Below are 57,671 nucleotides of genomic sequence, written 5' to 3' on the forward strand. Positions count from 1 at the left end.
TCTTGAGTCGTAGTAGTTGTGGTAGTCGGCTCTTGAGTCGTAGTAGTTGTGGTAGTCGGCTCTTGAGTCGTAGTAGTTGTAGTAGTCGGCTCTTGAGTCGTAGTGGTTGTAGTAGTCGGCTCTTGAGTCGTAGTTGTAGTAGTGGTTGTTGTAGTGGTTGATGTCATATCGCCATCCACTCCACCGTTTGCATTAATATTTGCAACAGATGCATTTACTTCCTTGGCAACAACGGCTTGCTCACCTTTAACGTGATACCATACCTTAGTATTGTTTAAGAAATTCTTTTGATTTTCATTCTCTACTTTAGTCTGGTAAAAGATCAGGACACCAGTCTTATTAATTTCACTTTGAGGAATCGTAACTGTAATTTTTCCTGCAGCATCAACTGTGAATGTTGATCCAGGAAAGGCTGCTAAGAAATCGTCGATAGCAGTTGAGCCACCGTAATATCCTGGTTTGTTACCTGTAGTAGTAATACTAAAACTATCTTTTACAAGTGAATGACCACCTTGGATGTCATCTTCAACACGAACATCACCATCTACATCTAAGTTCATTGCATTAATGGTTAGTGTCCAAAGAATATGTTCAGGATCATTCGCGTGCATATCACCCGCTTTGAGATAGAATGGAGCGCTGTTAACACCAGTAGCCATTTTCTTAACGTTTAATTCTACTTTTCTAGCTCCACTAATAATAGTGAATTTTCCAACATGCTCCTTATCGGTTGCTGTATCGTTATGACCCTCAATCTCAAACTCACCCCAACCGCGAATGTTTTGAAGGTTTTTGATAGCTTCATTGAAAGTAACTGTCGCAGATCCATCTGTAATGACCATGTCTCCAACGTAAGTTCCGTCAATACTTAGTGGAATAGTCTTTTTAAATCCTACCCCAAAGACTGTTCCAGAACTAGTCCAATTAACTTTTAATGTATCCCCCGGTTGAATCTTTTGTGCATGCTCATCAAATGTAAACTTAACAGTTGTTTGTCCACCATCTGTGATTTCTTCTGATGAAACAGTAAGTGAGCTAATATTGTTGCTGACATCGCCAGCTTTTACCATATCAGATTGCGACAATACGATGAATAATAATGGTAAAAATACAATAAAGAAGACTTTGGCAAGTCTACTTAGATTCATTTTTTTCATTTTCTTCTCCCATTTTTCTCCAATATTTACATCAATTTGTATGTTGTTGCCAAAAACTTACAAAATTGAGAAATTTTTATAGGTGTCTTTTAAGACGACATTAATAAAAGTGCACCCCCCACTCGTCTATTTTCAAAAAAGACATCTACAAAGTGAATTATATCACAAATTAGTAAGATTTTAACAATAAAAATATTTTATCTATGAAATTTTAAGGATTTTATAAAAATCAGATAAATGAAAAAGGACTATTGTTTGTTAAAATAGTCCTTTTAGCTTAAAGTGGAACAACTTCAAGCTTATGTTTTATCTCATTGTCACAAATTCTTCGGATCCGGTTGGGTGAATGGCGACGGTTGCGTCGAAATCAGCTTTTGTCGCTCCCATCTTGATAGCAACTGCAAATCCTTGGATCATTTCATCGACTCCGTAGCCAAGACCATGAAGGCCAACGACCCTTTCTTCGGGACCAGCAGTGATGAGTTTGAATTTTGCTTGCTGGCGGTGTTGGGTAACAGCGGTGTACATGGAAGCAAATTGAGAAGTATAGACTTTGATATTCTCTTTACCATAAGTTTGCTGGGCTTCTTCCTCCGTTAAGCCAACGGTTCCAATAGCAGGGTGAGAAAAGACAACGGTTGGGATGTTTGTATAATCCATTTTGGCATTGACTTTTCCATTGAATAGTCGTTCAGAAAGAGTGCGTCCAGCTTTAATAGCGACAGGAGTTAATTCTTTTTCTCCTGTAACATCCCCAAGAGCATAGATTCCTGGAATAACTGTATTCTGGTATTCATCTACTTCAATGAATCCTTTTTCATTTAAGGTGACGCCTGCAGCTTCTAGATTGAGATCCTGGACGTTTGGTTTTCGTCCTGTTGCCCAGATAACATGATCTGCCACGTGGCTGGTCATATTCTCAAAATAAATCTTCACCCGACCGTCTTCTAATTTTTCAAGCTTCATGGGAACCTTATGTTTGTGAAGTGGAAGGTTTTGTTTTTCCATTTCTTCCATTAAGCCATCGACAATGTAGGAATCAAACTTTCTTAATGGACGATCACCGCGAACGAAGAGATCGGTCTGAACACCAAGGGCATGGAGCACACCGGCTAGTTCCACTGCGATGTAGCCAGCTCCAATAATGGCAACAGATGTAGGAAGTTCTTGCCAAGCAAAGACATCATCAGAAGTTTCGCCAAATTCAGCTCCAGGAACAGAAGGAATAAAGGGATGGGCACCGGTCGCAATTACGATATGTTTGGCCTTAATGGTTTCTCCATTTACCTCAACCGTATGAGCATCCACAAAACGGGCACGTCCTTCAATTCGTTCAACCCCATTGCGTTTGAAACTGCCATCATAGGAGTTACGGGAACGGTCAATATAGGCTTCGCGATTTTTTCTTAAAGTTGCAAAATCAAATCTTGTTTGTTCAGAAGTAAATCCATAGTCTGGTCCATAATCGCGAATAGCTTCTGCAATTTGTGCACCATACCACATAATTTTTTTAGGCACACATCCTCTGTTGACACAGGTGCCCCCCAATTGTTTTTCTTCAATGACGGCAGCGCGAGCTCCGTGCTCCCCAGCCCGGTTCATCGTAGCGATTCCTCCACTACCTCCACCGATTGAAATAATATCAAATTCTTTCATGCTTTCCTCCTTGGTAAGACTTCAGTTTGATTGTAATACCAACTGTTACTAAAGTCAAGAGGTTAGCCTTTTACCGAGAATTTTTATTTCATTTGACCGTGTTATTTTTAGATAGAAAAGAAAGGAAGTATGGTATACTATGGTATAGAATAAAACGCTTTCGTTGATGGAGAAAAACGATGAAGAAATTAAAAAAATGGCAACTATTTACAGCTGCTGGAGCAGCAATTGCGGTGATCGGAACAGGAAGTGTGATGATGTTTTCACGTCCGAGCTCTCCTGATCAAGCAGTGACGAATGAAACTCCAATGGTGCAAACGGTCAAGGATGGATCGATCGCCTCTTCAGTCTTGTTAACAGGAAAGGTTACCGCTAACCAAGAACAGTATGTCTATTTTGATGGAACAAAAGGAGACTTGCAATCGATTTTGGTCAATGTAGGTGATCAAGTAACGGCTGGTCAGCCGATCGTCCAGTACAGCAGTACAGAGGCTCAGACCGCTTACGATGCTGCCGTTCGTGCTGTCAATAAGGCGGATCGTCAGTTAAATGATTTGCTAACAAATGGTGTGACCATTGATACGACAGGTGATGAAGAAGCAGATGCCAAGTCAGCTTCCCAAACACAACGAACCGTGGATTCGCAAGCTAGCGATCTACGGGATGCCAGGGCGGACGCTGTTGATAATATGAACAAGGCCAAGGCTCTTCTAGATGCAACAACAGTTAAGAGCAACACAGATGGTACCGTCGTTGAAGTCAATAAAGATGTTTCAAAATCGACTACAGGGACCAATCAAACTCTGGTTCATATTGTGAGCAATGGGAATTTACAAGTAAAAGGGGAATTGTCCGAATACAATTTGGCCAATATTTCTGAAGGTCAGGAAGTAGTCCTCACTTCCAAAGTTTATCCTGATAAAACTTGGACAGGAAAGATTTCGTATGTAGCCAACTATCCGACTGACGCTGGTCAAGCAGGTGCTAATGCAGCAGGAGGAACACAAGGAAACGGTGGTGCTAAATACCCATTCACTGTAGATATAACTAGTGACATTGGAGAACTCAAACAAGGTTTTTCTGTGAATATTGAGGTCAAAAGTTCCACTCAACATCCACTTGTTCCAGTAACAAGTGTTATGGCTGATGGAGAGACAAGCTACGTATGGACAGTTGAAAATGGCAAGGCTAAGAAAGTAACAGTGACTCTTGGAAATGCCGATGCTGAAAACCAAGAAATCTTGTCAGGCCTCAAGAAAGACGCCCAAGTCATCGTAAATCCTAGTGAGAAACTGGAAGATGGAAAAGAGATCGGTAAATATGACAAAATTGATTGAACTAAAAGGAATCAATAAAACCTATAAAAATGGGGATCAAGAGCTTTGTGTTTTAAAAGATATCGACCTGGAAGTCGAAGAGGGTGAATTTGTTGCCATTATGGGTCCATCGGGTTCCGGGAAATCGACCTTGATGAACGTCATCGGTTTGTTGGACCGTCCAACCAGTGGGGACTATTTCCTTGAAGGTCAAGAAGTTGGAAACCTCAGTGAGAAAAAATTGGCGCGTGTTCGAAATGAACAGATTGGTTTTGTCTTTCAACAGTTCTTTCTCCTATCCAAGCTCAATGCCTTTCAAAATGTCGAACTCCCTCTCATTTATGCAGGTGTCCATCCTGCTAAACGGAAGGAATTAGCTGAGCAGTACCTTGAAAAGGTGGAGCTCCATTCGCGTATGCACCATTTGCCTTCGGAACTTTCGGGTGGGCAAAAGCAGCGGGTTGCGATAGCTCGAGCTCTCGTCAATCAACCGGCCATTGTCTTGGCAGATGAACCGACTGGTGCCTTGGATACCAAGACGGGGGAACAAATTATGGATTTGTTAACCACATTGAACCAAGAAGGAAAAACCATTATTATGGTAACCCACGAACCAGAAATTGCAGCCTTTGCCAAGCGTCGCATCGTTATTCGTGATGGGGAAATCTCCTCAGATAGCAAGCTGGAAAGGAGGCCCTAATGCAAAATTGGAAATTTGCGATTAGCTCTATTATGAGCCATAAATTACGATCTTTCTTAACCATGGTGGGGATCATTATTGGGGTCGCTTCTGTGGTGGTGATCATGGCACTGGGAGATGGCATGAAGGCTGGTGTCACCAAGACCTTCACCAAAGATCAAGAGTATGTACAAATCTCCTATTCTCCGAATAAGAGTGGTTATGTGACAGGCATCAATATTGGTCCTTCTGACGATATGGGGGAGGGCGGTGGAGAAGGTGGTCCTGCTGCTGAAGACCGAGGGATGGCTGCTCCATCAGATATCGATGGGGAAAATGCAGAAGATATTGACGGTCAAGTCCAAGAAACACCGCCAGTTGTGCAAGAATCTTGGGTCAAGGAATTAACCAAGATTGAAGGAATTGATGGCTACTATGTTGGCAACACTTCTAATGCAACGATTGCTTTTCAAAAGAAAAAGGCTGACGGGGTCAATATCCAAGGAGTTAATGAGACCTATTTTTCTGTAAAAAAAGTTGAACTCTTATCTGGACGGAAATTAACTCCTTCAGATTACAGTAATTTTTCACGGGTGGTGCTCCTTGATGAAGGCTTGGCTCAACAATTATTTGGAACTGAGAATCCTCTCAATCAGGTAGTCTCTGTTGGAGATAACAACTATCGAGTCGTTGGCATTTTCAAGGATCCAAATGCTGGAACAGCCCTATATGGAGCATCCTCAGGTGGTAGTGCACTCATGGCCAATACCCAGCTTGCCTCTGAATTTGGAACAGAAGAAATTCAAAATATTGTCGTCCACGTTCCAGATGTGAAGCAAATCAAGACCGTTGGGATCGAAGCTGCTCAAAAGTTAACAGAACTTTCAGGTGTTCGCCAAGGGGAATTCCAAATCTTTAATTTAGATAGTATCCTAGAGGAAACCAATAAAGTTGTAGGAATTATGACGACAGTCATCGGTGCTATTGCTGGGATTTCTCTCTTAGTTGGTGGTATTGGAGTTATGAATATCATGTTGGTTTCTGTCACTGAGCGGACGAGAGAAATTGGTCTTCGCAAAGCATTGGGAGCAACAAGAAGTAAGATTTTGGTCCAATTTTTGATTGAGTCGATGGTCTTGACGATCATTGGTGGGCTCATTGGTCTCGGGCTTGCATATGGTGTGAATAGCTTGATTGCTTCAGTCGCTGCAGCGACCCTGGAAGGACCACCAATTATTTCCTTAAATGTTGCGATTGGTAGTATTATTTTCTCTGCCTTTGTAGGCATTATCTTTGGGATTTTACCAGCCAACAAAGCTTCTAAATTAAACCCAATCGAAGCACTGCGTTATGAATAAAAAATAGGAGTGAGACAGGATGAATGATTCGTCAACATCTACCTTGCTCCTTTTTCTATGTTCACGTAATAGAAAGCTCTAGCTCTTTTTAATTCATTATCTTTAGACAGCTAAAACAGTATGGGCCATCCATCAGTCTAGCAGAATAGCTTTTGACTAGGGTTGAAGGAGGGACAGTCATTGCTCAGCCTTATTTTTGTTTAATTGGTAATTATTAGTGAATTTCTGCTCTAAATATGATAAAATAGGGAAGAATAACTTAGGAGGTTCCAAATGACTACTGAACATATGGAAGAATTAAATGACCAGCAGATTGTCCGTCGTGAAAAGATGGCGGCCCTTCGTGAACAAGGAATCGACCCATTTGGAAAGCGATTCGAACGTACTGCAGATTCTGGTCAATTAAAAGAAAAATATTCAGAATTAGATAAAGAACAACTTCATGAATTGAACGAAACAGCCATTATTGCGGGTCGTCTTGTGACCAAACGTGGAAAAGGGAAGGTTGGTTTTGCCCACCTTCAAGACCGTGAAGGTCAAATCCAAATTTACGTTCGTAAAGACGCAGTTGGTGAAGAAAATTATGAAATTTTCAAAAAGGCAGACCTTGGAGATTTCCTTGGGGTAGAAGGAGAAGTGATGCGGACAGACATGGGTGAGCTTTCCATCAAAGCTACTCACATCACACACTTGTCTAAAGCTCTTCGTCCCTTGCCTGAAAAATTCCACGGACTTTCAGATGTGGAAACCATCTACCGCAAACGTTACTTGGATTTGATTTCTAACCGTGAAAGTTTCGAGCGCTTTGTCACTCGTTCAAAAATCATCTCAGAAATCCGTCGTTACTTGGATGGTCAAGGCTTCCTTGAAGTAGAAACTCCTGTCCTTCACAACGAGGCTGGTGGAGCATCTGCGCGTCCGTTTATCACTCACCACAATGCCCAAAACATTGACATGGTGCTTCGTATCGCGACTGAGCTTCACTTGAAACGTTTGATTGTTGGTGGGATGGAACGCGTTTACGAAATCGGACGGATCTTCCGTAACGAAGGAATGGATGCCACTCACAATCCTGAATTTACTTCGATCGAAGTCTATCAAGCTTACGCTGACTTCCACGATATCATGGACTTAACAGAAGGCATTATCCAACATGCTGCGAAAGCTGTCCATGGTGATGGTCCAATCGACTACCAAGGAACAGAGATCAAAATCAATGAACCATTCAAACGGGTTCACATGGTTGATGCGATCAAAGAAATCACAGGTGTTGACTTCTGGCAAGACATGACCTTTGAAGAAGCTGTAGCACTTGCAAACGAAAAACATGTACCGGTTGAAAAACACTACACAGAAGTGGGACAAATTATCAATGCCTTCTTCGAAGAATTTGTTGAAGAAACCTTGACACAACCAACTTTTGTTTACGGTCACCCAGTAGCAGTATCTCCATTGGCTAAGAAAAATCCAGAAGACCCACGCTTCACTGACCGTTTCGAACTCTTCATCATGACCAAAGAGTATGCGAATGCCTTCACGGAATTGAATGATCCAATCGATCAATTGCAACGGTTTGAAGCGCAAGCGCGTGCCAAAGAATTGGGAGATGACGAAGCTACAGGCATCGACTATGACTATGTTGAAGCCCTTGAATATGGAATGCCACCAACAGGTGGACTTGGAATTGGTATTGACCGTCTCGTTATGTTGTTGACCAATGTAACAACAATTCGCGACGTCCTACTCTTCCCAACTATGAAATAAGCTAAAAGAAAACACTGATCGCAAGATCAGTGTTTTTTAGTCTTCCATATAAGAGGTGTCGTTCCAAGTGTCTAAGTGATAGTGCTCAAAATCATCTGTTGACAGAATCGTCACGCTGGCATTATCTAGTCCGCCATTTTTGCGGAGTTCTCCTGTGTCATAACCAAGCAAGGTTCGAATAGAAGCTGTCAAATTAGCCCCATGTCCAACGATGAGAACAGTATCGAGCTCTTTTCCTTTCAGGCTTTTTACAAAATCACAGGTACGTTTGGTCGTTTCATAGACAGATTCTGCATCAAAGATTTCATTTTGAAAGCGGGCTAGGTTATGGCGAAAGGCATCCATTTGTTGGGGATAGATAGCGGAAATGGTAGAAATTTTAGCACCTTCCAGTTTTCCTAAATTCCACTCACGAAGAGCAGGCGTTGCTTGCAATTCTAGAGGTGTCTCCAATTGATCGAGGATGATCTGTGCGGTATGGACTGTTCGTGGCAGATCACTTGCAAAGGCTGCATCAAAAGGAACACTAGCTAGGTACTTTCCTAATTTTTCAAGCTGATGAATAGAGGCCGGTAACAGCGGAGAATCGCCATTTGATCCCTGAAAACGTCCCTCCTCATTCCACTCAGTACGTCCGTGTCGTATAAAATATAGTTTCACAATCTTGTCTCCTTCTCTGTCGTTATTCTATAATATCTGCAAAAGTCGCTTTAACGAAGTCTGCTAGAAGTTGTGGTTTGATTTGAATACTATGGCCGATTTCCCCGGCAGATACGATCATGGTCTCTAACTGAAGGGCTGATTCATCGAAAAAGATTGGGAAAGGATGCTTTTGACGAATGCCCACGGGATTATTGGCACCATGAATATAACCTGTTGTTTTTTCGAGATCCTTTTGAGGAATCATTGCCACTTTCTTATTTCCTGATAATTTGGCCAATTTTTTCTCTGAAAGATGCTCCGTGATAGGAATGATCCCAATCACTGGACCCGTTTTATCACCTTTGAGAGCTAGGGTTTTGAAAATAGTAGAGCGATCAATCCCTTCTGGTAAGATCCCTTCTAAAGCGTTGATTTGTAAGCCTACGTGCTCAATTTTTGCTTTTGTTAAGATCTGCTCGACCAAGGTTTTTTTCACTTTATTTTTTTTTGCCATGGCTTTCTCCTTTTCTCTTTTTCTCTACAAAATCAGATTTCATTAGACCATTATAACATATAATAGCGGCAATATTGCCTTCTCCTGAAAAATAGAAAACAGCAGAAAAAGTGAAGATCACTTGATCTGCTGTTTTAAGGTTATGAGGAAGAGTTATCTTTTTGTACCTTGAAAAGTTTCCGATAAATCGCTTCTTGGTCTTGCGTCGGAGCAATTTGGTTGAGATCCAAGTAGTGTGAGAATCCATTTAATTGCCCTTGAGAGGTATATTGATGCAAGTCGTATTCCGTGTTGGTATCTGGCGCGGCATTATAGTAGCCATCATCAAATCCATAAGTAGGAATCCAAAGAGCCGTAAATTTATCAGTGGAGATACTATGTTCTTCCATGAAGTAGGTTCCGATATAGAGTCCAATATTTTTTGCACCCAAAGCTTGTAGTTTTGTTCGGAAAGCTTCAACACCTGCGTTCATATCCTTCATAGTTTTTTCCTCAACGTCTAACCAATAGTAGGTCGGCTTGTAAGGAGAAGCAGCCTTGTAAAATTCCTCTGCTTCTTTTTCCATTTCTTTTTTATCCTTAGCCGCGACATAAGCATAAACTGCGACAGGGATATTTCGTTTTTGGAATTCTTGGATATGGGTTTTAAAAGATTTATCCAGACCATTTAAGTAGGTTGCTGCATTTTCCTTTTTAGCTTGAGCCCCACTATGGACACGAACGATCACACCTCCCACATTTTGGGAGAGGACATCGTAATCAATTTCACTGGGCAATTGCCAGCCTGAGATATCAATGATCGGGCGGCCAACCAGTTCTGGATTGATGTCTTCTTCTTTTTTAGAAGAAGAGCTTGCAGTAGTTGTTTTTCGAGGTGTATTGGAGTTCGGAATGGTTTTGGTTGTTTCTTGTCGCTCTCTGGCTTGTAGATCGGCAATCGTTCGTGAGAGAACGAGAAAAGAAATGATACCGATAAAAAAGACCAAGAGAACAACGGGTTTTATCCTTTTTCTCATACAGAAACATTTTACCGTAAAAAAAACGAAAAGGCAAAACTTAATGCTTAAAAGATGCTGATTTCAGCCATTATTTTCAAAAAAAAGGAATCTTTTCATCGAAAAAGGATAAAAATATATGAAAATAAGAAGAATGATTAGAATATTTCTTGAAAATGGGGAAGAAGCCGAATCTTTTCTGGCCTTTCCTTGGTTTTGCTTCTTAAAAATGATATAATGAAGGTTGAATATTAGGAATATGGTGAATTATGAAAATTGAAAAAAGACATCTTTTAAATTATTCCATCCTCATTCCCTATTTGATTTTATCCATCATTGGCTTGATTGTTGTCTATTCGACAACAAGTGCCTTGGCAATTCAAAGTGGAGTGAGTTCGATTCGGATGGTCCGGACACAGGGGCTCTTTTTTATCCTAAGTCTCCTAACCATCGCCTTGATTTATAAATTTAGCCTAAACTTCCTTCGAAATAAAAAAGTGCTGGCTTTTGTCATTTTTATTGAAGTGATTTTGTTGATTCTGTCTAGGTTTATCACAGATACCGTCAATGGAGCTCACGGTTGGTTGACAATTCCCGGAGGCTTCAGTATCCAGCCGGCAGAATACCTCAAGGTGATCTTAGTCTGGTATCTAGCCTTGATCTTTTCTAAACGACAAGACGAGATACGCGATTATGATTATCAAGCCTTGACCCACAATGAATGGATTCCAAGGAATTTAAACGATTGGCGTTGGCTGACCTTGATTCTGATTGGAATCGTTGTGATTATGCCGGACTTGGGAAATGCGACGATCTTGGCCTTAACGGTCTTGATCATGATTACGGCTAGTGGAGTGGGCTACCGTTGGTTTACCTCTTTACTTGGTTTAGTTGTTGGAGTATCGTCCATTGTCCTTGGTTCAATTTGGATTATCGGTGTGGACCGTGTCGCTAAAATTCCAGTCTTTGGTTATGTAGCCAAACGCTTTAGTGCCTTCTTTAACCCCTTTAATGATTTGTCTGGCGCAGGTCACCAATTAGCTAATTCCTACTATGCCATGAGTAACGGTGGTTGGTTTGGCTTGGGGCTAGGAAATTCCATTGAAAAACAAGGTTACTTACCAGAAGCGCACACAGACTTTGTGTTTGCGATTGTGATTGAAGAATTAGGTTTTGTTGGAGCTAGTTTGATCCTTGCTCTCTTATTCTTCTTAATTCTTCGGATCATTTTAGTCGGTATTCGAGCAAAGAATCCTTTTAATTCGATGATGGCCATTGGGATCGGTGGGATGATCTTAGTGCAAACCTTCATTAACATCGGAGGAATTTCTGGTTTGATTCCGTCTACAGGAGTGACCTTCCCCTTCTTATCCCAAGGGGGAAATAGCTTATGGGTCTTATCCGTAGCGATTGCTTTCGTTTTGAATATCGACGCTAGTGAAAAACGGGCCAAGATGGAACAAGAAGGCATGGTTTTTGAAGAAAAAGGTAAAATCAAACCTTATTATTAAAAGGGAATTGTTGAATGGCTATTCAAAAAGGAGAAAAAATGGTCTTACAAAAATTAGAGAATTTCACAAATAAAGATATTATCAAAGAAGAAGCCGAAATCTTAACCAATTTATTAGATGATATTACGAAAAATTTGGTTCGTCCGGAAACCTTTGATAAAATTAGGCAGTTGAAGGATCTATCAAAAACACAGAACTATCGTGAGTTGAATCAACTAGTGGAACAATTGACAAATGAAGAAATGACAGTGATTTCACGTTATTTTGCTATTTTACCACTCTTGATTAACATCTCAGAAGATGTCGATTTGGCCTATGAAATCAATCATTTGAATAACGTGGATGGTGAATACCTCGGAAAACTTTCTTCAACCATTAAAGAAGTTGCAAAAAATGAAGATGCACAAGAAATTCTTGAAAATCTCAATATTGTACCTGTTTTAACAGCCCATCCAACTCAAGTGCAACGAAAAACCATGCTGGATTTAACCAATCATATTCACGCTCTTCTTCGTCAGCACCGGGATGTTAAAGCTGGTTTAATGAATGAGAATAAGTGGTATAACAACCTTCGTTGTAATATCGAAATCATGATGCAAACGGATATGATTCGTGACAAAAAATTGAAGGTTACCAATGAGATCACCAACGTCATGGAATATTACAATAGCTCTTTCTTACAAGCTGTTCCAAATCTTATGTTGGAATACAAACGCTTGGCAAAAGAGCATGGATTGGAGCTTGAACAACCACGTCCGATCACAATGGGCATGTGGATTGGGGGAGACCGGGACGGGAATCCGTTTGTAACAGCTGAGACCTTGAAGCGTTCAGCAACTATTCAAAGTGAAGTCATTTTGAACTATTACATCGAAAAGATTTCAAAATTATACCGTCATTTCTCCCTTTCAACGAGTCTTTCTAAAACAAGTGAAGCAGTAGCTGAAATGGCCGCCCTATCCAGTGATACATCCGTCTTTCGTGAAAAAGAACCTTACCGTCGGGCTTTCCACTATATCCAGTCAAAATTGATCCAGACTTTGGTCAATTTAAAAGAATGGACTATGGTTGGGGAAACTAGAGAAGATCGTTATGCTGTCGAGAGGTTATTAGGAGCAAATGCTCATCAACAAGGGCCAGTTTCTGATTATATCGGCAATCGTATCTCTGGAGCTCTAAAGAAAATTTCTGAGAAAGAAGCACCAGCTTATGCCTCTGCTCAAGAATTTAAAGAAGACCTTGAAAAGATCAAAGATTCCTTGTTAGAAAACAAATCAGAGTATTTGATTTCTGGTGAATTTGCAGAACTTCTAGAAGCCATCGATGTTTTTGGATTCTATCTGGCCTCTATTGATATGCGTCAGGATTCGAGTGTGCATGAAGCCTGTGTGGCAGAATTGCTGAAATCAGCTGGAATTAATGACCATTATTCTGATTTATCAGAGGATGAAAAGTGTCAAGTTCTCTTGAAAGAACTTTTAGAAGACCCACGTATTTTATCAGCAACCTATGCTGAAAAATCTGAACTGCTTGAAAAAGAATTAGCGATTTTCCAAACGGCCCGTGAATTGAAGGATCGTTTAGGAGAAGAAGTCATTCGTCAAAACATCATTTCTCATGCAACAAGTGTGTCAGATATGTTGGAATTGGCTGTGATGTTGAAAGAAGTGGGCTTAGTCGATACGGAAAAAGCTCGCGTTCAAATCGTACCGTTGTTTGAAACGATCGAAGACTTGGATCACTCAGAAGAAACCATGAGAAGTTACTTGTCTCTTCCGATTGCCAAACGTTGGATTGCTTCTAAGAACAACTATCAAGAGATTATGTTAGGATACTCTGATTCCAACAAAGATGGTGGATACTTGTCTTCTTGTTGGACCCTCTTTAAAGCCCAACAACAATTGACCGCTATCGGAGATGAGTTTGGAGTGAAGATTACCTTCTTCCATGGTCGTGGTGGTACTGTTGGCCGTGGTGGAGGTCCTACTTATGAAGCCATCACGTCTCAACCGTTGAAATCCATTAATGACCGTATCCGCTTAACTGAGCAAGGGGAAGTGATCGGCAATAAATATGGAAATAAAGATGCTGCCTACTACAACCTTGAAATGCTCGTCTCTGCAACCATTAACCGAATGATCGCCGAACAAAAGAGTCCATTCTCTATGTTTGATCGTTTCGGGGAAGTCATGGATAAAGTCGTGAATCGCAGTTACGATATCTATCGTGATTTGGTCTTTGGAAATGAGCACTTCTATGACTACTTCTTTGAATCAAGTCCGATCAAAGCAATTTCAAGCTTTAATATTGGTTCACGTCCAGCTGCTCGTAAGACTATTACAGAAATTGGTGGTTTACGTGCTATTCCTTGGGTATTCTCTTGGTCACAAAGTCGGGTGATGTTCCCTGGTTGGTATGGAGTAGGTTCTAGCTTTAAGGAATTTATCGATGAGGATCCTGAGAATATTGAAACTCTTCGATACATGTATAAAAACTGGCCTTTCTTCCAATCTCTCTTGTCAAATGTGGACATGGTCTTATCCAAAGCCAACATGGACATTGCTTTTGAGTACGCCCAATTGTGTGAAGAAGAAGAAGTTCGCAATATCTATCAGATTATCTTACATGAATGGCAATTGACCAAGGACATCATCTTGATGATTGAGGAACAAGACGAGTTGCTCGCTGAAAATCCTTATTTGAAAGAAAGTTTGGACTATCGGATGCCATACTTTAACGTCTTGAACTATATTCAGTTAGAATTGATTCGACGTCAACGGACCGGCCAATTACCAGCCGATCAAGACAAGCTGATCCATATTACGATCAATGGAGTGGCTACAGGATTACGAAATTCAGGTTAAAAAAATCGGAACGTCTGTTCCGATTTTTTTATTCACTGTACCCAAAGGAGCAAAAGGTACGTAATGGCTTAAATAGAAGATTTAAAATGAGAATTTTCAAAGCTAGATCAGGATCTTTCAGCAAGCTGATAAAATAAAAGAAAAGAAGAGGAATAATTAAGAAAATATAGGTAAAAGGCTTGCAATTTTATCTAAAATTCGATAAAATAGTAAGGAAAGTTAGACTGTATTGCCTACTGTCTATCTATAAAATATATTTTATTGGAGGCTTTTACTCAAATGGCAAAAGAAAAATACGATCGTAGTAAACCGCACGTTAACATCGGTACAATCGGACACGTTGACCACGGTAAAACTACCCTAACTGCAGCAATCACAACTGTTTTGGCACGTCGCTTGCCTTCATCAGTTAACCAACCTAAAGACTATGCGTCTATCGATGCTGCTCCAGAAGAACGCGAACGCGGTATCACCATCAACACTGCACACGTTGAGTACGAAACTGCTAAACGTCACTACGCTCACATCGACGCTCCAGGACACGCGGACTACGTTAAAAACATGATCACTGGTGCCGCTCAAATGGACGGAGCTATCCTTGTAGTAGCTTCAACTGACGGACCAATGCCACAAACACGTGAACACATCCTTCTTTCACGTCAGGTTGGTGTTAAACACTTGATCGTCTTCATGAACAAAGTTGACTTGGTTGACGATGAAGAATTGCTTGAATTGGTTGAAATGGAAATCCGTGACCTTCTTTCAGAATACGATTTCCCAGGTGATGACCTTCCAGTTATCCAAGGTTCAGCTCTTAAAGCTCTTGAAGGTGACTCTAAATATGAAGACATCATCATGGAATTGATGGATACTGTTGATGAGTACATCCCAGAACCAGAACGCGATACTGACAAACCATTGCTTCTTCCAGTCGAAGACGTATTCTCAATCACTGGACGTGGTACAGTTGCTTCAGGACGTATCGACCGTGGTGTTGTTCGTGTCAACGACGAAATCGAAATCGTTGGTATCAAAGACGAAATCCAAAAAGCAGTTGTTACTGGTGTTGAAATGTTCCGTAAACAACTTGACGAAGGTCTTGCAGGGGATAACGTTGGTGTGCTTCTTCGTGGTATCCAACGTGATGAAATCGAACGTGGACAAGTTATCGCTAAACCAGGTTCAATCAACCCACACACTAAATTCAAAGGTGAAGTTTACATCCTTACTAAAGAAGAAGGTGGACGTCATACTCCATTCTTCAACAACTACCGTCCACAGTTCTACTTCCGTACAACTGACGTAACTGGATCTATCGAACTTCCAGCTGGAACTGAAATGGTAATGCCTGGTGATAACGTGACTATCGACGTTGAGTTGATCCACCCAATCGCCGTTGAACAAGGTACTACATTCTCAATCCGTGAAGGTGGACGTACTGTTGGTTCAGGTATGGTTACTGAAATCGAAGCTTAATTCGATCTAGTTCCCAGATTAACAATTATATAGACAGACAGAAAACCCCGTGAAGACGGGGTTTTTATTTTGGTAAAAAGTAAAATGAGCTTGTGCAACCTTTCATTATGACGAAAATTATGGTAAAATAGTAGTATAAAATTAGAAAAAAGAGGTATGTGAAATGTCACGTAAACCATTTATCGCTGGTAACTGGAAAATGAACAAAAATCCAGAAGAAGCAAAAGCATTCGTTGAAGCTGTAGCATCAAAACTTCCTTCAGCTGACCTTGTTGAAGCTGGTATCGCAGCTCCTGCAGTTGACTTGACAGCTGTACTTGCTGCTGCTAAAGGTTCAAATCTTAAAGTTGCTGCCCAAAACACTTACTTTGAAAATGCTGGTGCCTTCACTGGTGAAACTAGCCCACAAGTTTTGAAAGAAATCGGTACTGACTACGTTGTTATCGGTCACTCAGAACGTCGTGACTACTTCCATGAAACTGATGAAGATATCAACAAAAAAGCAAAAGCAATCTTTGCGAACGGTATGCTTCCAATCATCTGTTGTGGTGAAAGCCTTGAAACTTACGAAGCTGGTAAAGCAGCAGAATTCGTAGGGGCTCAAGTTTCAGCTGCTCTTGCAGGATTGACTGCAGAGCAAGTCTCTTCAACAGTTATCGCATACGAACCAATCTGGGCGATCGGTACTGGTAAATCAGCTTCACAAGACGACGCACAAAAAATGTGTAAAGTTGTTCGTGACGTTGTAGCTGCTGACTTTGGTCAAGAAGTGGCTGACAAAGTACGTGTTCAATACGGTGGTTCAGTGAAACCTGAAAACGTTGCTGAATACATGGCTTGTCCAGACGTTGATGGAGCTCTTGTGGGTGGTGCATCACTTGATCCAGAAAGCTTCTTGGCATTGCTTGACTTTGTTAAATAATGATATATAAAAAGGCGAGAGATTTCTCGTCTTTTTTATAGTAGAAAAGACCAGCTACAAAGCTGGTCTTTTGAGTTAGGAACGTCCTAATAGTTTCTTAATGAGAGAAATCATTTTGTATTTCAGAGGATTTGGGTAATAACGGAAGGTCCCCATCTTACGGACGATGTAGCCGTTGAAGTTTTGTTTGAAACGAAGAACACCGTCTGACCCGTCAAAGATTCCTTGAATACCAAGGAAGTTATATCTTGGGATACCACGTTTGATGGTTTCAAGCATCATATATTCCTGGAGAACAGCAGGAGCATAGAACTTATTAAATTCTGTATAAGAGCCACTGAATAAATAGGTGGATTCTTGTGGCATATAGACAAAGAGACTACCTGCAAGAATGACGTCTTGATCTCCATATTTTTCAATATATTCTTTCGCGTCCTTCTTTCTCACCTCAAAGGTATCAAACTGGCTAGAGAATTCACGAAGTTGATTTTGTTTTTTCTCTGAATGTGGGTTGACTTCAAGATCTTTCTGTAATTTCTCAATCTTCTGTGCTAGTTTTCCTTGGTCTTTTTCAAGATTCGTGTAGTAATGGTGGAAGTTCAGTGTTGCGATCATGAAATCTGCATTGTCGCCAAAACTGTCATAGAAAGTTTGGTAATAATCCAAGGTCTTATCCTGATAGTCGCGACGGTCACTGGTTGAGGAAGTAATATCCTTAAAGAGTTGCAGTTCATCTCGGTTTAATCGTTTCAGTTTAATACCGAAAGATTTAGCTTTCTTGACAAGTGGCTTTCCTTTTTTACTGAAGCTCTTGAGAAGATTTTTTTCGGTGATGCCCTCCATATCTTTCACATAATGCCAATCACCTTCTCCTCCTGGATAACCTGTTGTTAAACCATCATGCTGATAGCCCAATTTTTTTAGGGTATCCATAAAATGAGTTTGCTCTTCACTGGTTGGATTCCCGTCACTGTCAAAGGTTTGATAGGTATCATAGGGCTTAATAACGAGTTCAATAGCCCCATTTTCTTTCGCATAGTCTTTTAAAGCTGCATAGAAAGGTTCTAGCATAGCTTCCTTTTGGTAAAGGGGGCCAGAATTGATTTCCATATGGAGACCACCTGTCATAGGAAGACTGTACAAGATTGCTGCCACTTGGACTTGATCTTCTTGCTTCCAAGCGATAAATTGGACGGTATTTCCTCGCTTTTCAAGCAGATCTGCCATTTCAGCAGACTGGATAAAAGAGCGATGGGAGACAGTATTTGCAAATGAGGTAAATTCTTCTTTTGAAATTGTCGTAAGAGTCATGTAACTTATTTACTCCTTAATTTTTTCCGGATCTTGTAGACTTTGTTTACAAGTGGATAAAGTGGACTGGTTGGGAGGTTGAATTCCCCAACAAATTCTTCAATGACAGGATTAAATTTAGATTTGAAATGATAGAGACCACCATCAAGTGAATTTTCAATGCCCCCCATATTCTGCCAAGAAGCACCACGGTCGAAAGCGTGTTGGGCAGTTTCATACCAAGTGAGGATAGCAGGTTGGTAACGGCGGAATTCTTCATCCATCCCTGCATAAACATTTTCAGACGTCCCACCGAATTCAAGGGTTAAGGTCCCAGATAAAGGAACGACTTGTCTACCTGCTTGGAGATGCTGCTCAAGAAATTGCAGTTCTTCCTCTATCCGCTCTTTTTCTTTTTGGTTATTCTCAACCTTGCCAGGCTTAGTTTTTTCTGTGAATTTTTCAGCCTCTGCCTTGTTTTTTTCAAGATCTTTTGTAAGGGAGGTTTTCCGTTTCTCGAGATCTAGCGTAGACAAAGTAATGTAGGATTGTCCTTGGTAGGTTGTGAGTAGTTTTTCGTAGTAGTCTTTTCCACGTAAATGAATGCTTTTACGAGCTTCAGTCTTTTTCATGAGAGAAGCAAAGTCCCCTAGCAATTCAGTCCCACCAAATTGGACTTGGATCCCTTTGTTTCGAGCAGTTCGGATGGCTTGTCGAGTAGATTTTGAAAGATCTTGATCGGTGAAAAAATCTTTGTGGATATTCGCTTGAAAGCGTGGTTGGATATTTTCTGCCAGATCACTGGTTCGGCCAGTCCATTCAACCCCTTCTTTAGTTAAGGTGTCGATCACCGCTTGCACAGCAGGAGCTTCCGTCTGTTCTTGTCCAATCAAGTGTTTACTCAAGAAAAGACTTGGATCAAATTTCACAAACAAAGCCTTGTATTGTTTGGCTATCTTTTTAAGGGACTGGATCACATAGGAAACCAGGTCCTTGTTTTGGTAATCCATGATTGGGCCTCGAGGAATGTAGAGCATGGAAAAGCCAAGTGGCAGGGGTTGAATCAAGATGCTTGCAATAGCGACTAATTGGTCTTCTTGATAAAAACCAACCCGTACATTTCCCCAATTATCTTTGATTTTTGCCCATGAGCTGCTTTGTAAGAGATTGGTTTGGTCACTCTGAATAACAAAGTCATCATGCTCACTAGCAGAAATTCCTAGCTGGTAATGGTACATTTCTTATAATACCCACTTTCTAATGGCGTAAGCAACGCCAGATTCATCATTTGATTTGGTAATATGTGTAGCAATTTTTTTAAGAGTTGGATTGCCATTCTCCATAACGACGGCATGTCCCACGACTTCTAGCATGGAACGGTCATTTTCCTCATCTCCTATGGCCATGGTTTCTTCTTGCTGGATTCCAAGTCGTTCAGCTAGATGAAGAACAGCTGCTCCCTTATTGGTTGTTTTCCCTAGAATTTCTAAATAAAAAGGAGCTGATTTGACCATAGTGAAGCGATCCTTGAATTCTTTAGGGATTTTTGCAATCGCAGCATCTAGAATATCTGGTTCATCGATATACATGGCCTTGACAAATTCTTTCTCACGAACTTCTTCAGGCGTCCGGTAATAAAGGGGCATATTGACCAGTTGAGATTCATGAATGGTGTAGCGTCCGATATCGCGATTGCTGGTATAGATGCCATCTTTAGTAATCACATGAGAGTGGATTTGGAGTTTGTTAGCAAGAGACTCGATATCGAGATAGTCCTCATAATCTAAAAGGTCCTTGATGAGTTCTTTTCCAGTAGCGGTTTCTTGAACCAGACCGCCATTAAAGGTAATGACATAGTCTCCAGGATCCATCAAATGGAGTTCTTTTAAAAGTTTTGAGACCCCTGCGATAGGACGACCTGTTGTGATAACGATTTTAACGCCTGCAGCTTTAGCGTCTTGAATGGCTTCAAATACGGAAGGTGTGATCTCTTTTTTTGAATTGAGAAGTGTACCATCGATATCGATCGCAACTAATTTAATGGACATCCGTCTCTCCTGTAAAATAATCATTGGTGATATAGGAAGTGAATTCCTCTACTTGCTTACTGAAAAGTCCATTAACCTCCAGCATTTCTTTTGGGAAATAGAAGCGGTTGTCCCCATAGCGAGTTCCTGCAAGAGCAGCGACGAGTGGAGACAACTGAGACAATTCAGCGAGACTCCCATCTTTTCGGATCATCTCGATCTGAGTCCGCGGTTTTTCAAGCTCTGGTCGATAAATATCGTAGGGCAGGTCAAAATTTTGATGAATAGCTGTGTAGTAGGTTGGATTAAACCCAACCTCTTTAATCAGTTTTTCAAGGATTACTAAGTCTTTTCGCTTATCTTCTGTAAATAGAATCGATTTAAAGACTTTCCGATTAATATAGCGCTGTGCAAGATCAGACAAGATGGTATCCGGACTATCCATCCAGACTTGGAAATAGGTATTCATCACACCGTCATCTAGATTTAGGTAGTCTTGGATGGTGACCTCTTCTTCAAAAAATGGAATCAAGCGAGGTGAAGTCAGTTGAAAATACTCTTTCTGATCGGGATAAATGGTTCTAGCGCGTTTGAGTAGATTTTGAAGGAGGACTTCCATGGCACGAGTAGCCGGGTGGAAGTAGACCTGCATATACATTTGGTAACGGCTGACCACGTAATCCTCGACAGCGTGCATGCCATTTTGTTGGAAGGCAATGCCATTTTCAATCGGTCGAATGACGCGCAAAATACGGGTCAAGTCAAATTTTCCATAGGAAGCACCCGTAAAGTAGGCATCCCGCAGTAAATAATCCATCCGGTCCACATCAATTTGACTAGAAATCAATTGCACCACTTGTTTATTGGGGTAGGTATGATCAATGACGCTGGCTACACGATTTGGGAAATCAGGTGCTACCTGTAAGAGGATCTGATTGACCTCCGTCTCTGGACTGGTGATGATCAGCTGGGTCATTTTTTCATGATCGGTCCCAAAGAGTCCTTCGAAGGTATGGGAATAGGCACCATGTCCAATGTCATGAAGAAGAGCGGCTGTCATGGTCAGTAAGTTTTCATCAGAATTCCATTGCTCTGCATACTTTTCCTCAAAAATGGACAGAATGCGTCTTGAAATTTCATAGGCGCCAAGACAGTGAGAAAAACGACTATGCTCCCCACCGTGGAAGGTAAAACCAGATGTCCCCAGTTGTTTGATGCGGCGTAGTCGTTGAAATTCTTTACTATTAATTAATTGATAAATGATGGGATGATCCACATGAACGTAATCATGCACGGGATCGCGAAAGACTTTTTCATTCATGGGTCTATTATAGCAAAAAAAAGCCTATTTTGCGATCTAGAGGCTAATAGGGGCAGTCAAAATGCGTAAAATTTGATAGAATAGTAAGGCAAGAAAAGAAGAGAAGGAGACAAAGATGCAGATTCGCATTCAAAATACCATTCGATTTGGAGAAGAAATGGAAATCGTTGATCAGTACTATCAAGGTGAATGGAAGGAAAAAGCAGGTTTTCAATATCTCTTGTATACCAATGAAGAAGATGAAAAGGTTGCTTTGAAATTTTCCAATGATGAATTGGTCATGACACGATTCTCAAGTCCTAAATCCATCATGCGTTTCTACAAAAATGAAGATGGTGGGGCAATCATCCCAACTCCGATGGGCATTCAGCAGTTTTTGATTACAACAGACCTCTTTCAATTAGAAGCAGGTCATTTGCAAGTCTCTTATCGCTTGTTAACTCTCGATGGAGAACAGGAATTTGCTAATTATCAATTACTGGTGGAATGGGAAGAATAGACCTCATTAAATTATTAGAGATCCCGCTTGCTTTATTCTATAAAAATGGTATAATAAAACCACTCAAGGGAGTAGCTGGCGGTTTTCCGCGATAGTGTCGTCATTACGAATTATTTCCGGCACTATATTAAACAGCGAGACTTGTTTTTTTAAAAAACAGGTCTCTTTTTTTGTAAAAAGAGGCCAAAAAGGAGGAGACTGTTTTGTCAAAAGAACAAAATAAAGATTTGTTTTACACGCAATCTTCTGAGGAAGTCCTAAAGAACTTGGACTCATCTGTCGAAGGTTTGTCAACCGCCCAGGCTCAAGAACGCTTAGCGAATTATGGTCGTAATGAGTTGGAAGAGGGTGAAAAACGTAGCCTACTAGCTAAATTCCTTGATCAATTTAAGGATTTGATGATTATCATCTTGCTTGTGGCAGCGGCACTTTCTGTGATTACAGAAGGAATGGACGGTCTAACGGATGCCATGATCATCTTGGCCGTTGTTGTCTTGAATGCTGCCTTTGGGGTTTACCAAGAAGGGCAAGCAGAAGCAGCCATTGAAGCTCTGAAAAATATGTCTAGCCCCATGGCTCGTGTTCGTCGTGATGGCCATGTTATTGAGATTGACTCAAAAGAATTGGTACCTGGAGACATCGTCTTGCTAGAAGCTGGAGATGTCGTGCCTGCAGATATGCGTTTGTTTGAAGCAGCTTCCCTTAAAATTGAAGAAGCAGCTCTTACAGGGGAGTCTGTGCCAGTTGAAAAAGATGTGACAGGACTTGTTGAAGCAGATGCTGGTATCGGGGATCGTGTTAACATGGGTTACCAAAACTCAAATGTAACTTATGGTCGTGGGATTGGTGTCGTAACAAACACTGGTATGTATACAGAAGTTGGTAAGATTGCAGATATGTTGGCTAATGCCGATGAGACTGAAACACCATTGAAGCAAAGCTTGGAACAATTATCTAAAGCCTTGACTTACTTAATCGTTGTGATTGCGGTCATTACTTTCTTGGTTGGTGTCTTCGTTCGTGGTGAACATCCGTTGGAAGGCTTGATGGTTGCGGTAGCCCTTGCGGTTGCGGCGATTCCAGAAGGTCTTCCTGCCATTGTAACCATCGTTCTCTCTTTGGGAACGACAACCCTTGCTAAACGCAATTCAATCGTTCGTAAATTGCCAGCCGTTGAAACACTTGGTTCAACAGAAATCATCGCATCTGATAAAACAGGTACCTTGACCATGAACCAAATGACAGTTGAGAAGGTTTATACCAACGGTCAATTGCAAAGCTCGGCAGCTGAGATTGCTGCTAGCAACAATACCCTTCGCATCATGAACTTTGCCAATGATACCAAGGTAGACCCATCTGGCAAATTGATTGGGGACCCAACTGAGACAGCCCTTGTACAGTTTGGTTTGGACCACAACTTCGACGTCCGTGAAGTCTTGAAGGATGAGCCACGTGTGGCTGAATTGCCATTTGACTCAGACCGGAAACTCATGTCTACCATTCATAAGGAAGCAGATGGCTCTTACTTTATCGCTGTGAAGGGTGCACCTGACCAATTGCTCAAACGTGTGACTCGTATTGAAGTCGATGGGGAAGTTCGCCCAATCACAGAGGAAGATAAGAAAGCTATCCTTGCTACCAACAAAGACTTGGCCAAACAAGCCCTTCGTGTCTTGATGATGGCTTATAAGACAAGCAATGAAATTCCAACCTTAGAATCTGAAATTGTTGAATCTGACCTTATCTTCTCTGGTTTGGTCGGCATGATTGACCCTGAACGTCCAGAAGCTGCAGAAGCTGTTCGTGTCGCTAAGGAGGCAGGCATTCGTCCAATCATGATTACTGGTGACCACCAAGATACAGCGGAAGCTATCGCCAAACGTCTTGGAATCATCGATCCAAATGATACAGAAGACCATGTCTTCACTGGTGCTGAGTTGAATGAACTCACTGATGAAGAATTCCAAAAAGTCTTCAAGCAATACTCTGTTTACGCGCGTGTATCGCCTGAGCACAAGGTTCGGATTGTGAAAGCATGGCAAAAAGAAGGCAAGGTTGTTGCCATGACTGGTGACGGGGTCAACGATGCGCCATCACTTAAGACTGCTGATATTGGTATCGGTATGGGGATTACTGGTACAGAGGTTTCTAAGGGAGCTTCTGATATGGTCCTTGCCGATGATAACTTCGCAACCATTATCGTAGCAGTTGAAGAAGGACGTAAGGTCTTCTCCAATATTCAAAAATCCATCCAATACCTCTTGTCTGCTAATATGGCTGAGGTCTTCACTATCTTCTTTGCAACCCTCTTTGGTTGGGACGTTCTTCAACCAGTGCATCTATTATGGATTAACTTGGTAACAGATACGCTACCAGCTATCGCTCTTGGTGTGGAACCAGCTGAGCCAGGTGTCATGACCCACAAACCTCGTGGACGTAAGTCCAACTTCTTTGACGGTGGGGTCTTTGGAGCCATCCTTTATCAAGGAATCTTCCAAACTATCTTGGTACTTGGCGTATACGGATGGGCAATTCTTTTCCCAGAGCACCAGAGTCACGCAGAAATCCATGCAGATGCTTTGACTATGGCCTTTGCGACTCTCGGTTTAATCCAATTGCTCCATGCCTTTAACGTGAAATCGGTCTATCAATCGATCTTTAAAGTGGGACTCTTCAAGAACAAGACCTTTAACTGGTCTATCCCAGTAGCCTTTATTCTCTTAATGGCAACCATTATGGTACCTGGATTTAATAAACTCTTCCACGTTTCAAACTTGAGTTTGACGCAATGGTTGGTGGTTGCTGTAGGTGCAATTATGATTGTGGTTCTTGTTGAAATTGTCAAAGCCGTCCAACGTGCACTCGGTAAGGATAAAAACGCTATTTAAGCATTGAAAAGTCATCTTCGGATGGCTTTTTTTGTGTGCAGAAATGTCTGGGCATATTTCTTGAGGCGAGAGTCAATTTTTGATAAACTAGACGACAGTTTGAAGAAAGGAAACTATATTATGAAAAAGTTTTTTGCTGAAGTAATCGGCACATTTATGCTTGTCTTTATCGGGACTGGCGCTGTTGTTTTTGGAAATGGGACAGAAGGTCTTGGACATTTAGGAATTGCCTTGGCATTCGGTTTGTCCATTGTTGCAGCAGCTTACTCAATTGGAACTGTTTCTGGCGCCCACTTAAACCCAGCTGTTTCGATTGCCATGTTTGTGAACAAACGCTTGTCATCTAAAGACTTGATCAATTATATTGCAGCGCAAGTAGTGGGAGCGGTTCTCGCATCTGCAACAGTACTCTTCCTCTTGTCAAATTCAGGCATGTCAACAGCCAGTCTTGGGGAAAATGCCCTGGCAAAGGGAGTGACTCCATTTGGCGGATTCTTGTTTGAAGTGATTGCCTCCTTTATCTTTATTTTGGTCATTATGACCGTCACATCTGCTTCTAAAGGAAATGGCAAAATTGCTGGTCTTGTGATCGGTTTGAGCTTGACTTTGATTATTCTTGTTGGTTTGAACATTACAGGACTTTCTGTTAACCCAGCTCGTAGCTTGGCACCTGCCCTCTTTGTTGGTGGTGCAGCACTTCAACAAATTTGGATCTTTATCTTGGCTCCAATTGTGGGAGGAATTCTCGCAGCAATCGTTGCAAAAAATCTCTTAGATACAGAAGAGTAAAAAATGATTCCAGAGGAACAATTTTGAGAACGTAGATAAAATGTTCTTCTTTGCAAATCTTATAAATTTTATAAAGACAAAAAAATATCTGTTAGCATTATTCAATCATCAACTAAAACTTTCCTTTGTGAGAAAAGTGCTAGAAACACTCTTGTTTCTAGCACTCGGGAGTTTTGGAACCTTAGGTCCAAAACTAAGTCATGGAACTTCTTCGAAGTTCGCTGACGTCCGTACTCACCTAAGGAAAGTTTTTAGATGACTTTGTCTTCAGTCTGAAATTGGTTCCAGAGGGACTATTTTTTATTATAGTTCAAGGATAGTCATGGCTTGAGAAAATTCATGAGCAAGCTGTTTTTTCTTGTAGGCTTTAAATTCAGGAAGGTCTTTAATTCTGCGATAGCGTTTGTAGGGGTCGTACCTTTTTGGAAAATCATATTCAGGAAAAACCTCAAAGAATTGTTTGCAGAGCTCCCATTCTCTGACATAGCCTAAAGGTCTGGCATGATAGGTGATCGAGTCAATAGTTGTTGCTGGCATTCGGTGGTGGCTATGACCAAAAATCACCTCTCTGACAGGAAATTGTCTAAAAAGCTCATGAAAGGTTTGGCTCCCTAAAAAAGCATTGAAACGTTCAAAATAAGGGTGGCGTAGGAGAAACTGGCTATGAGGAACAAAGTGCATAGCGATGATCAGGGGTTGATCCACTTGCATGAGTTCTGTTTCGAGCTCTCGCAACAAACGTTGGGTAATGGCTGGATCAGATTCCATTCGTTGGAGGCGTCTGTCAAACCAAAACAGATTCTTGGTTTGGAGATGTTTTTGGGGAGAGAGATTAGGAACAAAGCTGTAGTCATACCAGCCAGAAAAGGCAAGGAGTGTATGCTTTGAAAAAGGAATCTTTTGAAATTCAAAAGGTCTCATGGTTTCTTCTGATAGGCCCAACATATCATGATTTCCCAAGCTAAAGGTCACAGGAAGCTGACATTGGAGTTGGGCTAAAAATTCTTGTGAGGTCTTTTCAAAGCCGTTGGCAATATCTCCTGCAATATGGAGATGTTGAATTTTTTTGTCCTTGAAAAGAGTGATAAGGGTCTCTAATTCATCTTTTCCAAAGTTGTTTGAATCAATATGTAAATCGGACATAAAAGCTACTGTTGTCATGCTACCAGTCTAGCATAAGAGGATCTTTTTTTCTAACAATTAGGTTACAAAGGAATGGAAAAATTTTGAAAATTAGCTGGATTGGCAATGGTCAACCAGCAGATCCAATACTGGAAGGTGGGCAAATAGTGAAGGTTATGATATAATAGACTAGATACATAGAAAGAGGTACTTATGGACATTTCAGAAATTCGTCAAAAAATTGACGCAAATCGTGAAAAATTAGCTTCTTTCAGGGGGTCTCTTTGACTTAGAGGCATTGGAAGAAGAAATTGCCATTTTAGAAAATAAAATGACAGAACCTGATTTTTGGGATGATAATATTGCTGCGCAAAAGACATCTCAAGAATTAAATGAACTCAAGCAGACCTATGAAAATTTCCATCAAATGGTGGATCTCTTTGATGAGTCAGAAATCTTACTGGACTTTTTGGCAGAAGACGATTCGGTCAAGGAAGAATTGATCGAGAAGTTGGAGGAGCTGGATAAACGTATGACCAGCTATGAGATGACCTTGCTATTGTCTGAACCCTATGACAATAATAATGCCATCCTAGAAATCCACCCAGGTTCAGGAGGAACAGAAGCTCAGGATTGGGGCGACATGCTTCTTCGGATGTATACTCGTTTTGGAAATGCCCACGGCTTTAAAGTTGAAGTCTTGGACTATCAGGCTGGGGATGAGGCTGGAATCAAGTCTGTAACCCTATCCTTTGAAGGGCCACATGCATACGGTCTTCTGAAATCTGAAATGGGGGTACACCGTTTGGTTCGGATCTCTCCATTTGACTCCGCTAAACGTCGTCATACCTCCTTTACATCTGTTGAGGTCATGCCCGAATTAGACGATACTATCGAAGTCGAAGTTCGTGATGATGATATCAAGATGGACACCTTCCGCTCTGGTGGAGCTGGTGGACAAAACGTCAACAAGGTTTCTACAGGGGTGCGCTTGACCCACATTCCGACAGGGATTGTAGTGGCATCCACCGTGGATCGGACCCAATACGGGAACCGTGATCGTGCGATGAAGATGTTGCAAGCTAAACTCTACCAATTAGAGCAAGAGAAAAAAGCAGCAGAAGTGGATTCTCTAAAAGGGGATAAAAAAGAAATCACCTGGGGAAGTCAAATCCGCTCCTATGTTTTTACCCCTTATACCATGGTTAAGGATCACCGGACCAACTACGAAGTAGCGCAGGTGGACAAGGTGATGGATGGAGATATCGATGGCTTTATCGATGCCTACCTTAAATGGCGTCTCCAATAACCTCGAGGGAATCAACCAGAAAAGAATGAAAGGAATTTCATTACATGTCAATGATTGAAATGAAAGATGTTGTCAAAAAGTATGACAACGGGACGACGGCCCTTCGCGGGGTCTCTGTCCAAATTGAACCAGGAGAATTTGCCTACATCGTAGGACCTTCTGGTGCAGGGAAGTCGACCTTTATTCGACTTTTATACCGTGAAGTCAAACACGATAAAGGAAGTTTGAAAGTAGCTGATTTTGATTTGGATAAAATCAAAAAACGCGATATTCCTATGTTGCGACGCAATGTGGGAGTGGTCTTCCAAGATTATAAATTGCTTCCAAAGAAAACCGTTTATGAAAATATTGCCTACGCAATGCAAGTTATCGGTGAGCGACGTCGCAATATTAAAAAGCGTGTTATGGAAGTTTTGGATCTTGTCGGATTGAAACACAAGGTCCGCTCATTCCCGAATGAATTGTCAGGGGGAGAGCAACAACGGATTGCGATTGCTCGTGCGATCGTCAACAATCCGAAAGTCTTGATTGCGGATGAGCCAACGGGTAACTTGGACCCAGATAATTCATGGGAAATCATGAATCTTTTGGAGCGGATTAATCTGCAAGGGACCACAGTATTGATGGCGACCCACAATAGCCAGATTGTAAATACTTTACGTCACCGTGTCATCGCGATTGAAAATGGTCGTGTAGTGCGTGATGAAGCGGAAGGAGAGTACGGATACGATGATTAGAAGATTTTTCCGACACTTAATCGAATCGCTTAAAAGCTTGAAACGAAATGGTTGGATGACGATTGCAGCGGTCAGCTCGGTTATGATTACCCTTAGCTTGGTTGCTATTTTCGCCTCAGTTATTGCCAATACTATCAAGCTTTCAGATGATATTCAAAATAGTGTGCGGGTTGTAGTATACATGCGCAAGGATATTCAAGACCAGAGTGAGCAAATTGAAAAAGACGGTCAAACCGTGACCAATGAAAACTACCATAAGGTCTACGATGCTCTGACAGCCATGAAACATGTTGACAAGGTTGATTTTTCTAGCAAGGAAGAACAGTATGATAAACTGATCAAAACGGCTGGGAACAACTGGAAGATTTTTGATGGAGATGCCAATCCTCTCTATGATGCTTATTATGTAGAGACGACTGCTCCTAAATATGTAAAGCAAGTTTCGGCTGATGCCAAAAAAATTGAAGGAGTTTCTGAGGTTAAAGATGGCGGGGTCGATACCCAACGCTTGTTCGCTCTTGGAACCTTTATCCGAAACTGGGGCTTGATTGGTGTAGCTTTATTGATCTTCATCGCAGTCTTCTTGATTTCAAATACCATTCGGATTACCATCATTTCACGTAGTCGTGAGATTAAGATTATGCGACTGGTAGGAGCAAAAAATGGCTATATTCGTGCACCATTCCTTTTAGAAGGTGCTTGGATCGGTCTTTTGGGAGCCTTGGTTCCTTCAGCTTTGGTCTTCTATGTTTATAATGTTGTCTATACATCTATGAACAATAACTTGGCAGATCAAAACTTGTATCTCTATAGTCCTCATCTCTTGGTACCGATCATGGTCGGTGGCCTCTTTGGATTAGGAATTTTGATTGGAGCGATTGGTTCTTCAATCTCCATGAGACGTTTTCTTAAGATATAATAAAAAAGCAAGTTCGCACTTGCTTTTTTTGTCTACTGTTATGAGGACAGGAAGGATGATAAGGACTCTTTAGGATTGTCTAAAGAAGGGATTGAACATCTTCTCGTGACCAATAGAAGTCTCAGGGCCATGACCGGGATAGACAGTGTAGGAAGATGGAAGGGTAAAGAGTTCTTCTCTGATACTGCTAAGCAACTGTGTCGCGTTCCCTGTTGGAAGATCGGTCCGTCCAATGGTTTCGCGAAAAAGGGCATCACCAGATAGAACCAGGTGATCCTCAGGAAAGACGATAGAGACTCCTCCTGCAGAGTGGCCTGGTGTCTCCAGAACATAAAAGTGGAAATCAGCTATTTGGTAATCGGAGCGAATGTCATAAAGGAAGTCGGCCTCCTTACATACCACATCTTCTAAATCCGCATGACGATCCAAACCAGATAAATTATCGACTGGAGAAGACAACCAACTGGCTTCTGCTGAATGGACATAAACAGGTGGGAAATGATAGGTCTGACGAACCTTTTCAAGACTCATAATGTGATCGTAATGTGTATGGGTTAAAAGAATCGCTACGATGGGTTTTCCGATGCGATCAATTTGTTTTTGAATAGTTGCCCAGTCACTCCCTGGATCGACAAGAATGAGGGAGTGGTCATTTTCAAGGTAGTAGGTGTTTTCATAAGCTACAGGATTAACGGTACGATAGATTTTCATAAGGACTCCTTTCTAGAATAGTGTATCAAATTGCGAGGAAAATAACAGGATTGAAGTCAGCATGAAAGGAGAAAAAAATCTGCAGAGCTTGCTCAAACGTGATATAATTTTAAGTATTATGACAAGACAGAAACGGAAATATGCCATTGTGGATCTGGAAGCGACCAGTGCTGGAAGCAATGCTAAGATCATTCAGGTTGGGATTGTCATCATTGAAGATGGGAGGATTACGCAATCCTATGAGACGGATGTGAATCCCCACGAACGATTGGATGAGCATATCAAACAATTGACTGGCCTGACAGATGCTCGCTTGAAAAAAGCTCCAGAGTTTGCACAAGTGGCAAAAGAAATTTTTGAATTAATAGAAGATGCCGTCTTTGTGGCCCATAATGTCAAATTTGATGCGAATTTATTGGCAGAAGCCCTCTTTTGGGAAGGATTTGAGCTAACGACTCCTCGGATTGATACGGTTGAATTGTCTCAAATTTTCTATCCGACTTTAGAACGCTACAATTTAGGAGCGCTTGCAGCTGAACTGGAAATTGAGTTGCACCATGCTCACTCCGCTTTAGCGGATGCTATGGCAACAGCCCAGTTGCTGTTGAAATTGAGAGAGAAAATTGCGAGCTTGCCAAGGGGATTGATCGAAAAACTTCTTTCGATGGCAGATTGTTTGATTTATGAATCACGACTCTTAATAGAAGATGCGCTTGAAGACAGTAGCCTTTTTTTACCAGCTCATTTAGTAGAAGTTCATGGTCTCTACCTGCGAAAGCCACAGCAGTTTTTAGAAAGTCGTCATTTGTCTGAACAGTTTGAATTCAATATGCAGTTGTTGGGAATGGAGGCTTATCCGGAGCAGAGAGAATTTGTTGCCTATATCGAGGACAGTTTGCAACAGCCACTTCCGAGTTTTATTGAAGCGCCAACGGGTATTGGGAAGACCTATGCCTATCTATTAACGCTTTTGGCGAAAACATCCAAGCGCATTCTTGTCAGTGTTCCGACTAAAATTCTTCAGGATCAAATTATGAAGAAGGAAGGAAAGACTATCCAAGATCTTTTCCAAATTCCCTTTCATAGCCTGAAAAGTCCCAAGGATTACATCCAACTCGATAAATTTTATGAGGCCTTACAGAGTGAGTCAGATAATGGGATGATCCGACGCTTTAAAATGCAACTGTTGGTTTGGCTGACCATGACGGAAACGGGAGAGCTCAGTGAAATTGGCCAACTCTATCGTCATCTTCATTTTGTAGCTGACATTTGCCACGATGGCCAATTGTCGAAACGTTCACTTTTTTATCAGGAAGATTTTTGGCGTCTCGGCCAGGAAAAAGTGAAAACCAGCCGGGTAATTCTGACCAATCATGCCTATCTGTTAACTCGTCTAGAAGATGATAAGAGTCTACTTCAAGAATCTGTTCTGGTAGTGGATGAAGCGCAAAAACTCTTCTTTGCTTTAGAGCAGTTTTCACAGAGAGAAGAAAACTTGCAATCTCTTCTTCTAGGCTTGCAACATGCCATCGAAGAGGAAAAAGATCTTCTGCAAAGGCGTTTGCTGGAGAGTATTCAATTTGAGTTAAATGCCTGCTCTAAGGAAGTTGTACAAGGAAAACCAGCCATCTTATCAGATCAAACAGTGGAAAAAATGCGACAGGATGTATCGGAATTAAAAAATGAATCATTAGAGAATCTAAGAGAATTGTTTGATGAGCGCTACCAAACCTTTTGGATGGACAAGGAAGTGGTCGAAAGCCACCAGATTCTTCGTCTCCATGGAGGAGTTGAGGACTTGCTATCCTTTAGGGAGTTTGTGCCTGAAGAAGTACCCGTGCTCTTTGTATCAGCGACGATCGCTATCAGTAAAAAGGTGCATTTACCTACCCTTTTGGGATACCAAGAGCAGCAGATCTACCGGGTGCCAATAACAGTCAAACAACACCAGGAATTGTTGGTGCCGATAGATTTTCCAGATGTCGTTTCTTTATCTTCTGTGGAGTATGCAAGAGAGATTTGTCAGCTCATCGATGAACTCCTTCCTCTAAGAAAACCAATTTTTCTTTTGTTTACCTCAAAAGAATTGTTACTGGAGACGTCAAACGCATTGAAGTTTCCTCATTTGGCCCAGTATCGAAATGGTGATGCAGCTAATATTAAGCGACGCTTTGACCGAGGAGAAAGCTCCATTCTATTGGGGACGGGAAGCTTTTGGGAGGGAGTCGATTTTTCCCAACAAAAAGAAGTGATTCAAATCATCACGCGCCTTCCTTTTGACAACCCTAAAGATTATATGGTTCAAAAGCTGAATACCCAACTCAGAGAACAGGGAAAAAATCCCTTTTATGACTATAGTCTTCCAGTCGCAATTTTAAGGCTCAAACAGGCTATTGGGAGAACCAGCCGTTTTCAAGACCAGGAATCGTTGGTCCTTTTATTGGATCAGCGGGTGGTGACCAAACGATATGGAAAACAAATTTTAGATGGCTTGCAGCAAGTGTTGCCCCTTCACACGACAGTGAGAGAGCGGCTTGTTGATCAAGCAGCTGACTTTTTTGAAAGGAATTGAGAGAATGAAAAATAAAGGATTTGGACTTGCAATTGCATTTGTACTGGCTCTTTGCGCCATGCTGTTAGGAACTTTCTTTCCCATCATTGGCTCCAGTGTCTTTGCTTTGATTTTAGGAATTGTCCTCAATGAATTAGTAGATTTACCAGAGAATTCACGACCAGGACTGAACTGGTCTGGTAAGAAATTATTGCAGTATTCGATTATCTTCATGGGATTTAGCTTGCCGATTGCGACGGTTGCCTCTACAGGCTTGTCTTCTTTGAAGATTAGTCTGCCAACAATAACAGTTGCCTTTCTTGCAGCGATGATCTTTGGGAAAGTCTTTCATCTGAAATCTCACCTACGGACCTTAATTGGGTTTGGAACAGCTATTTGTGGTGGATCTGCCATCGCAGCAGCTGCTCCGATCATTGAAGCAGACGAAGAGGAAATTGCCTTATCTATGTCAACTATCTTCTTCTTCAACATTTTGGCTGTCTTTATCTTTCCAGTATTAGGGCATGTATGGCATATGTCTAATTTTCAATTTGGTCTCTGGTCAGGAACAGCTATTAACGATACGTCATCAGTTGTAGCAGCAGCATTTTCCTACAGTAAGGCTGCGGGTGAAATGGCGACCATTGTTAAGTTGACACGCGCCCTGATGATTGTACCGGTTTGTTTGGGCTTGATTGGTTTAAAATGGTATCGGAGCAAGCAACAAGGAAGAAACAAAGGGATGCTAAAGAAAATTATTCCTTGGTTCATCATCTGGTTTATTGTGGCTTCTATTCTTTCATCTATCGGCTTGGTACCTAAAGTGGTTCTTCCTTACCTAAAGGACCTTTCTCATCTCTTTATGGCCATGGCCTTGGTCGGAATCGGAAGCAAGGTTTCTTGGAAACAGTTCCGTGCAGCAGGAGCAGCCCCCCTTCTAGTAGGGTTGATTGCTTGGTTTTGTGTAGCAGGATCTAGCTTGATTCTACAAATGTTGTTCTATTAATTGATTTGATGATTTTCACAGAAAGGAACGTGAATGAAGAAACATCATTTTTGGACGATTCACCTGGATTATTCGATCATTGGGATTGTCTTCGCCCTTCTTATGATTGGGATTTTATCTGTTTATGTAGCAGTTTCTCATGACTATCCCCAAATGGTGTGGCCTTTTTTAGGGCAGCAATTGGCCTGGATTGGTGTGGGATGCGTCATTTGCCTGATTGTGACCATTTTTAGCACGAAATTTCTTTGGAAAATCACCCCCTTTCTTTACCTGCTTGGCCTGGCCTTGATGGTTCTTCCCCTTGTTTTTTATAATCCCAACTTGGTAGCTTCAACAGGAGCAAAAAACTGGGTAGCTTATGGAAACATCACCTTATTTCAGCCTTCAGAATTTATGAAGATTCCCTTCATCCTGATGCTGTCACGCTCTATTGTTCGATTTTTACAAAGAAATAAGGGGCGTGAGCGTTTGTTACGACAAGATTGGTTTTTAATTCTAGAGATGACCATCTATACAATTCCGGTCTTTGCCTTATTGGCCCTCCAGCAGGACTTGGGAACGGCCTTAGTATTCTTGGCCATCTTTGCGGGCTTAGTGCTCGTTTCAGGAGTTTCCTGGAAAATTATCTTGCCGGTCATCTTGCTTCTAGCAGGTGGGTTAGCAGGCTTTCTCTTTCTCTTTCTATCAGAAGGGGGTCGGGCTTTTCTGCACCAGCAAGTAGGGATGCCAACCTACCAAATGAACCGTATTTTAGCCTGGTTAAATCCTTTTGACTATGCACAAACAACCACCTATCAGCAGGCGCAAGGACAGCTAGCCATTGCCAGTGGTGGCCTCTTTGGTCAAGGATTTAATGTATCTAATTTATTGGTTCCCGTAAGGGAAAGTGATATGATTTTTACAGTAGTAGCAGAAGACTTTGGCTTTGTTGGAGCTCTGGTGCTGCTGATTTTATATGTGACCCTGATTTACCGCATTTTAAAAATTACCCTCCAGTCCAATAACCAATTTTATACCTATATTTCCATCGGATTTATTATGATGCTGGTCTTTCATATTTTTGAAAATGTCGGAGCGGTAACGGGTCTTCTCCCTTTGACGGGAATTCCCCTCCCCTTTATCTCACAAGGTGGATCGTCTATTATTAGTAACCTGATTGGTATTGGACTGGTCCTTTCAATATATAATCATAGTAGCAAAAAGAAAGAGCCAGAAGATGGGCCTCCAATCCGTAAAAAAGTAGTCCTTAAAAAGGCGCAATAGATAGAAAGAAGGAATGAAAATGAAAAAAGTAGCAACGATTTTAGCAAACGGTTTTGAAGAAATTGAAGCCTTGACCATTGTCGATGTTTTGAGACGTGCTGGGATCGACTGTGACCTCGTTGGCATGGAAGAAACGGTCACAGGTTCTCACCAGATCACAGTGGAAGTCGACCGCCTCTGGAATGGGGATCTGTCAGATTATGATGGAATCTTCTTACCAGGTGGGATGCCAGGAGCCGCGAATTTGCGGGATAATCCGGAATTGATTGCAGCTCTTCAAGAAGAAAGTAGGAAGGGAAAAATCATTTCTGCGATTTGTGCAGCACCAATTGTCTTGGCGCGTGCCGGCCTCTTAAAAGATAAAAACTATACCTGTTACGATGGTTTTGAAGAAGAGATTCAAGATGGACACTATCAGAAAGAAACAGTGGTGAAAGACGGTAATCTCTTGACCAGTCGTGGTCCTTCAACTGCGCTTGCCTTAGCCTATGCCTTGGTAGAGCAGTTTGGAGGAGATGCCCAAAGCCTTCGTCAAGGAATGCTCTATCAAGATGTCTTTGGAGATGCTTAAAATTGCTCTTTTGGACACCATATTTTCTGGTGAAAGTTTACATCCTATGACGGAAAATGACTTCTCTATGATTTAAAATGAAATGACCGTAAAAAATGGCTAAAATCCCCCCTAAATGAGGGTTTTAGCTTATTTTTTTTGTCCATTTGTGGTATAATATTGACTATGAATTATCATGATTTTATATGGGATCTTGGTGGGACGCTATTGGATAATTACGAAACGTCCACAAATGCCTTTGTAGCGACATTGAAGGACTTTCACATCCAAGCCGATCATGATTCTGTTTATGCAGCATTAAAAATCTCAACACAGGATGCAATTCAAACCTTTGCACCTCATATTTCCAATTTTCGTACGGAGTACAAGAAAAAAGAAGCCTTGGGCTTGCAAGAGCCGGTCTTATTTGAGGGAGCAAAAGAGTTACTAGAAGAGATCCAAGCACATGGAGGACGCCATTTTTTGGTATCTCATCGGGATCGCCAAGTTTTGACCCTTATTGAACAGACAGGCATTGCACCCTACTTTACGGAGATTGTAACAGCAGACGAGGGCTTTCCTCGAAAACCAGACCCAGCCTCTATGCTTTATTTGAAGGAAAAATATGGCATTCAAGACGGTCTGGTCATTGGAGATCGTCCGATCGATATAGAAGCTGGGAAGGCTGCAGGGCTTTCGACCTATTTATTTGATTCCATGCCACACTTACACCAGTTTATATTTGAATAGAAAAGGGAAATTATGACAGAGGATAAACAGCAAGAAAATCAAGCACAAGAATATGATGCCAGTCAGATTCAGGTCTTGGAAGGACTAGAGGCCGTTCGGATGCGTCCGGGGATGTATATTGGATCTACCTCAAAAGAAGGTCTTCATCATCTGGTCTGGGAAATCGTGGATAACTCGATTGACGAAGCCTTAGCTGGTTTTGCTAGCCATATTGAAGTTTTCATTGAAGCAGATAATTCGATCACGGTTGTCGATGATGGTCGTGGGATCCCAGTGGATATCCAAGAAAAGACAGGTCGACCTGCCGTTGAAACTGTCTTTACCGTGCTTCACGCGGGAGGAAAATTTGGCGGAGGCGGCTACAAGGTTTCTGGTGGTCTTCACGGGGTAGGGTCATCCGTCGTCAACGCCCTCTCCACATCCCTCGATGTTCGCGTCTATAAAAATGGCAGTATCCATTACCAAGAGTATCGACGTGGACATGTTGTGGATGATTTGAAAGTCATCGGGGAGACAGATCGGACAGGGACAACCGTCCACTTTATTCCAGACCCAGAAATCTTCACGGAAACCACCGAGTATGATTTTGAAAAATTAAATAAACGGATTCAAGAGTTAGCCTTTTTGAATCGTGGCTTGCGTATTTCTTTGACGGATAAGCGAGAAGGCTTGGAGCAAGAAAAGCATTACCACTACGAAGGTGGGATCTCTAGTTACGTCGAATATATCAATGAAAATAAAGATGTCATCTTTGAAACACCCATCTATACAGATGGGGAAATGGATGATATTACCGTTGAAGTGGCGATGCAATATACTACGGGTTACCATGAAACCGTCATGAGTTTTGCTAATAACATCCATACCCATGAAGGTGGTACTCACGAGCAAGGTTTCCGTACAGCTCTCACTCGTGTCATCAATGATTACGCTAAGAAAAATAAACTTTTAAAAGAAAACGAAGACAATTTAACAGGAGAGGATGTTCGGGAAGGTTTAACAGCAGTTATCTCAGTTAAACATCCAAACCCACAGTTTGAAGGACAAACCAAGACAAAGCTTGGAAATTCAGAAGTTGTAAAAATTACCAATCGACTCTTTAGTGATGCCTTTTCTGATTTCCTTTTGGAAAATCCACAAATCGCTAAGAAAATCGTTGAAAAAGGGATTTTAGCAGCGAAAGCTAGGGTAGCAGCTAAGCGGGCACGGGAAGTGACCCGTAAGAAATCGGGACTTGAGATTTCTAACCTGCCTGGTAAATTGGCAGACTGTTCTTCAAACAACCCACAAGAAACAGAACTCTTCATCGTCGAAGGGGATTCGGCTGGAGGATCTGCTAAATCAGGTCGGAATCGTGAATTTCAGGCAATTCTTCCAATCCGTGGTAAAATTTTGAACGTTGAAAAAGCAAGTATGGACAAGATTCTTGCCAATGAAGAGATCCGTAGTTTATTTACTGCTATGGGAACTGGATTTGGTGCTGAATTTGATGTCACAAAAGCGCGTTATCAAAAATTAGTCATCATGACCGATGCCGATGTCGATGGCGCACATATTCGAACTCTTCTGTTGACCTTGATCTATCGCTATATGAAACCAGTCTTGGAAGCGGGATATGTTTATATTGCGCAACCACCAATCTATGGGGTCAAAGTCGGTAGTGAGATCAAAGAATATATCCAACCTGGTGCGAACCAAGAAGCAGAATTAGCTGCAGCTTTGGAACGCTATTCAGAAGGTCGCTCAAAACCAACCATCCAACGCTACAAAGGTCTTGGGGAAATGGATGATCACCAATTATGGGAAACAACTATGAACCCCGAACACCGCTTGATGGCACGGGTATCAGTAGACGATGCTGCGGAAGCAGATAAGATATTTGATATGTTGATGGGGGACCGCGTGGAACCACGTCGGGAATTTATCGAAGAAAACGCTGAATATAGTACACTCGATGTATAAAATTCAACGAACGCTTCCCATTAATGGATATTTTATGGTATAATTACTAGGATTACGTTCAAGTAATACGATGAAGGAGTTTTTATATGTCTAGTGGACTAATTGTTCTCATCTTTATTGTCGCCCTTATCTTGATTGTAGGATATGTGGTTGCAGTCATTTTGAGAAAACGAAACGAGGCCTTACTGGCAGCACTGGAAGAACGAAAAGAAAAGTTATATAACCTTCCGGTCAACGATGAAGTTGAGGCCGTAAAAAACATGCATTTGATTGGTCAAAGTCAAGTTGCATTTCGTGAATGGAATCAAAAATGGGTAGATTTATCCTTAAATTCATTTGCTGATATTGAAAACAATCTGTTTGAGGCGGAAGGCTACAATAATTCTTTCCGTTTCATGAAGGCTAAACAAGCCATTGACAATATCGAAAGTCAGATCCAATTGATCGACGAAGATATCAAGGCGATTCGCCAAGCCCTTTCAGATCTTGAAGAGCAAGAACAAAAAAATAGCGGACGCGTGGTTCATGCCTTAGATATGTTTGAAGAGCTTCAAAAAGAAGTCACTTCAGATCCAGATCGTTATGGCAGTGCACTTCCTGAAATTGAAAAGCAAATTGGAAATATTCAATCTGAGTTTTCACAATTTGTCACCTTGAATTCTTCAGGTGACCCTGTTGAAGCAGCTGAAATCCTTGATACAGCTGAGAACCATATTGTGGCCTTAAAACAAATTGTTGAGCGAGTGCCAGAAATTGTCACTGCTCTTCAGTCAAAACTTCCAGACCAATTAGAGGATTTGGAAAGTGGCTACCGCAAGCTTTTGGAATCTGGCTACCACTTCACTGAAACAGATATTGAATCTCGTTTCCAACAGTTGCATGCTTCTTTGAAGAACAATATGGCAAATGTATCTGCCCTTGAATTAGACAATGCCATTTACGAAAATGAACAAATTCAAGAAGAAATCGATGCATTGTATCACATCTTTACTCGTGAAATTGAATCACAAAAAGTTGTGAAGAAGTTAGTGAAACAACTGCCTGGCTATTTGAAACATGCTAAAGATAACAATAGCAAGCTTGCGGCAGAAGTGGAACGTCTCGGTAAAACATTTGTCTTGAATGAAAGCTTCAGCCAACAGTTAAAAGAGTTGGAAGCTGAGCTATCTTCACAAGAAAATGTGGTAGAAGATGCCTTGAAAGATTCATCTGAAACACAAAAGGCCTATTCTATCGTAGAAGAAGAGTTAGAAGCTATTGAAGCTCGCTTGAAAGAAATCGAAGATGAGCAAATTGGCTTAAGTGATTCCCTTTCAAAAATTGAAAAAGACGATGCCAATGCTCGCCAAAAAGTCAACATCTATGCCAACCGTTTGCATGCCATTAAACGCTATATGGACAAACGGAACTTGCCAGGAATTCCTCAAGAATTCTTAGAAATTTTCTTCACTGCAAGTAACAATACAGAAGCTTTGATGGATGAGTTGGAAGGGGATAAAATCAACATCGAATCAACCAATCGTTTGTTGGAAATCTTGACCAATGATATGAATGAATTGGAAGAAGCGGCGTATCGAATTGTTCAAAATGCGACATTGACAGAACAATTGTTGCAATACTCGAACCGTTACCGTTCATTTGACGATCATGTACAGGCAGCCTTTGATGAGTCCCTTTATATTTTCGAAAGAGAATATGACTATGCGGCTTCCTTCAAAGTCATCTCAGATGCTTTGGAAATGGTAGAAGCAGGCGTAACCGATCGCTTTGTTACTTCCTATGAAAAAACCCGGGAGCAAATTCGCTTCTAATAACAGAAAAATGACCTTTTAGGAGGTCATTTTTTTATCTTCAAATCATCATTGAAACTTGAAATTTAAACCCTATTTTTGTATAGTAAGGGAGAAATAAGAAAGGAAAGCGATGAAAAAAGTAACAGGTCTCCTCGTTATGGATGTAGATGGAACCTTGATAAGACAGGAAGGGATTGATCTACTAGCTCAAGAAGCTGGCGTGGGAGAAAAAGTGGCAGAGATTACAGCCCAAGCAATGAATGGGGAGCTGGATTTTGCAGCATCTTTAGAGGCGCGTGTTGCTTTATTGAAGGGATTAGAGACCTCTATCTTTCCGAAAATTTTGGAGCAGATGGAAGTCACACCGGGTGCTGAAAGCTTAATCACGGAACTGCATCAAAGAGGTTACAAGGTTGGCCTTGTTTCCGGGGGATTTCATGAAGTCATCGACCCCATCGCGAGGTCTTTAGGAATTGATCTGGTCCGCGCCAACCGTTTGCAGGCTTCTGATGGTTGTTTGACAGGTAAAGTCCTCGGTGGGATAATCACACCTGAAAGGAAAAAAGAGTCCCTCCTGACATGGGCGAAAGAAAATCATGTCCCACGAAGTCAGACGATTGCGATGGGAGATGGTGCCAATGATCTTCCGATGATTGAAACAGCCGGTATCGGGATTGCCTTTATGGCCAAGCCAATCGTCGCTGAGCGAGCCCTATATCGTATTGAGAAGAGGGATTTAAGCCTTGTTCTTGAAATTTTAGACCAGCATAGAAAGGAAACAGCATGCATATCCTACTAGCCCCGGATTCATTTAAAGAATCCTTATCTGCCAAACAAGTAGCAGAAGCCTTGAAAAAAGGATTTCAAGAGGCTCTACCAGATGCAACTTTTGACCTCCTTCCTATTGGGGATGGAGGCGAAGGCACCATGGAAACCCTAGCTGGAGTTCTGGATGTAACGGAGTACCAAACTCAAGTAACCGGACCATTTGGACAGCCTGTTTCAATGTCCTACTACCAAAAAGATAAGATGGCTTTTTTTGAAATGGCTTCACTTGTCGGTTTAGGCTCCATTCCAGCTGAAAAACGAAATCCTCTTGAACTGGAAACACGAGGAATTGGTGAACTTATTTTGCAATTGGTTGACCAAGGGGTTAAAACGATCTGTGTGGGAATTGGCGGTTCTGCAACAAATGATGGTGGGATTGGGATGGCAGCCGGATTAGGGGTAGCCTTCTATGATGATCAAGGCCATCTGCTTCGTCCTGTCGGGGCTTCGCTCGGTCGTGTAGCTAGAATAGATACCAGTGCGGTTCCAAAAGTTTTAGAAGACATCGAGCTCCAAGTCTTAACGGATGTAACCAATCCTCTCTGTGGCAGTCAAGGAGCGACCTATATCTTTGGTGGGCAAAAGGGATTGAATCCCCTTCTGTTTCCAGCTGTTGATCAGGCTATGCAGGATTTTTACCAGCTAGCTGATGCACGAATTTTGTCTATGACTAGCGCCGGAGCTGGAGGTGGCATGGCTGCTGGCTTGGTCGCTTTTGCGGGAGGTCAGATTTCCTCAGGAATTGAAAAAAGTCTCGATTTGATTGACTTTAATCACAAAGTACAAAAAGCTGATCTGGTCGTTGTTGGGGAAGGTAGGATGGATCTCCAATCCCTTTCTGGGAAGGCACCTGTCGGGGTGGCCAAACGAACACCAGAGAAGATCCCAGTGATAGCTATTTGTGGTAGCTTAGCGGAGGATTTGCCTGCTTTTCCTAGTCATCACATTGAAGCTGCCTTCTCTATCGTACCTGTTCCTTGTGAGGTAGCAGATGCACTCGCTCATGCTGAAAGGAATCTGATTTCCTGTGCTCGAAATATTGGGAACCTTTTAAAAATAAAAGCAAACTAAAAAACCAATGGAAAGGAGATGTTCCCTTCCATTGGTTTTTCTTTAGCTAAAGAGACGTTTCCAAAATGATTTCTTTTCTGGACTGGCAGTCTCTTCTTTCTTTTCAAACAAATTTGGATACTGGAGACTCATATCTGTTGGAGAAATTCCAGATGGGTGGTCAGTATGGATGATGAGACCAAAGGGGGAATGGCGACAGTCATCCGAAACGATGCTCGCTACCAAGCCAAGGTCCTTGGTTTTTTTCAAATATTGTAGCTGGCTGCTTTCGTCTAAAGCTGGAGAGATCTTGACCAAAATAGGTTGAAAGCGCTCTGAAATATCAGTGAGGATTGTCGAATACTGCTCCAGGTACATCTTGTCCCTTGCCTCCTCCAAGGTGCATGAAGCAATCACCCGTTCCTCATACGTCTCCAAAAATCGACGCTGCTCATCCGGATTGAATCGAGTAGGACCAGCAGCTTTTTCTAAAATCGTTTTATTAATATCTGTCATAAGTTTAGTATAGCATAAAGCGTAGCAGAAGAGTAGAAGAATGCTAAAAAATTAAATAAGGAGGGGAAATGGCAGAAAATAAGATAGTGGAACCGTTTTCTTGTTAAAAACTTCTCAATTTTCGTAGATTTCCTTGTTTTTTCTTGAAAAAATAGCCTAATTACGATATAATAGAGGAGTAAAAAATATAACTCAATAAGGAGAATAAGAAATGTCAATTATTACTGATGTTTACGCTCGCGAAGTCCTAGACTCACGCGGTAACCCAACACTTGAAGTAGAAGTATATACTGAATCAGGTGCTCATGGACGTGGTATGGTTCCATCAGGAGCTTCTACTGGTGAACACGAAGCAGTTGAACTTCGTGACGGTGACAAATCTCGTTACGGTGGTCTTGGTACTCAAAAAGCTGTTGACAACGTAAACAACATTATTGCTGAAGCAATCATCGGCTATGATGTACGTGATCAACAAGCTATCGACCGTGCTATGATCGCTCTTGACGGTACTCCTAACAAAGGTAAATTGGGAGCAAACGCAATCCTTGGTGTGTCTATCGCTGTAGCTCGTGCTGCTGCTGACTACCTTGAAATCCCACTTTACAGCTACCTTGGTGGATTCAACACTAAAGTTCTTCCAACTCCAATGATGAACATCATCAATGGTGGATCTCACTCAGATGCTCCAATCGCTTTCCAAGAATTCATGATCGTACCTGCTGGTGCACCTACATTCAAAGAAGCTCTTCGTTGGGGTGCTGAAATCTTCCACGCTCTTAAGAAAATCCTTAAAGGTCGTGGTCTTGAAACAGCCGTTGGTGACGAAGGTGGATTTGCTCCTCGTTTCGACGGAACTGAAGATGGTGTAGAAACTATCATCGCTGCTATCGAAGCTGCTGGTTATGTTCCAGGTAAAGACGTATTTATCGGATTTGACTGTGCATCATCAGAATTCTACGATAAAGAACGCAAAGTTTACGATTACACTAAATTCGAAGGTGAAGGAGCTGCTGTCCGCACTGCTGCTGAACAAATCGACTACCTTGAAGGATTGGTTGACAAATACCCTATCATACTTATCGAAGATGGTATGGATGAAAACGACTGGGAAGGTTGGAAAGCTCTTACTGAACGTCTTGGTGGTAAAGTTCAATTGATTGGTGACGACCTCTTCGTAACAAACACTGATTACCTTTCACGTGGTATCGAAGAAGGTGCTGCTAACTCAATCCTTATCAAAGTTAACCAAATCGGTACTCTTACTGAAACATTCGACGCTATCGAAATGGCGAAAGAAGCTGGTTACACTGCCGTTGTATCACACCGTTCAGGTGAAACTGAAGATTCAACAATCGCTGACATCGCAGTTGCAACAAACGCAGGACAAATCAAGACTGGTTCACTTTCACGTACAGACCGTATCGCTAAATACAACCAATTGCTTCGCATCGAAGATCAACTTGGTGAAGTAGCTGAATACCGTGGATTGAAATCATTCTACAACTTGAAAAAATAATCTAGTTTACTAGACTAGAAAGATCCTTGAGTCTTCTCAAGGATCTTTTTTTGCTTGGGGTAAACAAAAATGAGGCTGGGACAAAAGTCCTGGCCTCTCAATTATTTTTGGATTGTAGGGCAAGACGCAGTGGTTGAGTGGGCTCTACTACGCTGATTTCATCAGCTTTTACAGCCCTACTCAACTGTGCGGAGGTGGGACGACGAAATCGAATTCTAACGAATGACCGATTTCTGTCCCACTCTCATCGTCTTATTAGAACAAGCCTTTGATTTTGTCCAAGGCACCGCTGACCATTTCATTTCCAGATACAAGCTCTTTGGCTTGTTCAAGGTAGTCACCGAGGTTGTCTTTGTTGTCATCAACAAATTTTTTGGCAGCGTCGAAATCTTTCTTTTCGATCATTTCTTTCACTTGGTTAAATAAGTCCAATGGATTCATGTTAGGGTCTCCTAAAATATAAGTTGTGAAGTCAGGCTCACGCCTTTTTCTCATCTATTTAATCATTTTTTTAGAGGTTTGACAACTAAAACGACTTAATGAAAAACCGTACAAACGGCCTCTGGAACATAGAAGTCGTCGGATAGAAGGGTCAATTTTCCGCTAGCAGAATCTCGTTTGAAGACGGTGGCATTAGGTGAATCTTGATGGGCTGCGATCAAATAGTTTTGATCAGGACTAAGAGTGAAATCACGTGGATTGAGGCCTTGTGTTGGAACAATTTCAATTAGTTCTAGGCTGCCATCTGCCAAAATTTGAAAGACAGCGATAGAGTTGTGAGCACGGTTAGAAGCGTAGAGAAATTTTCCATCAGCTGAGAGCTTGATGGCCGATGCCCATTTTTGCCCCTCATAGTCGGATGGAAGTGTAGAGACGGTTTGGAAGTGTTCGAATTCTCCCATTCCATCGTAGAAGAGCACATCGATCGTTGCGTTTAATTCATTGATCAGATAAGCTGTCTTATAATGGGGATGAAATACAAGGTGACGAGGTCCTGCGCCGGGCGCTGTTTGATATTGATTGATCAGGCTTAGTTTTCCTTCCTCACTAAGGTCGTAGACATGCAAACTATCGGTTCCTAGGTCACACGTGATCAGATACTGATCTGGTGTAAGGTCTGCAAAGTGGGTATGTGGACTTGCTTGATTGGCATGAGGACCACTTCCTTGGTGGGTGTCTTGATCGACAAAGGACAAACGCCCACCTGCCTCTAGCTGATATACGAGAACTTGACCTTTGTGATAGTTGGCTCCATAGACCAGTTGACGCTTGTCATCGACAGAGACATAGCAGAGTGGTGCTCCCTCTTCAACGACGTGATTGAGCGGCTGAAAATCAGCTGTAAAACTTGCGATTCCTCCTTTTCCCTCTTCAGCTCCGACGCTATAGAGGTTGCCTTTTTCAGAAAAGGCGATATAGGTTGGATTGGGCTCAGCTGCCACTAGTTCCAGATGGTTCAATGTCCCTGTTTCAGGGTCAAATTGTGCCTTGTATATTCCTTTGGATTCTTTTTTGGTATAGGTACCGAAATAAATGGTTTGAGACATAGGTCACCTCGTATGATTTGTTAGGTTTATTATATCAAAGGTCCTATTGGAAGGCAATTGCTAGTTGAAAAGGGAGGCCTTTCTTTCTTATTTTGCTAGTTTTTTCGTAACTTCAAGCTCAAAAAATGCTAAAATAGAAACAGATTGAAATGAAAAAGGAGTTCTCTGTGGATAATAAAGAAAAACAGTTTAGTTTGTCCTGGTTTTTTAGATGGTTTTTAGACAACAAGGCCATTACCGTATTTTTAGTCACCTTGCTCTTGGGTTTGAACCTTTTGGTTTTGAGTAAAATCACCTTTATTTTTATTCCTATTTTTGAGTTTGCAGGAGCCGTCATGCTGCCTGTCATTATCTCTGGTTTGCTCTATTACCTGCTCAACCCCATTGTTGACTTTCTTGAAAGAAAAGGACTTAAGCGGATTTTTGCGATTTCCTTCGTCTTTTTCTTGATTGCAGTGCTCTTAATCTGGGGTCTGGCTGTAGTGATTCCAGCTGTCCAACGACAAGTGGTGAGTTTCTTTCATAACCTGCCAACTTATTTGGAGAAGGCCAATGCAACCATCGATGATTTTCTAGATAATCGCGTCTCCTCAGATATCAAACCCCAGTTAGATGAGATCACCAAGGAATTGTCTGCAAACATTACTTCTTGGGCGAGTTCGATCTCTGGGCGGGCTGTCAATTGGGTCAGCAACTTGATCGGAGTGGCTTCGCAAGTTATTGTTGCCTTGATCATCATGCCTTTTATTGTCTTTTATCTTCTGCGAGATGGAAAAAATTTAAAGGGCCACATTGTTCGCTTCTTACCGACTAAGATTCGTAAATCTGCTGAACAAGTTCTCTCAGATGTCAATACCCAACTCTCCAACTACGTTCGAGGGCAAATTACGGTAGCCATTGTCGTCGCCATTATGTTCATCATCTTCTTTAAGATCATTGGCTTGCGCTATGCGGTGACACTGGGGATCTCTGCGGGAATCTTGAATTTGATCCCATACTTGGGTAGTTTCTTAGCCATGTTACCTGCCTTAGTATTGGGCTTGGTAGCAGGACCAGAGATGTTTATCAAGGTCTTGATTGTATTTGCAGTGGAGCAAACCATTGAAGGACGTTTTGTATCACCGTTGGTTTTGGGAAGCCAGTTAAATATCCATCCAATTACCATTTTATTTGTGCTCTTGACGTCAGGATCTATGTTTGGAATTTGGGGAGTTTTCCTTGGAATTCCAGTCTATGCATCTGCTAAGGTGGTGATTGGAGCTATCTTTGAATGGTATAAGGTCGTCAGTGGCTTGTATGAAGAACACAATGAAGTAGAAGAGGAAACACACAGTGAGTCATAGTCAACAAATGGTAGAGGCTCTCGATCGGCAGGAGCTAGAAGAAGCAGAAGTTCAATTTCAACAGGCTTTGTTAGAAGATAGTGAAGCACAATTATTGGATTTAGGTCAATATCTTGAAAGTATCGGTTTTTACCCTCAGGCAAAGGAGATCTATGAACAGATTGCAGAAACCTATCCAGAAGTGTATCTAAGTTTGGCAACTATCCTTGCAGAGGAAGGTCAAATGGAAGAGGCCTTTGCTTATTTAGAAGAAATTGAGCCAGACTCTAACTGGTATGTGGCCAGTCTCTTGGTTAAGGCGGATCTCTATCAGATGGAAGGCTTAGCAGATGTGGCGCGTGAAAAATTAGTTGAAGCAGCCCGTCTGTCTGATGATCCCATCATTCAATTAGGGCTAGCTGAAATTGATCTGGAATTGGAACGCTACCAAGAGGCTATCCAAGAGTATGCTCAATTGGACAATCGGGAGATTTTGGAAGCGACAGGTATTTCCACCTATCAACGGATTGGTTTTGCCTATGCCAATCTTGGTAAGTTTGAAGCAGCTGTTCCTTTCTTAGAGAAGGCTCTGGAGATTGAGTTTGATGACCAGATTGCTTACGAATTAGCGACCTTATTGTCTGACCAAGAAGAATTCCAAAAAGCCCTGATCTACTACAAACAAATTGATACCTTGTCGCCTGATTTTGAGGGCTATGAGTACGGTTATGCCTTGGCTTTACAGGCTGAAAATGACCGTGAAAAAGCGCTTGGGATTGCTAAACAAGGGATCCAGAAGAATCCCTTTGATGCCCAATTGATGCTTCTTGCTTCTCAGCTTTCTTATGAACTTCACCAGCCTGAACAGGCAGAAGCTTATCTATTAGAGGCTAAAGAAGTGGCAGATGATCTCGAAGAGATTGCTCTTCGCCTGACCACCCTTTATTTGGAACAGGAACGCTTTGACCAAGTCTTGGCTTGGCAAAATGAAGAAGTCGAAACAGTTGTCACCCGTTGGAACATTGCCCGTGCCTTGGCTGCCTTGGAGAAAACAGAAGAGGCCGTCTCAGCCTACCAAGAGCTCTATGAGGATTTAAAGGACAACCCAGAGTTCCTCGAAGCCTATGTTTATTTGTTGCGTGAGGCTGGAGATGTGACGAAGGCGCGTGAAGTGGCTAATCAGTATTTGGCGATCGTACCAGACGATGTGCAGATGCAAACCCTCTATGATAGCCTCTAATCAAAACCATATCGTGAAGATTCGGAATAGTTTGTGGTATACTGGTAGAAGATAGAATGAGGAGAGAAAAACATGGAACCAGTGAAACTTTTTCAATACAATACCTTAGGTGCCCTAATGGCGGGTCTGTACGGGGGTTCATTTACGATTGGAGAACTCTTGGAATACGGAGATCTAGGAGTTGGGACGCTTGATTCTATTGATGGAGAGTTGATCGTATTAGATGGTAAGGCATATCAGGCCAAGGGATCAGGGGACCATCCTGAAATAGTCGAAGTTTCTCCGGATGCCAAGGTTCCCTATGCAGCAGTCGTCCCTCACCAAGCAGAAGTCATTTTCCGCCAACGCTTTGAAATGACGGACGAGGAATTGGAAGCCCGTATTGAATCTTATTACGATGGGGAAAATCTTTTCCGCTCCATTAAGATTCGTGGTGACTTTGCCAAGATGCATGTCCGTATGATTCCAAAATCAACACCAGAGATGAAGTTTGCAGAGGTTGCAACCCATCAGCCAGAATATACACGGGAAAATGTCACTGGAACCATCGTCGGTTTTTGGACACCAGAAATTTTCCATGGCGTGAGTGTGGCTGGTTATCATTTGCACTTTATCTCAGATGACCACACCTTTGGTGGCCATGTCATGGATTTTGTCATCACAGAAGGGATTGTAGAGGTGGGGGCCATCGATCAGCTGGATCAACGTTTCCCAGTTCAAGACCGTCAGTACCTCTTTGCCAAATTCAATGTTGATGAGGTCAAAGAAGACATTAATAAAGCAGAATAAAAAGGTTGAGCGTCGCTCAACCTTTTAGAATGTAGACAAACTGTTCTAAGAATGCTGAAAAATAAAATGAGGTATACTTTTAGGCTCATTCAACATAGATTGAAACTTTCCGCCGTGAGAAAAGTGCTTGAAATATAATCATTTCAAGCACTCGGGAGTTTTGAGACTTTAGGCTCAAAACTAAGTCATGGAACTTCTTCGAAGTTCGCTGACGTCCGTTCTCACCTAAGGAAAGTTTCTTAAATAACATTATCTTCAATACGAAAGGTTGAGCATCGCTCAACCTTTTATTTTTGAAATCAGTCTGTTAGTTTCATGGCTTTGATTTTTTCTTCTTCTGGGGTGACCCGCAGAGTCTTCTGGCCGGTGTAGGTGACAAAACCTGGCTTTCCACCAGTTGGTTTATTGAGTTTCTTGGCTTCGATCATATCTACTTGGACCAGGTTTGAGAGACGGGCCTTGGAATAGTAGGCAGCCAACTCTGCAGCATCGGTCTTCACTTCATCCGATGGATTTAGATTTCCTGTAATGATGACATGGCTTCCCGGGATATCTTTGGCATGGAACCAGAGCTCATCTTTCTTAGCGATCTTAAAGGTCAGTTCATCGTTTTGCAGATTATTGCGACCTACTAAAATGATGGTTTTTCCATCACTAGCCAGGTATTTTTCTGGTTTTTTACGTTTATGAATTTTTTCACGGTTACGCCGTTTGATAAAGCCGGTCTGGATCAGCTCTTCTCGAATTTCAGCCACCTCAGCCAGGCTCGCTTGAGAAAGGGCGGTTTCAACCGTTTCAAGATAAGAAATGGTTTCCTTGGTTTCTTGAATGAGGATGGTCAAATGTTTGACGGCTTCTTTTAACTTCTGGTAGCGTTTGAAGTAGCGTTGGGCATTTTGATTGGGGGTCAGGGCCTTGTTAAGTTGAATGGTGATCGGTTCATTTGTATAGTAATTATCCAAAACAACCTGGTCTTGGTCGTTGGGTACCTGATGGAGGAAGGTTGTCAGCAATTCTCCTTTTTGGCGGAATTCTTCCGCATTGTCGGTCGCCACTAACTCAGCTTCTTGTTTGGCTAATTTTTTCCGGTTCTTTTCAAGATCGTTTTCGACCTTGCGGATCAATTCACTGGCCTGTTGTTGCACCCGATCGCGCTCAGCCTTGTCTCGGTAATAGTCATCCAGCAGATCGGAAAGTGTTTCAAAGGTTTGATTGGTCGCATCTGCAAAGGGGATAGCCGAGAAGGATTTGGTCGTTAGGCGAGGCTCAGTTGGAGCTTGGAAAAAGGCACGGAAGGTTTTTAATTTTTCATCCGTCTTAAGTCGCTTGGCTAATTCTTGAGCCGTATCTCGCCCCAAACCTTGGAAACATTTTTGAAGGTTTTTTGGGCTTAACTCTTCCTTGTGAAGAAGGGCAAAAAGGGATTCATCTCCAATTGTAAAAGGATTGACCGCGTCGGTTTTCGGAGGAGCTACATAGGTCGACCCAGGGAGAATGGTCCGGTAGCTATTTTGTGAGAAGCCGACATGTTTAATGGCTTCGATAATTTTATTGCTGGTGCGGTCCAGGAGAATAATATTACTGTGCTTGCCCATGATTTCAATCATGAGGCTGACAGAAATGGCATCTCCAATTTCGTTTTTATTGGAGACACGGATTTCGAGAATCCGGTCGTTTTCCATTTGCTCAATCCCTTCGATGACAGCGCCTTGAAGATATTTGCGCATAACCATAATAAAGGTATTGGGAAAGGCAGGATTTTCAAAGTTGGTCTGGGTCCGTTGAATCCGTCCAAAGACAGAATGGGCTGAGAGCAAGAGTTTTTGATTTTTCCGATTGCCTCGGATTTGGAGCACCAATTCTTGCTCGAAGGGTTGGTTAATTTTTTGAATGCGACCGCTCAAGAGTTCGGCCTTCAATTCTTGCACCATATGGTGTAAAAAAAATCCATCAAAAGACATGGGATTCCTCATCATTCTAGCGTTTATTCTAGTAAATTATATCAAAATTAGAGAGGAAATCCCAGAAAGAAGCTAGGGGCTGTTCAATAGAAAATGCGAACGTTTTCAAAAAAATGCAGAAAAAGTATTGACATTTTTGAAAGAAAACTTTAAAATGTAAGAAATTAGAAAAGTAGTAAATGAAAGTTTCAAGAGAGCCTACGGTTGCTGAGAGTGGGTAGCGGCAGTTTATGAAATTGGACTAATGATGAGATGAATTTGAAACAATAAAAATTCGGTTGGCACACCTTATCGTGCAACTTGTTGCTAGACAAGACAGAGATATGGGGGAGACTATCCTTTTCCCATAAGTGAGGTGGCACCGCGATGACACGTCCTCACATAGCTTTTGCTATGTGTGGGCGTGTTTTTTGTTTTAGATGAGAAGGGAGAAAAGATATGAAGAAACGATGGCGTCGCAGTCTTTAGATGATGGAAAAAAAGAAGAAAATGAAAAATAGAAGAGGTATTAAAAATGAAAAATAAACGTTTAATGGGAATTATTGGTTTGATTGCAGCAGCAGTCATTGGGACAGCGATCTATTCAGCTACAGCAGGCAAAGACAACAAGGCAGCAAGCAGCAATGAAAAGGCTAAAGTTGGGGTCTTACAGCTGGTCAGCCACCCTTCGCTTGACTTGATCTACAAGGGAATTCAAGATGGTTTGGCTGAAGAAGGTTATGATAAGGATAAAGTGGACATTGATTTCCTTAATGCTGAAGGCGACCAAAACAAAGTTGCAACCATGAGTAAACAATTGGTAGACAAGGATAACCAAGTCTTGATTGGAATTGCAACTCCATCTGCTCAAGGATTGGCTAGTGCAACAAAAGACAAACCCATCGTTATGGGAGCTGTCACTGATCCGGTCGGCGCAAACTTGGTCAAAGATTTGAAAAAACCAGGTGGCAATATCACTGGGGTATCTGACCACAATCCAACTGAGCAACAGTTGAAATTAATCAAAGAATTGACTCCGAACGTGAAAACAATTGGGATCCTGTACTCAACCAGTGAAGATAACTCAAAATCTCAAGTAGAAGAATTTACAAAATTGGCTGAAAAAGCAGGCTACAAGGTCGTTCCTTATTCTGTTCCTTCTACAAACGAAATTGCTTCCACTGTGTCTGTAATGTCAGGCAAAGTCGATGCCATCTGGGTTCCAATCGACAATACCATCGCTTCAGCCTTCTCAACAGTTGTCGAAGCCAACAAAACAGCTAAAAAACCAATCTTCCCAAGTGCGACAGCTATGGTAGAAGCTGGTGGTCTTGGTTCAGTCGTTGTCGACCAACACGATCTTGGAGTAGCAACTGGTAAAATGGCTGCGAAGATCTTGAAAGGTCAAAAACCTGCGGATACACCTGTTGAAATCTTTAGCCAAGGAAAATCTGTCATCAACAAAAAAGTGGCAGAAGAATTAGGCATTACCATTCCAGAATCTGTCTTGAAAGAAGCTGGACAAGTCATCGAATAAAAACAAATTGAATAACAAGAATGGCAGAGGAATTTGGCTTTGGCAGGTCTTAAAATCGTGACCTTTAAAAATGTCTACTAGTGCTCACAACCAACTATGTTACTCATGGTAGAGGAGAAAGATATGGAAGTTAAGATAACAGATCTTCATCCGACCCAACTATACTTATCAGAAAAGAAGTTACATGATATCCAGATGCTTGATCAGTCGGCAGAAATCATCAATATGGATCCAATTAGTATTCTGGCATTTGGAGATGGCTTCTTGATTACAGACGGGCATCACAGGGCTTATCAGGCTTTATTGGCAGGTCGGGATACGATTTCTGCTGAGTTTGATAGAGATGGTGGCGATGAGTTGTATGCTCTCTATGCGCAAGCTTGCGAGGAAAGAAAGATAGACTCTGTCTTGGATTTAAAACATCGTATCTTACCTCAAGATGAGTATGAAGCAAAATGGTATAACTGGTGTGATGGTTTTAACCAAGCAGCCACTCTTCTATTGGAAAGGCAAGCAGATGCAACAGACAAGGCAAATAGATAATGCACTGTTTCTTGTTCCTTTTTCTATTGGAATTCGTCTCATCTAACTTGTTTTTTAACTAAAAATCTGATAAACTAAATGGTAATTGAATAGAAATCTGCAAGACTAGTACCTCAAGGGAAGTGTGACAGGGAGAAGAGCCGTGACTGAAAGCTCTTTGCATGAAAGCTGAGTGAATTCACTTGCGTAAAGGATTTAGAAATTAAGGTCTGGTTTACAGATAAAAACGGATGGTACCGCGTGTCAACGCTCCGAATGTGGGTGTTGGTGCGTGTTTTTTTCTATGTCTGTAGGTGGACCATGATGGAGGAAATATGTCAACGATTGAAGAACAATTAAAAGCGCTTCGAGAAGAAACGCTGGCAGCCTTGAAGCAGATCTCTGCTGAAAATAAAAAAGAGATGCAAGAACTACGGGTCTCTGTTCTTGGGAAAAAAGGATCTCTGACGGAAATTCTTAAAGGGATGAAAGATGTCTCTGCTGAAATGCGTCCGGTTATTGGAAAACACGTCAATGAAGCCCGTGATGTCTTGACGGCTGCCTTCGAAGAATCAGCCAAACTCTTGGAAGAAAAGAAAGTCCAAGCTAAACTAGCTAGCGAAAGCATCGATGTGACCCTTCCTGGACGTCCAGTTGCTAGTGGTTACCGTCATATTTTGACCCAAACTAGTGAAGAAATCGAAGATATCTTTATCGGGATGGGCTACCAAGTCGTGGACGGCTTCGAAGTAGAGCAAGACTACTACAACTTTGAACGCATGAATCTGCCTAAAGATCACCCAGCGCGGGATATGCAGGATACCTTCTATATCACAGAAGAAATCTTGCTTCGGACCCATACCTCACCTGTACAGGCGCGGGCGATGGATGCGCATGACTTTAGCAAGGGACCATTGAAGATGATCTCTCCAGGGCGGGTTTTCCGTCGGGATACAGATGATGCGACCCACAGCCACCAATTCCATCAAATCGAAGGCTTGGTCGTTGGGAAAAGCATTTCTATGGCAGACCTTCAAGGAACGCTTCAATTGATCGTGCAAAAGATGTTTGGTGCAGAACGTCAAATCCGTTTGCGTCCTTCTTACTTCCCATTCACTGAGCCATCGGTTGAAGTGGACGTTTCTTGCTTCAAGTGTGGTGGAGCGGGATGTAACGTATGTAAGAAAACTGGTTGGATTGAAATCATGGGAGCCGGTATGGTTCACCCACGCGTCCTTGAGATGAGTGGTATTGACCCAACAGTTTATTCAGGATTTGCCTTTGGACTTGGTCAAGAGCGTGTGGCCATGCTTCGTTATGGAATCAATGATATCCGTGGCTTCTATCAAGGGGATGTTCGCTTCTCAGAGCAGTTTAAATAATCATGTTAGTAAAAGTTAAGGCGAAAGATTTTCATATTTTAAGGGAATTAGAGGTGGAAACCTATGGGGATACCTTTGGTCCCTACAACTCTGATGCCGATATGGAAGATTACTACCAGATGGTTTTATCGCTAGAGCAAATCCAAAAGGACCTAGCAGACCCGGAATCAGAGACCTATTTTGTCCTTGATCACCATCAGGAAATTTGTGGTTTCCTCAAGTTTAACTGGGGCAAGGCACAAACGGAGCCAGTAGAGATGGACAATGCTTTTGAAATTCAGCGCATCTATGTCAAAAAAGAACATCATGGCAAGGGCTATGGCAAGGAAATGTTTACCTTTGCCTTAAAAGAGGCTCAAAAACGTGGATTTGACTGGGTCTGGCTGGGTGTCTGGGAACGGAATTTTAAGGCCCAAAACTTTTACAAACAATTCGGATTTGAACGATTTAGCGAGCACCACTTTATCACAGGGGAAGCTGTGGATATCGACTGGTTGCTGCGCAAGCATTTGAAGGAGAATCCGCAAGCTTAATTGTGGGTCCAAATTGAGAGAAAGGAATTGAGAAGATCTCACCAAGTGGGATCTTACGATCAGAATAATGTTAGTATCATATAAATGGTTAAAACAATTGGTGGACGTGGATGTGCCATCAGAAGAGTTGGCTGAAAAAATGTCAACTACAGGGATCGAAGTAGAAGGTGTAGAATCTCCTGCTGCTGGTCTCTCAAAAATTGTCGTCGGAGAAGTCTTGTCTTGTGAAGATGTGCCAGAGACACACCTTCATGTCTGCCAAGTTAATGTGGGGGAAGAAGAAGCGCGTCAAATCGTCTGTGGAGCACCAAATGTGCGAGCAGGCATCAAGGTGATGGTGGCTCTTCCAGGTGCTCGCATCGCAGATAACTACAAGATTAAAAAAGGGAAAATCCGTGGTTTGGAATCCCTTGGGATGATCTGTTCACTTGGTGAGTTAGGCATTTCTGACTCAGTTGTACCGAAAGAATTTGCGGATGGCATCCAAATCTTGCCAGAGGATGCTGTTCCAGGAGAAGAAGTCTTCTCTTACCTAGACTTGGATGATGAAATCATCGAGCTTTCTATCACTCCAAACCGTGCAGATGCTCTTTCGATGCGTGGGGTAGCACATGAAGTAGCAGCCATCTATGACAAGGCAGTCAACTTCAAAGAATTTACTTTAACAGAAACAGACCAAGTTGCAGCGGATGCTCTTTCTGTCAGCATTGACACAGACAAGGCATCTTACTATGCCGCTCGTATCTTGGACAATGTGACCATCGCACCAAGTCCACAATGGTTGCAAAATCTTCTCATGAATGAAGGCATCCGTCCAATCAATAACGTGGTGGACGTGACCAACTATATCTTGCTCTACTTTGGTCAGCCGATGCATGCCTTTGACTTGGATACCTTTGAAGGAAACGACATCCGTGTGCGTGAAGCGCGTGCTGGTGAAAAATTAGTAACCTTGGATGGGGAAGAACGTGAGTTGGAAACAAGTGACCTCGTGATTACGGTTGCGGACAAACCAGTAGCCCTTGCAGGTGTCATGGGTGGACAAGCTACAGAAATCTCTGAAAAATCTACTCGTGTTGTCCTTGAAGCAGCTGTCTTCAATGGCAAATCGATCCGTAAGACTAGCGGTCGCCTTAACCTTCGTTCTGAATCATCTTCTCGCTTTGAAAAAGGGATCAATGTGGCAACCGTCAATGAAGCCCTTGATGCGGCAGCGAGCATGATTGCAGAGCTTGCAGGTGCCACTGTTCGCAAGGGAATCGTTTCAGCAGGCCAGCTCGATACTTCTGATGTGGAAGTTTCTTCTACCCTTGCAGACGTTAACCGTGTCCTTGGGACAGATCTTACTTATGCCGATGTCGAAGATGTCTTCCGTCGTCTTGGATTTGGTCTTTCTGGAAATGCTGAAAGCTTTACTGTCAGCGTCCCTCGCCGCCGTTGGGATATCACCATTGAAGCGGACCTCTTTGAAGAAATCGCTCGGATTTACGGTTATGACAAATTACCAGCAACCCTTCCAAAAGATGACGGGACAGCAGGTGAATTGACAGCAACTCAAAAATTGCGTCGCCAAGTTCGAACCATTGCTGAAGGAGCAGGCTTGACTGAAATCATCACTTATGCGTTGACAACTCCTGAAAAAGCCGTGGAATTCACAACTGCGCCAAGTAACTTAACAGAGCTCATGTGGCCAATGACTGTGGATCGTTCAGTCCTCCGTCAAAATATGATCTCAGGGATCTTAGATACCGTAGCTTACAACGTCGCTCGTAAAAACAAAGATTTGGCCCTCTACGAGATCGGAAAAGTCTTTGAACAGACAGGTAATCCAAAAGAAGAATTGCCAAACGAAATCAACAGCTTTGCCTTTGCTTTAACTGGCCTTGTCGCTGAAAAAGACTTCCAAACTGCAGCTGTTCCAGTTGACTTCTTCTATGCAAAAGGAATCCTTGAAGCCCTCTTTGCTCGCTTGGGTCTTGATGTGACTTATACAGCAACACAAGAAATCAAGAGTCTCCACCCAGGTCGGACAGCCTTGATCTCACTGGGTGACCAAGTGATTGGGGTCTTGGGACAAGTCCATCCTGTAACAGCTAAAGCTTATGATATCCCAGAAACCTATGTGGCAGAATTGAACTTATCTGCTATTGAAGCAGCTCTTCAACCAGCCGCAGCCTTTGTGGAAATCACTAAATTCCCAGCTGTGAGCCGTGATATCGCCCTTCTCCTCAAAGCAGAAGTGACTCACCAAGAGGTGGTCGATGCCATCCAAGCAGCTGGCGTGAAACGTTTGACAGATATCAAACTCTTTGACGTCTTCTCAGGCGAAAAACTAGGACTTGGTATGAAGTCAATGGCTTATAGCTTGACCTTCCAAAATCCAGAAGATAGCTTGACAGATGAAGAAGTTGCACGCTACATGGAAAAAATCCAAGCTTCACTTGAAGAAAAAGTCAATGCAGAAGTGCGTTAAGATGTAAAAAGATGAAACAGTTGAGAATTTCTCAACTGTTTTTTTCTTCCAGGATTTGCAAGTTATAGGCCTTAAAACCCTATAAAAATAAAGAAATTCCTTTAAGTACTCAAAATATCCATGTCAACCATCCTG

The 57,671-nt window shown here is 42.0% G+C and carries 47 protein-coding genes; 32 read left to right on the forward strand and 15 right to left on the reverse strand.

All coding sequences use genetic code 11. The annotated features are described in order from the left end of the window. On the reverse strand, nt 1-1,157 hold a 1,157-nt coding region (locus I2E70_RS03235), incomplete at its 3' end, for a collagen binding domain-containing protein (RefSeq protein ID WP_195423403.1). A gap of 306 nt (nt 1,158-1,463) precedes the next feature. Then, nucleotides 1,464-2,813, reverse strand: a complete 1,350-nt coding sequence (gene gorA, locus I2E70_RS03240) for a glutathione-disulfide reductase (protein WP_195423405.1) — start codon at nt 2,811-2,813, stop codon at nt 1,464-1,466. Between the two features lie 179 nt (nt 2,814-2,992). On the opposite strand from gorA, the gene I2E70_RS03245 reads away from it, so the two are divergent. From I2E70_RS03245 to lysS, 4 genes are all read left to right on the forward strand, one after another. Then, entirely contained in the window at nt 2,993-4,150 is a 1,158-nt protein-coding gene (locus I2E70_RS03245) for an efflux RND transporter periplasmic adaptor subunit (RefSeq protein WP_195423407.1), read from the forward strand. Beyond that, complete coding sequence (locus tag I2E70_RS03250) at nt 4,134-4,829, forward strand: ABC transporter ATP-binding protein (RefSeq protein ID WP_195423410.1); 696 nt, start codon at nt 4,134-4,136, stop codon at nt 4,827-4,829. The genes I2E70_RS03245 and I2E70_RS03250 overlap by 17 nt, the downstream gene beginning before the upstream one ends. Continuing rightward, a complete protein-coding gene (locus I2E70_RS03255; protein ID WP_195423412.1) occupies nt 4,829-6,166 on the forward strand; it encodes an ABC transporter permease in 1,338 nt (445 codons plus the stop codon). The genes I2E70_RS03250 and I2E70_RS03255 overlap by 1 nt, the downstream gene beginning before the upstream one ends. A 273-nt stretch (nt 6,167-6,439) precedes the next feature. Continuing rightward, nucleotides 6,440-7,930 (forward strand): lysine--tRNA ligase, encoded by a 1,491-nt coding sequence (lysS, locus tag I2E70_RS03260; RefSeq protein WP_195423414.1) that lies wholly within the window; start codon nt 6,440-6,442, stop codon nt 7,928-7,930. 36 nt (nt 7,931-7,966) lie between these two features. On the opposite strand, the gene I2E70_RS03265 is transcribed toward lysS, so the two are convergent. The 3 genes from I2E70_RS03265 to I2E70_RS03275 all read right to left on the reverse strand — a co-directional run bounded on the left by I2E70_RS03265 (nt 7,967) and on the right by I2E70_RS03275 (nt 10,102). Then, nucleotides 7,967-8,590 (reverse strand): histidine phosphatase family protein, encoded by a 624-nt coding sequence (locus I2E70_RS03265; protein WP_195423416.1) that lies wholly within the window; start codon nt 8,588-8,590, stop codon nt 7,967-7,969. Between the two features lie 22 nt (nt 8,591-8,612). Further along, on the reverse strand, nt 8,613-9,086 hold the full coding sequence (locus tag I2E70_RS03270; protein ID WP_031574003.1) for an aminoacyl-tRNA deacylase: 474 nt from the start codon (nt 9,084-9,086) through the stop codon (nt 8,613-8,615). 140 nt (nt 9,087-9,226) lie between these two features. Next, a complete protein-coding gene (locus tag I2E70_RS03275; RefSeq protein WP_125826484.1) occupies nt 9,227-10,102 on the reverse strand; it encodes a GH25 family lysozyme in 876 nt (291 codons plus the stop codon). A 248-nt stretch (nt 10,103-10,350) separates the two neighbouring features. On the opposite strand from I2E70_RS03275, the gene ftsW reads away from it, so the two are divergent. The 4 genes from ftsW (at nt 10,351) to tpiA (ending at nt 16,854) form a co-directional block, all read left to right on the forward strand. Then, complete coding sequence (ftsW, locus tag I2E70_RS03280) at nt 10,351-11,592, forward strand: cell division peptidoglycan polymerase FtsW (RefSeq protein WP_049523474.1); 1,242 nt, start codon at nt 10,351-10,353, stop codon at nt 11,590-11,592. A gap of 38 nt (nt 11,593-11,630) precedes the next feature. Beyond that, entirely contained in the window at nt 11,631-14,456 is a 2,826-nt protein-coding gene (ppc, locus tag I2E70_RS03285) for a phosphoenolpyruvate carboxylase (RefSeq protein WP_195423418.1), read from the forward strand. Between the two features lie 279 nt (nt 14,457-14,735). Next, a complete protein-coding gene (gene tuf / locus I2E70_RS03290; protein ID WP_003008055.1) occupies nt 14,736-15,932 on the forward strand; it encodes an elongation factor Tu in 1,197 nt (398 codons plus the stop codon). A gap of 163 nt (nt 15,933-16,095) precedes the next feature. Next, nucleotides 16,096-16,854, forward strand: coding sequence for a triose-phosphate isomerase (gene tpiA, locus I2E70_RS03295; protein ID WP_031574020.1), 759 nt, complete (start codon nt 16,096-16,098; stop codon nt 16,852-16,854). A gap of 75 nt (nt 16,855-16,929) precedes the next feature. Here tpiA and I2E70_RS03300 read toward each other — a convergent pair whose 3' ends face one another. From I2E70_RS03300 to I2E70_RS03315, 4 genes are read right to left on the reverse strand one after another with little or no spacing between them, the layout of a single operon-like run. Then, entirely contained in the window at nt 16,930-18,165 is a 1,236-nt protein-coding gene (locus I2E70_RS03300) for an aminoacyltransferase (RefSeq protein ID WP_031574023.1), read from the reverse strand. Nucleotides 18,166-18,170: 5 nt separating this feature from the next. Continuing rightward, nucleotides 18,171-19,382: an aminoacyltransferase gene (locus I2E70_RS03305; RefSeq protein WP_125826482.1), complete on the reverse strand. Its 1,212-nt coding sequence runs from the start codon at nt 19,380-19,382 to the stop codon at nt 18,171-18,173. A gap of 3 nt (nt 19,383-19,385) precedes the next feature. Then, nucleotides 19,386-20,192: a sugar-phosphatase gene (yidA, locus tag I2E70_RS03310; RefSeq protein WP_155199809.1), complete on the reverse strand. Its 807-nt coding sequence runs from the start codon at nt 20,190-20,192 to the stop codon at nt 19,386-19,388. After that, a complete protein-coding gene (locus I2E70_RS03315; RefSeq protein ID WP_155169455.1) occupies nt 20,182-21,492 on the reverse strand; it encodes an HD domain-containing protein in 1,311 nt (436 codons plus the stop codon). The genes yidA and I2E70_RS03315 overlap by 11 nt, the downstream gene beginning before the upstream one ends. A gap of 115 nt (nt 21,493-21,607) precedes the next feature. Here I2E70_RS03315 and I2E70_RS03320 point away from each other — a divergent pair, with 115 nt between their 5' ends. The 3 genes from I2E70_RS03320 (at nt 21,608) to I2E70_RS03330 (ending at nt 25,668) form a co-directional block, all read left to right on the forward strand. Beyond that, nucleotides 21,608-21,991, forward strand: a complete 384-nt coding sequence (locus I2E70_RS03320) for a DUF1934 domain-containing protein (protein ID WP_003008038.1) — start codon at nt 21,608-21,610, stop codon at nt 21,989-21,991. Nucleotides 21,992-22,194: 203 nt separating this feature from the next. Then, on the forward strand, nt 22,195-24,879 hold the full coding sequence (locus tag I2E70_RS03325; RefSeq protein ID WP_195423420.1) for a calcium-translocating P-type ATPase, PMCA-type: 2,685 nt from the start codon (nt 22,195-22,197) through the stop codon (nt 24,877-24,879). 120 nt (nt 24,880-24,999) lie between these two features. Further along, nucleotides 25,000-25,668 carry an MIP/aquaporin family protein gene (locus tag I2E70_RS03330; RefSeq protein WP_195423422.1) on the forward strand — a complete coding sequence of 223 codons (669 nt, stop codon included), beginning with the start codon at nt 25,000-25,002 and terminating at the stop codon, nt 25,666-25,668. 303 nt (nt 25,669-25,971) lie between these two features. Here I2E70_RS03330 and I2E70_RS03335 read toward each other — a convergent pair whose 3' ends face one another. After that, the gene (locus I2E70_RS03335; RefSeq protein WP_195423424.1) at nt 25,972-26,829 is read right to left on the reverse strand and encodes a metallophosphoesterase; all 858 of its coding nucleotides are present in this window, start codon (nt 26,827-26,829) and stop codon (nt 25,972-25,974) included. A 174-nt stretch (nt 26,830-27,003) separates the two neighbouring features. On the opposite strand from I2E70_RS03335, the gene prfB reads away from it, so the two are divergent. The 3 genes from prfB (at nt 27,004) to ftsX (ending at nt 29,755) form a co-directional block, all read left to right on the forward strand. Then, nucleotides 27,004-28,099 (forward strand): peptide chain release factor 2 gene (gene prfB / locus I2E70_RS03340; RefSeq protein WP_100209015.1). Its coding sequence is split into 2 segments (ribosomal slippage): nt 27,004-27,075 and nt 27,077-28,099, totalling 1,095 coding nucleotides; the frame shifts between segments, so codons are not numbered across the junction. Nucleotides 28,100-28,143: 44 nt separating this feature from the next. Continuing rightward, a complete protein-coding gene (gene ftsE, locus I2E70_RS03345) occupies nt 28,144-28,836 on the forward strand; it encodes a cell division ATP-binding protein FtsE (protein ID WP_003008021.1) in 693 nt (230 codons plus the stop codon). Then, a complete protein-coding gene (gene ftsX / locus I2E70_RS03350; protein WP_042759907.1) occupies nt 28,829-29,755 on the forward strand; it encodes a permease-like cell division protein FtsX in 927 nt (308 codons plus the stop codon). The genes ftsE and ftsX overlap by 8 nt, the downstream gene beginning before the upstream one ends. Before the next feature lie 69 nt (nt 29,756-29,824). On the opposite strand, the gene I2E70_RS03355 is transcribed toward ftsX, so the two are convergent. Continuing rightward, entirely contained in the window at nt 29,825-30,466 is a 642-nt protein-coding gene (locus I2E70_RS03355) for an MBL fold metallo-hydrolase (protein WP_155199804.1), read from the reverse strand. A gap of 118 nt (nt 30,467-30,584) precedes the next feature. On the opposite strand from I2E70_RS03355, the gene I2E70_RS03360 reads away from it, so the two are divergent. The 9 genes from I2E70_RS03360 (at nt 30,585) to I2E70_RS03400 (ending at nt 42,240) form a co-directional block, all read left to right on the forward strand. Beyond that, entirely contained in the window at nt 30,585-33,038 is a 2,454-nt protein-coding gene (locus tag I2E70_RS03360) for a bifunctional DnaQ family exonuclease/ATP-dependent helicase (RefSeq protein ID WP_195423579.1), read from the forward strand. 4 nt (nt 33,039-33,042) lie between these two features. After that, a complete protein-coding gene (locus I2E70_RS03365) occupies nt 33,043-34,023 on the forward strand; it encodes a YeiH family protein (protein WP_070448771.1) in 981 nt (326 codons plus the stop codon). A 33-nt stretch (nt 34,024-34,056) separates the two neighbouring features. Further along, nucleotides 34,057-35,286: an FtsW/RodA/SpoVE family cell cycle protein gene (locus tag I2E70_RS03370; protein ID WP_195423427.1), complete on the forward strand. Its 1,230-nt coding sequence runs from the start codon at nt 34,057-34,059 to the stop codon at nt 35,284-35,286. 19 nt (nt 35,287-35,305) lie between these two features. Continuing rightward, a complete protein-coding gene (locus I2E70_RS03375) occupies nt 35,306-35,857 on the forward strand; it encodes a DJ-1 family glyoxalase III (RefSeq protein ID WP_070448775.1) in 552 nt (183 codons plus the stop codon). A gap of 165 nt (nt 35,858-36,022) precedes the next feature. Further along, nucleotides 36,023-36,586 carry an HAD-IA family hydrolase gene (locus I2E70_RS03380; protein ID WP_003007999.1) on the forward strand — a complete coding sequence of 188 codons (564 nt, stop codon included), beginning with the start codon at nt 36,023-36,025 and terminating at the stop codon, nt 36,584-36,586. A 12-nt stretch (nt 36,587-36,598) separates the two neighbouring features. Next, entirely contained in the window at nt 36,599-38,548 is a 1,950-nt protein-coding gene (gene gyrB / locus I2E70_RS03385; protein WP_049491085.1) for a DNA topoisomerase (ATP-hydrolyzing) subunit B, read from the forward strand. A gap of 86 nt (nt 38,549-38,634) precedes the next feature. Then, a complete protein-coding gene (gene ezrA, locus I2E70_RS03390; RefSeq protein WP_195423428.1) occupies nt 38,635-40,359 on the forward strand; it encodes a septation ring formation regulator EzrA in 1,725 nt (574 codons plus the stop codon). A 112-nt stretch (nt 40,360-40,471) separates the two neighbouring features. Then, nucleotides 40,472-41,140 carry a phosphoserine phosphatase SerB gene (gene serB / locus I2E70_RS03395; RefSeq protein WP_023918628.1) on the forward strand — a complete coding sequence of 223 codons (669 nt, stop codon included), beginning with the start codon at nt 40,472-40,474 and terminating at the stop codon, nt 41,138-41,140. Further along, the gene (locus tag I2E70_RS03400; protein WP_195423430.1) at nt 41,125-42,240 is read left to right on the forward strand and encodes a glycerate kinase; all 1,116 of its coding nucleotides are present in this window, start codon (nt 41,125-41,127) and stop codon (nt 42,238-42,240) included. The genes serB and I2E70_RS03400 overlap by 16 nt, the downstream gene beginning before the upstream one ends. Nucleotides 42,241-42,282: 42 nt before the next feature. Here the strand turns inward: I2E70_RS03400 and I2E70_RS03405 are convergent, their stop codons facing one another. Beyond that, nucleotides 42,283-42,735, reverse strand: coding sequence for a DUF1694 domain-containing protein (locus tag I2E70_RS03405; RefSeq protein WP_024055076.1), 453 nt, complete (start codon nt 42,733-42,735; stop codon nt 42,283-42,285). A gap of 211 nt (nt 42,736-42,946) precedes the next feature. Between I2E70_RS03405 and eno the strand changes: the two genes are divergently transcribed. Next, complete coding sequence (gene eno / locus I2E70_RS03410) at nt 42,947-44,251, forward strand: surface-displayed alpha-enolase (protein ID WP_195423432.1); 1,305 nt, start codon at nt 42,947-42,949, stop codon at nt 44,249-44,251. Nucleotides 44,252-44,506: 255 nt separating this feature from the next. On the opposite strand, the gene I2E70_RS03415 is transcribed toward eno, so the two are convergent. Continuing rightward, nucleotides 44,507-44,692, reverse strand: coding sequence for a hypothetical protein (locus I2E70_RS03415; RefSeq protein ID WP_195423434.1), 186 nt, complete (start codon nt 44,690-44,692; stop codon nt 44,507-44,509). A gap of 95 nt (nt 44,693-44,787) precedes the next feature. Further along, on the reverse strand, nt 44,788-45,798 hold the full coding sequence (locus tag I2E70_RS03420) for a lactonase family protein (protein WP_195423436.1): 1,011 nt from the start codon (nt 45,796-45,798) through the stop codon (nt 44,788-44,790). A 167-nt stretch (nt 45,799-45,965) separates the two neighbouring features. Between I2E70_RS03420 and I2E70_RS03425 the strand changes: the two genes are divergently transcribed. The 3 genes from I2E70_RS03425 to budA all read left to right on the forward strand — a co-directional run bounded on the left by I2E70_RS03425 (nt 45,966) and on the right by budA (nt 49,149). After that, the gene (locus I2E70_RS03425; protein WP_195423438.1) at nt 45,966-47,141 is read left to right on the forward strand and encodes an AI-2E family transporter; all 1,176 of its coding nucleotides are present in this window, start codon (nt 45,966-45,968) and stop codon (nt 47,139-47,141) included. After that, nucleotides 47,131-48,360, forward strand: coding sequence for a tetratricopeptide repeat protein (locus I2E70_RS03430; protein ID WP_195423440.1), 1,230 nt, complete (start codon nt 47,131-47,133; stop codon nt 48,358-48,360). Before I2E70_RS03425 ends, I2E70_RS03430 begins: the two co-directional genes overlap by 11 nt. A 72-nt stretch (nt 48,361-48,432) precedes the next feature. Then, nucleotides 48,433-49,149 (forward strand): acetolactate decarboxylase, encoded by a 717-nt coding sequence (gene budA, locus I2E70_RS03435; RefSeq protein WP_023918623.1) that lies wholly within the window; start codon nt 48,433-48,435, stop codon nt 49,147-49,149. Nucleotides 49,150-49,448: 299 nt separating this feature from the next. Here budA and I2E70_RS03440 read toward each other — a convergent pair whose 3' ends face one another. Beyond that, entirely contained in the window at nt 49,449-51,110 is a 1,662-nt protein-coding gene (locus I2E70_RS03440; protein ID WP_195423442.1) for an Rqc2 family fibronectin-binding protein, read from the reverse strand. A 514-nt stretch (nt 51,111-51,624) separates the two neighbouring features. Between I2E70_RS03440 and trpX the strand changes: the two genes are divergently transcribed. The 5 genes from trpX (at nt 51,625) to pheT (ending at nt 57,536) form a co-directional block, all read left to right on the forward strand. Continuing rightward, complete coding sequence (trpX, locus tag I2E70_RS03445) at nt 51,625-52,626, forward strand: tryptophan ABC transporter substrate-binding protein (protein ID WP_195423444.1); 1,002 nt, start codon at nt 51,625-51,627, stop codon at nt 52,624-52,626. Between the two features lie 123 nt (nt 52,627-52,749). Beyond that, complete coding sequence (locus I2E70_RS03450) at nt 52,750-53,169, forward strand: chromosome partitioning protein ParB (protein WP_195423446.1); 420 nt, start codon at nt 52,750-52,752, stop codon at nt 53,167-53,169. Nucleotides 53,170-53,483: 314 nt separating this feature from the next. Then, a complete protein-coding gene (pheS, locus tag I2E70_RS03455) occupies nt 53,484-54,530 on the forward strand; it encodes a phenylalanine--tRNA ligase subunit alpha (protein WP_195423448.1) in 1,047 nt (348 codons plus the stop codon). Between the two features lie 2 nt (nt 54,531-54,532). Further along, on the forward strand, nt 54,533-55,063 hold the full coding sequence (locus tag I2E70_RS03460; RefSeq protein ID WP_024055668.1) for a GNAT family N-acetyltransferase: 531 nt from the start codon (nt 54,533-54,535) through the stop codon (nt 55,061-55,063). 67 nt (nt 55,064-55,130) lie between these two features. Next, nucleotides 55,131-57,536 carry a phenylalanine--tRNA ligase subunit beta gene (pheT, locus tag I2E70_RS03465; RefSeq protein ID WP_195423450.1) on the forward strand — a complete coding sequence of 802 codons (2,406 nt, stop codon included), beginning with the start codon at nt 55,131-55,133 and terminating at the stop codon, nt 57,534-57,536. Nucleotides 57,537-57,671 lie beyond the last annotated feature (135 nt).

Source organism: Streptococcus parasanguinis (assembly GCF_015556095.1).
Lineage (GTDB): Bacteria > Bacillota > Bacilli > Lactobacillales > Streptococcaceae > Streptococcus > Streptococcus parasanguinis_Q.

What these genes read in the sequence shown, in the direction of transcription:
- gorA (WP_195423405.1), bottom strand. Translation starts at nt 2,813, where the DNA reads ATGAAAGAATTTGATATTATTTCAATCGGTGGAGGTAGTGGAGGAATC.
- I2E70_RS03245 (WP_195423407.1), top strand. Translation starts at nt 2,993, where the DNA reads ATGAAGAAATTAAAAAAATGGCAACTATTTACAGCTGCTGGAGCAGCA.
- I2E70_RS03250 (WP_195423410.1), top strand. Translation starts at nt 4,134, where the DNA reads ATGACAAAATTGATTGAACTAAAAGGAATCAATAAAACCTATAAAAAT.
- I2E70_RS03255 (WP_195423412.1), top strand. Translation starts at nt 4,829, where the DNA reads ATGCAAAATTGGAAATTTGCGATTAGCTCTATTATGAGCCATAAATTA.
- lysS (WP_195423414.1), top strand. Translation starts at nt 6,440, where the DNA reads ATGACTACTGAACATATGGAAGAATTAAATGACCAGCAGATTGTCCGT.
- I2E70_RS03270 (WP_031574003.1), bottom strand. Translation starts at nt 9,086, where the DNA reads ATGGCAAAAAAAAATAAAGTGAAAAAAACCTTGGTCGAGCAGATCTTA.
- I2E70_RS03275 (WP_125826484.1), bottom strand. Translation starts at nt 10,102, where the DNA reads ATGAGAAAAAGGATAAAACCCGTTGTTCTCTTGGTCTTTTTTATCGGT.
- ftsW (WP_049523474.1), top strand. Translation starts at nt 10,351, where the DNA reads ATGAAAATTGAAAAAAGACATCTTTTAAATTATTCCATCCTCATTCCC.
- ppc (WP_195423418.1), top strand. Translation starts at nt 11,631, where the DNA reads ATGGTCTTACAAAAATTAGAGAATTTCACAAATAAAGATATTATCAAA.
- tuf (WP_003008055.1), top strand. Translation starts at nt 14,736, where the DNA reads ATGGCAAAAGAAAAATACGATCGTAGTAAACCGCACGTTAACATCGGT.
- tpiA (WP_031574020.1), top strand. Translation starts at nt 16,096, where the DNA reads ATGTCACGTAAACCATTTATCGCTGGTAACTGGAAAATGAACAAAAAT.
- I2E70_RS03300 (WP_031574023.1), bottom strand. Translation starts at nt 18,165, where the DNA reads ATGACTCTTACGACAATTTCAAAAGAAGAATTTACCTCATTTGCAAAT.
- I2E70_RS03305 (WP_125826482.1), bottom strand. Translation starts at nt 19,382, where the DNA reads ATGTACCATTACCAGCTAGGAATTTCTGCTAGTGAGCATGATGACTTT.
- yidA (WP_155199809.1), bottom strand. Translation starts at nt 20,192, where the DNA reads ATGTCCATTAAATTAGTTGCGATCGATATCGATGGTACACTTCTCAAT.
- I2E70_RS03315 (WP_155169455.1), bottom strand. Translation starts at nt 21,492, where the DNA reads ATGAATGAAAAAGTCTTTCGCGATCCCGTGCATGATTACGTTCATGTG.
- I2E70_RS03320 (WP_003008038.1), top strand. Translation starts at nt 21,608, where the DNA reads ATGCAGATTCGCATTCAAAATACCATTCGATTTGGAGAAGAAATGGAA.
- I2E70_RS03330 (WP_195423422.1), top strand. Translation starts at nt 25,000, where the DNA reads ATGAAAAAGTTTTTTGCTGAAGTAATCGGCACATTTATGCTTGTCTTT.
- I2E70_RS03335 (WP_195423424.1), bottom strand. Translation starts at nt 26,829, where the DNA reads ATGACAACAGTAGCTTTTATGTCCGATTTACATATTGATTCAAACAAC.
- ftsE (WP_003008021.1), top strand. Translation starts at nt 28,144, where the DNA reads ATGTCAATGATTGAAATGAAAGATGTTGTCAAAAAGTATGACAACGGG.
- ftsX (WP_042759907.1), top strand. Translation starts at nt 28,829, where the DNA reads ATGATTAGAAGATTTTTCCGACACTTAATCGAATCGCTTAAAAGCTTG.
- I2E70_RS03355 (WP_155199804.1), bottom strand. Translation starts at nt 30,466, where the DNA reads ATGAAAATCTATCGTACCGTTAATCCTGTAGCTTATGAAAACACCTAC.
- I2E70_RS03360 (WP_195423579.1), top strand. Translation starts at nt 30,585, where the DNA reads ATGACAAGACAGAAACGGAAATATGCCATTGTGGATCTGGAAGCGACC.
- I2E70_RS03365 (WP_070448771.1), top strand. Translation starts at nt 33,043, where the DNA reads ATGAAAAATAAAGGATTTGGACTTGCAATTGCATTTGTACTGGCTCTT.
- I2E70_RS03370 (WP_195423427.1), top strand. Translation starts at nt 34,057, where the DNA reads ATGAAGAAACATCATTTTTGGACGATTCACCTGGATTATTCGATCATT.
- I2E70_RS03375 (WP_070448775.1), top strand. Translation starts at nt 35,306, where the DNA reads ATGAAAAAAGTAGCAACGATTTTAGCAAACGGTTTTGAAGAAATTGAA.
- I2E70_RS03380 (WP_003007999.1), top strand. Translation starts at nt 36,023, where the DNA reads ATGAATTATCATGATTTTATATGGGATCTTGGTGGGACGCTATTGGAT.
- gyrB (WP_049491085.1), top strand. Translation starts at nt 36,599, where the DNA reads ATGACAGAGGATAAACAGCAAGAAAATCAAGCACAAGAATATGATGCC.
- ezrA (WP_195423428.1), top strand. Translation starts at nt 38,635, where the DNA reads ATGTCTAGTGGACTAATTGTTCTCATCTTTATTGTCGCCCTTATCTTG.
- serB (WP_023918628.1), top strand. Translation starts at nt 40,472, where the DNA reads ATGAAAAAAGTAACAGGTCTCCTCGTTATGGATGTAGATGGAACCTTG.
- I2E70_RS03400 (WP_195423430.1), top strand. Translation starts at nt 41,125, where the DNA reads ATGCATATCCTACTAGCCCCGGATTCATTTAAAGAATCCTTATCTGCC.
- I2E70_RS03405 (WP_024055076.1), bottom strand. Translation starts at nt 42,735, where the DNA reads ATGACAGATATTAATAAAACGATTTTAGAAAAAGCTGCTGGTCCTACT.
- eno (WP_195423432.1), top strand. Translation starts at nt 42,947, where the DNA reads ATGTCAATTATTACTGATGTTTACGCTCGCGAAGTCCTAGACTCACGC.
- I2E70_RS03415 (WP_195423434.1), bottom strand. Translation starts at nt 44,692, where the DNA reads ATGAATCCATTGGACTTATTTAACCAAGTGAAAGAAATGATCGAAAAG.
- I2E70_RS03420 (WP_195423436.1), bottom strand. Translation starts at nt 45,798, where the DNA reads ATGTCTCAAACCATTTATTTCGGTACCTATACCAAAAAAGAATCCAAA.
- budA (WP_023918623.1), top strand. Translation starts at nt 48,433, where the DNA reads ATGGAACCAGTGAAACTTTTTCAATACAATACCTTAGGTGCCCTAATG.
- I2E70_RS03440 (WP_195423442.1), bottom strand. Translation starts at nt 51,110, where the DNA reads ATGTCTTTTGATGGATTTTTTTTACACCATATGGTGCAAGAATTGAAG.
- trpX (WP_195423444.1), top strand. Translation starts at nt 51,625, where the DNA reads ATGAAAAATAAACGTTTAATGGGAATTATTGGTTTGATTGCAGCAGCA.
- I2E70_RS03450 (WP_195423446.1), top strand. Translation starts at nt 52,750, where the DNA reads ATGGAAGTTAAGATAACAGATCTTCATCCGACCCAACTATACTTATCA.
- pheS (WP_195423448.1), top strand. Translation starts at nt 53,484, where the DNA reads ATGTCAACGATTGAAGAACAATTAAAAGCGCTTCGAGAAGAAACGCTG.
- I2E70_RS03460 (WP_024055668.1), top strand. Translation starts at nt 54,533, where the DNA reads ATGTTAGTAAAAGTTAAGGCGAAAGATTTTCATATTTTAAGGGAATTA.
- pheT (WP_195423450.1), top strand. Translation starts at nt 55,131, where the DNA reads ATGTTAGTATCATATAAATGGTTAAAACAATTGGTGGACGTGGATGTG.